Raw genomic sequence first — 57,081 nt, 5'->3', positions numbered from 1 at the left:
ACACCATTAATCAAAATTTTCTTTACGGCCAATCCTTGATGAGTCACTTTATATTTAACAGTTTGTTGTGATCGGACTATTAAAGCAAGTTGGTTAGCCCAAGGTGTGTTACGTAAATAATAGAAAAAGGTGGATGCATAATCTATCGTAAGGTTCGCCCACGGCTTTTTCTCACCAGCAAAATGAATAATCCATGGATCTCTTCTGGCTTGAAAATAATTTTCCATGATGTGTAATGGAAGTTTTTTATAGAATGTATCCACATTTCCATTCCCGTGTAAAACATTCCATCGTATGTCAAGAAAATAGATATCGCCTTCTAAATATTTATTAAGAAGATCTTGATCCAAAAACCAATAAATTGTTTGGCACATATCTTTGAGTATCTTTTGGTCGATAGCAGTTTTTCTAAATTTTTCAGTGTTTAGAATTAATACGCCCGCTTGTACATAATCGTAAGGGTTTTTCATCCCCAAATATTGCTTCAAATATTCTTCAGCAACGAAATTCCCACATTCTCTACGACAAACGACTTTATTTTTAATAAAACCAGTCATGACATAATCTTTGATTGCGGCAGCTGATTTGTTCCCAATATCTGTATCGTATAAATATTGGATATCTTTATTTACAACCATATCGGCATCAAGATAGATAACTTTGTCATATTGGGGAAGAATAGTGGGGATTAAGATACGATAATAGGTTTCTTTCGAAAAATGTGAATATAAGTTTAAATTCTTGTTTGAAAAAAATTGCTCAACATTGATGATGTTTAAACTAAAATTTTCAAGTTTTTTAAACATAAAATTAAAGTTGAATTTTGTTGTATCAGATAATGCACCTTCGATGATATAAATATCATAAAAACAAGAAGGATCACTGTTTTCTATAATTGACTGAATTAACGCAGCACCTGTAATGGCATAATTTTCATTAAAGGCAGTTACGATAGGAACTATTTTTTTATATTTATTTTTCATGTGATCGGATGCAATGTCTTTTATTGTATGAATAAGAGGGATCGGTTTTTGCAGCACTAACTGATAGTTACCACTGTTGGTATTATGTACAAAAGTCCGACGGCATTCTATAATGTTTATTTTTTTATTGGTTTTTAAATAAGTTAAATATATCCCTAACAACCATTCGGAAATATAACCAAAAACCCTATATTCTTGTAAATTCTTGTGGTCTAGGTTTATTCTTTGTTCTAATTCAAATAAAATATCAAACAACCATGTGCTATAGTCCTCGAATATATGGCGTTTCATAATGAACATATTTGTATAATATCCATATGGGGACATATTATATTTTTCAGCGGCTTCCGTATACTGAGGATATTTCTCTTTTAAAATCTCAAGGCAAATATTATAATCATTAATATCTAAGTTTTCACCACGTTGATATTGTTCTAGGTTATTTTGGGCATAAAGGTTACGAACATTCCAATTTTCAGGTGCGACTACATCAATATTATTTAAAAAAGCTTCTAGCGCAGCATCAGAATATCCTATATCTTTTAAATATGTATCATCGATTTTAGGATAAGGGACGACCCCATAAATGTCGCTGGGTATTTTATTGGTTGGGTTAAAAATGAAGTGGCGTCTATAATGACAAAATCCTATATATTCACTGGTTAAATCATTTTTCCATGCCCAATATTGGGCTGTTAATTCACAAAAGCTCTTGTTTTTAAAAGAGATATTCTCTCCAGTTGCATCATTCAATTCTGTTGGAAATAAAGGTTGGTGGTTTGCGGCGCCAACTTGAATGGGTTTGAAATGATTTGTTTTGATTAAATCACATTGATTGTGATAAGAAACATAGAGAGAAATTCTTTTCATTATTTTTATGTTCATTATGTTAAAAGATACATACTCGTTTTTATCATTATATTTAGCAAGTTCTTTTAAAATTATTTTGTTTTATTATTTAACAATCCATCTTCTAAGCCTTTAAAGATGGATCTGATAGAATTAATATTTCTTCCTTTATAAATACATAGGGTTAAAATCCGCGCAATTCTTATAAAAATTGACAATTTCGAAAATGGAGAGTGTTGATTTCTCTGTAAGTATAAAAGGTTTCTAACCATATAATATATTTTCTTATTTTGATATATGTTCGTATCAATACTTGTGTCGTGTATAAATATAAGATTTGGGGAAAATAAAATTTTATATCCAGATTGAGATAATTGATAAGAAAATAGAACATCGTCAAAATATAAAAATAGTTGTTCGTCAATTAAATGGGTATATTGACGCAGTATATTTTGATGAAGAATGGCGCCAACAAAAGAAAAGGTTTGTACTTCTTCTTGATTTAAAAGGTTTGGCAGGAATTTTTGTGGCTTGATGCCATATAAAACTGTCTCATAGGCCGTATATGGAACTTTTTTATATGGAACGTTCATTTTACAGATTTTACCAGAGGGTAACAAAACCTTACTTGAAAATATCTGATAATCTTGTTTATTTAATCTATTAAATTGATCTAACAGATTGACCGTAGGGTAAGCATCATCGTCATAGAAAAATATCCACTCTGTGTCTAAATAGTTGGCTATGAAATGTGCGCCATGCTTAAAACCACCGGCTCCTCCAATATTTATTTGTGTTGTTAAGATATGGAGTCGAGGATCTTGTTGGGTATGTAACCATTCGGCTGTATTATCAGTTGAAGCATTATTGACAACAACAATATGATTAAATGATAAAAGTAAGGTGGCTTTTAAACAATTTTTTAATTTTGTTAAACGATTGTAAGTAACAATTAATGCTGTACAGTTCATAAATTAAAGCCAATGATTTTAAAAATATTATGGTAATCATTTAGATTATGAAAATAAGCTAAAATAATTTTATTATCCTAACTTATTTTCATAATTTTACCATTTTTTTTTAAATTAATGGGCCTTTAATCTAATTTTGGATGTTGATCGATTAAACTTTGGCGCTTTTTCTCAAGCTCTGCAATTGTTTCATCCAATTCTTCAACTTTTTGTTCAATGGTATCAAAATGTTGAGATAATATCTCCCTTGCTTCTTCTCTATCAGAAGCAGTCGGTGTAGCACCACGCAAAGGTTTATTCGCAGTTTCAGGCATTGTGAATGCCGTAACCAAACCTATTAAAGAGACAAGCATCAGATAAAAAGCAGGCATATAAGAGTTATTAGTTGCACTGACTAACCATGCAACAAATGCAGGAGTAAACCCGGCGATAATAATTGATACGTTAAAGGACATTGCCAGTGCACTATACCGCACATGCGTTGGAAAGAGTGCGGGTAAAATTGAAGCAGTCACCCCAACAAAACAATTTAATGAAACCGTCAAAATGAGTAATCCAACAAAGATAAGCCCAATTGTGTTACTTTGGATTAACCAAAATGCTGGATAAGATAAGATTAATAATCCAATACTACCTGCAAAGATGAAAGGACGTCTGCCGATTTTATCGCTGGTCAATCCAATAAAGGGTTGTACAAATAACATACCAACCATGATGGCAATAATAATCAACAACCCATGGTCTTCTGAATAGCCCAAACGTCCAGAGAGATAGTTTGGCATATAAGTTAATAACACGTAATACGTAATATTCATTGCCAGTACAAGACCAATACAAGTCAAGAAGCTCTTAGAATATTTAGTTGCAACCTCTTTCATAGAAAGTTTAGGGGGTTGTTGCAGTTCCTTTTTACTGTCTGCCTCCATTGCCTCAATGTGCTTTTGAAAAGCAGGTGTTTCTTCTAATTGATGTCTAAGATAAATACCAACAAAACCAAGTGGTAAGGCTAAAAAGAATGGAATTCTCCATCCCCAATCGATTAAATTATCATTTCCGATAATACTGGAAAGAACAACCACAACACCTGCACCTAATACAAATCCAGCAATCGAGCCAAAATCTAGCCAGCTTCCTAAAAAGCCACGTCTACGATCGGGGGCGTATTCCGCAACGAAAATTGCTGCACCTGAATATTCTCCTCCGACTGAAAAGCCTTGAGCCAGCTTGCAAATTAGCAATAGAATAGGGGCCAATATACCAATGGTGGCGTAACCAGGAATTAATCCAATTGCAAAAGTGCTGATGGACATGATAACAATGGTAATGGATAATATTTTTTGGCGACCATATTTATCACCCAGAATACCAAAGAAAATTCCACCTAATGGTCTGACTAAAAACGGCACAGCAAAGGTTGCTAACGATGCAATAATTTGGATACTTGGATTGGCTCCTGGAAAGAAGATCTTTCCCAAAGTAATTGCCAAGAAACCATAAACCCCAAAGTCAAACCATTCCATAGCATTGCCAAGGGCAGCTGCTGTGATGGCTTTTTTTAATTTGTCATCGTCAACGATCGTAATATCATTGATATGAAGCGGTTTATGTTTTTTCTTTAAAAGTTTCATATAAAATCCTTCAGATTTTTTTTGCTTTTATAATGATTATGTAATATTATCACAGTGTGTTAATTTTGGAGGGTTGAAAGAACTATCGATTTCGCCTCTTATCAGCCACTAAATCTTCTTTTTCAATATGATAACCTGATTGATCCAAAGCTTTAAGGATTAAAAAGCGTTTTGTAACGCGTTTATTGGCCGCGATTTGAGTCAGTTGATTATCCAAATATATCGGGATCATCAATCGTAATGAAGCAATTTTCTTATCAGAATGATGCTGTAAATCATTCTGTGAGAAGCAGTCATTTGACTGTTTTGATGCTTCTTTTCGTATAGTAATCGTATAGTCACCATCATTGGCAGCGAATGTTTCTGTTTCATTCTCTGTTGATGGATAGTTTTCTTTTTCAACCATATTTTAAATCGTTATACTAAGATTATTTAAGTTATGTCATGTATAAACGGTATTACATCTATACATGTACACATTATCATGTTCATTTATATACATACACAACATTACAAATCAACTATTTTTTTATCGATACGAAATCGTATGTGTCAAAATGGGTTCATTACTTACGAATAAAATAGAGTTGAGTTTTATAAAATATAAAATTGATTTATAGATTTAGTAGTAAATTTACAGCTCTTGACAATTATATTTAAATAATTCTTTTATTTAACTCTAATTACAATAATATTCCTGATTTCTTTTTATTTAGGCTGTTGGCTTTTGAGGTATGGCAATGTGTTTTGAACTATAGTGAATTTCGAACAAAATTCTTAAACGAGATCTAAATATACAATATATTGTCGAGAATTAAGACAGTAGAAAATTTACTATTACGAAAAAGATTTATATTTCCAATAGACGATTATGAATGAAGAATGTGATCTCTTAATTTTAAGATTTTAAATCGATTTGGATCAATCAAAATATCATCTCAATTACTATAAAATATTGCCTATTTGAAATGAATTTGTCTTTAGACGAGCAAATATTATATAGATTACAACAACAAAAACTAAGTTTTATAGGGATTTAAGAGTGGTGCCCAAGGGCGGAATCGAACCACCGACACAGCGATTTTCAGTCGCTTGCTCTACCGACTGAGCTACTTGGGCACTGATGATTATTCACTGTTTCGGTCTCTAGTGAATGACTGTATGTAAAGCATTTACCCTACATTGTGATTGGGATCAAGTCTTTCTTTTAAAGAATTTTCTAATTCTTCTATTTCATCTTCATCTCTGGGTTCAGAGCTCAGACGATAATCTCCAGAAAACCAACGACTTAAATCAATATCTGCACATCTTTTTGAGCAAAAAGGGGTATAGTCTGACACGATATTTTTTTTACAAATAGGGCATTTTTCTGATGAATTACGCATATTGATACTCCCATTGTTGGATTGCAAAGGATGGATCTGATTCGAGCGTCAAAGAAACAGCACATCTTTTTTCAAAATGATTAATCGCCCATGAATCATTTTGCAATGATTGTTTTAAGGATAGGCTGAGCGTCAGCGTAAGATGGTGATATTGGTGATGAGAAGCGAGGCTCTTAAATTGATGCTCTAACATCCCCAGAATTCGGATTGCCTGCCCATGATAAGAGGCCAATAATTCATGGAGTGGGGGACGTTTGCGAGGGCGAGTCATTTCTGCTAAACCCAAATTGGTAAATCCAACGAAACGGGGTTGCAAAGGATCAAGGCGTAAATTTCTTTCAAAATCCTCTTGGAATAAACGTCGTTTCTTAATGGGTAATCCCGCCATGTCAACGATAATTGCGCCAGACAAATTACGTAATCTTAATTGATGTAATAATGTTGGCAAGGACTCTTTGTTAGCATTAAATTGCGCGCGCAGTTTACTTTGCTTATCATTACTTTGTGTGGCCGTATCCATATCGATGGCGACCAAAGCTGGGGTTGGCGTAATACTGGCACGCATTCCCATTGGAAGTTCGACCTCTGTTGTTTCTAATAAGTCGATTTGTTCTAATATTTCTGAATTGACTGACTCTTTGGAGCGTTTAACCCTTAGTTTATACTCAGTCGGGATAAGCTGGATAAGATCAGGCTCGTCGATACGAATTTCAGCATCAGGAAACCGTTGTGCTAGCTCTTCAAAAGGGGAAAGTCCAGCATGAAGGCGTTGAGGTGTTTTTTCTGAGGGCATAGGATATTCTGAAATATTGCGCGCATCTAAACGCACCCCTTTGCCACCTTGAGCACTACGAGTTATGCGAACCATCACCCAGTCGCCTTCGAGTAATGGCTTTGCGGAGGGATGATGGGGAAGAAACCCAGAAAAATCTTTTCCTAATGCGACAAAAGCTCCACCCAAAGCAGATGCATAATGATCTACACGCCCTAGATAAACATCGCCAAATCCATCTGGATGCCCTGGATACCATATTGCAAAGTCTAAGAGTTTTTGTTGGTCAATAACGGCAATACGAACGATGCCAGGGGAAGAGAGTAATTGAATGGTAGGCATGCTGATGGATTCCAACATTATTCGAATAAAAATATAGATTAATCTTATTGATAGCAACTTTTAATGACAGTGACTGTCAAATAATTATTTAAAATTTCAATAAGCTAATCTAGTGGAAAACAAATTAAAGAATCAATCCATGCCCACGCAATAATTGTGCCGTCTCAAATAAAGGAAGGCCTACAATATTACTGTAGCTGCCACTAACGGCTTGGATGAAAGAGGCTGCTATTCCTTGTATGGCATAAGAACCAGCTTTATCTTTCCATTCCTCACTGTCCAAATAATGCTCCAGTTGCTTTTCGCTTAAACGAGAAAATTGCACCATACTGTAAACTTGTCGAGAGGAAATTTTACCTGTTTGTGTATTCATCAAAATTACACTGGTATAAACACGATGTCTGCGACCAGATAGTAAATTTAAATGTTTTTTTGCCACTTGGCGCTCGGATGTTTTGTTCAAGATTCGTCTGCCAGCAGCAGCAATCGTATCGGCTGCTAAAATAAAAGGAACGGTTCCTTCAATTTGTTGTGCAGCAACAGCCTTAGCATTGGCCAAACGTTGAACATAGACCCTTGGTAATTCTTGTTTTAGAGGGGCTTCATCAATGTCGGTTGCAATGACTGTTTGTGGGGCAATACCAATCTGCTCCAACAGCTGTAACCGTCTGGGTGAGGCAGAGGCAAGAACAATTGGCAGTTTGGTAACGTTATAAGTCGACACAGCGTTACCTATTTTTATGGATATTATTTAAAGCGGAAGGTGATGCGACCTTTGCTGAGGTCATAAGGGGTCATTTCCACATTTACACGATCGCCAGCCAATACACGAATACGGTTTTTACGCATTTTACCACTGGTATGTGCCAAGATAACATGTTCATTATCTAACTTCACACGAAACATAGCATTCGGAAGCAGCTCTGTTACTGTTCCACTAAATTCGATCATATCTTCTTTAGACATTTGTAAAAATTTTGTCCTTGTTTATATTCATAATTTTAAACTGCCACAACATAACGACTATTTCTTGAAAAAGTCTAGCTTTTATTTGCTTAAACTCTTTAAACGTTGCGAAATACTTAACGCGTGTGCTGTTAATCCCTCGGTATTGGCAATGGCAACGGCTGCTGGACCAACATTTTGGATCCCTTTTTTATTGGATTTCAGAAAGGTCGTCCGTTTCATAAAATCAAATATAGAGAGACCAGAGGAGAACCTTGCCGTACCACTGGTTGGCAGAACGTGATTAGGACCACCAACATAATCGCCGATGGCTTCTGGGCACCATTTGCCAATAAAGATCGCGCCTGCATGACGAACATCTTCAAACAATGTGTTCGATTCTTTGACCATTAATTCTAAATGTTCTGGGGCAATTTGGTTAATCAAATTTGCTGCTTCTTTCCAAGAGTCGACAACAATCACTGCGCCATGATGATCCCAGCTGACCTGAGCAATCTCTTTACGCGCAAGGGTTTTGAGTTGTTTATCAACAGCTTTAATGACTTGATCAGCGAATTTCTTGTTATTAGTGATAAAAATAGACTGCGCCATTTTATCATGTTCTGATTGCGCCAATAAATCCAAAGCAATATGAGTTGGATCATTATCTTTGTCTGCAACGACAACAACTTCAGAAGGGCCAGCTACACTATCAATTCCAACCAATCCATAAACTTGACGTTTTGCTTCGGCGACATAGGCATTGCCTGGGCCAACAATATAATCCACCGGAGCAATCGTTTCTGTACCAAACGCCAACGCAGCAATCGCCTGAGCCCCACCAATACGATAAATCTCGGTAATACCCGCTTTATGAGCCGCAGCCAAAACTAATGGATTTAAATGACCATCAGGCGTAGGAACGCACATCGCCAATCGTTGAACCCCAGCGACTTTGGCAGGAATGGCATTCATTAAAACAGATGAAGGATAGGCAGCCGTTCCACCTGGCACATAAAGCCCAGCTGAATCCATCGGAAGCCATCGGTATCCTAACTCAAAACCACTATCATCTTCATAGTGTAAATTAGGAGGTAGCTGCCTTTTATGAAAGGCTTTGATTCTTTTAGCCGCAACGTCCAAAGCATCCATTAATTCAGCAGGAATTTGCTTGCAGGCTGCTTCAATTTCTTCGTCTGTTACGCGCAAGGTTTGCGGTGTCAAAGACAAGCGATCAAACCGTTTGGTATAATCACAAAGCGCTGTATCACCATTTTTTTTGATATTTTCTAATATTTCGGTGACTGGTTCTTTAACCGCAGACGTGTCCATTGCTCTGGCTGTTAATAGACGCTTAAAAACAGTTTGAAAATCAGATTGTGTTGTAAATAAATATTGCATGACAATAACGCTCCAATTTACGCAACGGATTGAGGGGATAAGATTTGGCGAAAACGTTCTGTTAACGCGTTAATGCGGACAGATTGGGTCTTTAAAGCAGTTCGATTAATGATTAAACGGCTAGATACATCAACGATTGTTTCAACTTCTTGTAACCCATTGGCTCTTAATGTGGAACCTGTATCGACTAAATCAATAATCAAATTAGATAATTTTAAAACAGGTGCAAGTTCCATCGCACCATGTAAATGAACAATATCAGCTTGTACACCTTTTTTAGCAAAAAAACGGCGTGTTAAATTAGGATATTTGGTTGCCACACGGATTTCTGACCATCTGGCAGGATCACCTAGGTTTTTATCTTTGGTATTTGCAAGTTGCGCCACAGATAAACGACAATGACCGATATTGAGATCCAAAGGTGCATAAATATCTGGATAATCAAATTCCATTAAAACGTCTGATCCACAAACCCCAAGAGAAGCCGTACCAAATGCAACAAAAGTCGCAACATCAAAAGAACGAACGCGGATGATATCCAGTTCTGGATCATTGGTTCTAAAACGCAACAAACGGCTATCTGCATCAAAAAATGCAGGTTCTGGAATAATATTTGCCTTTTCAAGTAAAGGAATACAGGCTTTTAAAATTCTTCCTTTTGGAAGAGCAAGGATCAAAGAATTATTGTTCATGTCAGATACAGATATTATTTGGCTTTTTGATTGTTGAAAATAGAAGATGATGAAAATGAAGGAGACGGCGTTGGTTTAGGAGCGGGAGGAGTGGAGCTGTTTTTATTAACCCCACCTTTGACGACATAACCTTCAACAATAGGCTTTGTAGTAGGTTTTTTCATGTTTATTCTTCCTGCTCGTCTTGATATTGAGGAAATTCTATCACAATAGAATCGATCTGTAATGATACATACATATATGGTGCATTATAAAGCTCAATACCAGCTAAGTCATATGTTTTTACATCCAGTAAAAAAAGTTCCCTTATATCGTTGACTTCTGAAAAGGCTTGGATCGTCCCAGAATATATTATTTGTTTATCATAATCTTTGATATGTACATATTTCATTTTATCGGAATTAAAAACAAAATCCCATACATCTTGATCGCCGTATCTATTTGTAGCTCGAATTGTTTGTAGGAATCTAGTAATTAATTTATAATTTTTTACATATAACCATATTATTGACGAAATAGAAGCAATGACAATGGCCCATAATAATTCTTGCAACACACGATTATTAATGATGGTCGTTTTGTCTGTTTCGCTCATTAAGATAAAAGATTGATTAAAAATTTTAAAGATGACGAATTCAATAAAATAAGTGAAAACGCCAAAGACAAAGGCTCTGATAACAAATTGATTTTCAGAAGACTTTCTTCTTTTCGCAAAGTCGATGTCAATCTTTGCCCATAAGAAACCGGGCAAAAGTAAAATGGCGATCTGTAAAAGAAAAAAGTCAATTTTCATTCTTTAGAGATGCCTTGTTATATGAATGTGTATAAAAACCAGATTATAGCGAGATTATGTCAATATGATCTGGTTTTTGATTGTGTTTTTAGCCAGTTTAGCTTTTGATCCGTTCAATATTTGCACCACAAGCAGCCAGTTTTTTCTCTACGGCTTCATAACCACGATCCAAATGATAGACACGATTTAAACTGGTTTCCCCAGCAGCAGCAAGACCAGCAAGGATCAACGAAAATGATGCACGCAGGTCAGTTGCCATAACGGGTGCTCCAGACAAAGAATGAACCCCACGAATAATCGCAGAGGAACCGTGAACATTAATTCTGGCACCCATACGGTTTAGTTCTGGCACATGCATAAATCGATTTTCAAAAATCGTTTCTGTAATCATGCTGGCACCTTCTGAAATAGAAAGGAGTGCCATAAATTGTGCTTGCATATCGGTTGGAAAACCTGGATAAGCCTCGGTCATAATATCGATACCGCGCAAGCTGCCTGTACGACGCACACGAATAGCATTCTCTTCTTGGAAAACTTCAACCCCACATTCTTCTAAGGCATGTAAAACAGAGCCAAGATACTCTACTTTAGCACCAATGAGGCGCAATTCCCCACCTGTAATCCCTGCTGCACAAGCATAAGTGCCACATTCAATACGGTCAAATAAAACAGAATGTTCTGCGCCATGTAATGACTCAACACCGTCAATAATAAGATGACTGGTGCCTCTACCTTGGATTTTTGCACCCATGGCGATTAAACAGTCAACCAAGTCACAGATTTCTGGTTCACGAGCGGCATTTAAAAGCTCTGTTCTTCCTTTTGCAAGGGTGGCTGCCATGACAGTATTCTCGGTTGCTCCAACGGATACGAAAGGAAATACAAAGCGTGTGCCTGTCAACCCTTTGGGGGCTGTTGCATTAATATATCCGCTATCAATTTCAATTTCTGCTCCCAAAGCAGTTAATGCTTCGAGATGAAGATTAACGGGGCGTGTTCCAATCGCACATCCACCCGGTAAAGAAACGCGAGCTTTGCCACAACGTGCCAATAAAGGCCCCAATACCAAGACGGAAGCACGCATTTTGGATACGATATTATAAGGGGCTTCGGTGTTTGTGATTTCGCCTTTGAAAGAATAACGATGTGGGTCTTTGCTATCAATATTGATGTCAAGACCATGTTGATGGATCAAATCACACATGGTTTTAATATCCACGATTTGTGGCATATTCTTTAACGTCAGGGTTTCAGAGGTCAAAAGCGCACAAGGCATAATGGCTAATGCAGCATTTTTCGCACCACCAATAGTAATATCACCATGTAGGGGTTTTCCCCCACGAATTAAAAATCGATCCATAGTTTTTTCAGTTTCTTTATCTAATTATAAACGTGGAGTGGCAACGCCTGTTTGCCCCATATATTTCCCTTTTTTATCAGCATAGCTGATGTCACAAGGCGCGCTGCCTTGGAAAAAGAGAAATTGACAAATACCTTCATTGGCATAAATCTTGGCAGGAAGAGGGGTTGTATTGCTGATTTCAATGGTCACTTGACCTTCCCATTCAGGTTCCAAAGGGGTGACATTGACAATAATACCGCATCTGGCATAGGTGGATTTACCAAGACAAACAACCAAAATATCTCTGGGAATACGAAAATATTCAATCGTATGCGCCAAGGCAAAGCTGTTGGGTGGAATAATACAAACATCGGTCTTGCGCGTGACAAAACTGTTGGATGAAAAATTCTTAGGGTCAACAATCGCATTATCAATATCGGTAAATATTTTAAATTCATCTGCGATACGAGCATCATAGCCATAAGAGGACACACCATAAGAAATAATGCCTTCACGATGTTGTTTATCCGCAAAAGGTTCGATCATTTTATGATCTTTTGCCATTTTCGTAATCCAACTGTCAGGCATAATAGACATGAAGTGGTTCCTCTTTAATCGTTCGCGATGATGAGCTGTTCAATAAACAACCTTAGGGATTCAAACAAGTATTATTTTTAAGAAGCCTAAGATTGTTGCTCTTTTTTATTACGTTTCTGTTCTTTTCGGCGTTTCAGATTTTCTCGTAACGCCGCGGCTTCTTTTTCACGGCGTTTTTTCTTAGCTTCTGTTTCAGCTTGTTCTTTTGCAGAGTTATTCATGGGAATAGAATCGCTATTTTGCATGTTTCACAGCATAAGCAGCCGCAGCACCTAGCAAACCAGGTTGAGGATAGGTGAGTAACTCAACGGGCACTTGTGCCAACATTCTTTCAAAACGACCTTTATCAACAAACCGTTCACCAAAACCAGATTGAGGTAAGTAGTCAGCCAATAGTTGACCAATGCCACCACTAATAACAACACGATTAGCCAAATGCACCAACGCAATATCAGCACAGATTGTACCCATATTTAAACAAAAGCGTTCTAATGCAGCTGCGGCCAAATGGTCTGTACCTTTTAAGGCAGAATCCCACAAATTGCTGTCACTGTGATGACTGACGGGCAGTCCTGCACTGGCAGCAAGTGCGTCATAAATATTCCCAAGGCCTGGGCCTGAAATAATACGCTCTGCGGATACACGGCGATAATGTTGTTTCAAATAACGTAAAATACTAATGTCAATATGGTCACATGGCGCATAAGTAATATGTCCCCCCTCACTGGGAACAACACGATATGAATCATCGTCAAACATTAATGATGCCACACCTAAACCAGTACCAGGTCCAACAATCGTGGTAACGCCTGTTGGTTTTTCTTTGCGTTTTGGGCCAAAAATATGCTTTAAATATGAGCCATCGCTATGTGCCGCAGCATGAGCGACTGCTTCAAAATCATTAATTAAAATAATTTCATTTAATTCTAATTGTTCTGCTAGCAATGCAGGACGAATAATCCAAGGACTGTTTGAGAATTTAAGAATATCCCCACGAATAGGACATGCAATTGCCATCGATGCTGCTTTTGGTAAGGCACGACCGATTTTCTGCCCAAAGGCATCCCATGCGAGTTGTAAAGTAGCGTAATCGGCTGTTTTTAAAATAGTTTCATTATCAATGGATAGCACAGTACCATTTTGAACTTTTGCAATGGCGAAACGGGCATTTGTTCCCCCAATATCGGCAACAATGACTTCTTTGGCATTATCACCAGAAGCGGTTTGAGTGTTTTTGTCGGTCATAATGAATATCCTGTATAAAATAGATTTTAACTGTAAACCGAATAATTACGAATACGAATTACTTATTTGGAATATTTAGTCGGCGCAGGCAATGATAAACGTAGATCAGGGTGACTTGATAACATTAATTGCATGGCTTGATATACATGTCGTAGCGATAAAGATTGAGAATAAGAAGAAGGGGTAATTAATCTTGCTTTGCGTGAAGTAACTAAATCATTTAAAAATGCTTGTCGATCTTGACCATAGATGGTTGCTCGATAAAAGCAGTTTTTGATCGTTTTATGATCTAAGATCAGATTCAATCCTAATTTTTCACTTTTATCTTTGATATAAAAGATAATTCCAGTATCGGGCCAAACAGGGGTTACGGCATCAAGAACAATTCGGTCTGGTAAAAATGAAATGTACAAAACGGGAACCATATCCATGCGTGTATTCCACCACATCAATGTGGGCGGGTTACTTTGTGGGTTATAACGCCATTCCCCATATTTTGGATAAGAAAGAGGGGATATTGCACCGTTTTGCATTTGTGAATCAGAAGGGGATGATGAAACGGCATGCGCAGAAACTGAAAATGCCGAGCATGTTACAAAGCTGGCTAATAATATACCAACTATTTTCCAACGATGAATAAGGGAATGAACCATAAATTTACCTCTTGCTGATTTAATCTTACCGATTATGAGTTATAATACAATAAATGAAAATTAATTATTTGTTATTGCTTTGGCTTTTTCGAAATCTTTCTTGGTTTTTTCTTTGATTTTGTCGACTTCGCCTTTGGGGCTCATGATGCATTTCCGCCAGATTTTATCTTTGTCATGTTGATCTGGGTCGTTACTGCCCCAACACCAGCCTTTCTTTTCCATTTGTTTCAATAGATCATTTCTTCTTAAACAAATATCAGTCCTAATTTTTTCTTGGCCAGGCTTGGTCATGGTTAGGCATTGTTTAACGTAGTAATTTGTTTCTTGATATAATGGAAATAGTTGGGGTGACATTCCATCCAAAGGAACAAATGAATCATCTTGAACTTCGTTTAACGCCAAAGGTTTGGGGGCAATTAAGTTGTTTTGGCGAATCAATTGGATAAAATCATTCATTGCAGACCGCAGACCATCTGTGCTGATGGGAATTGAGGTCAATGTTGAAAGGTTAATAACCATTGGGGAATCGCTTTCTAAAGCAGAGACCAGCTTGTCAATATTTTGCGTATAAACAGCGGTTGAGAATTGAACCCAGCCTTTACGGTCGCTAATTTTATTTAAAACGACGGAAACATTTTTGATATTCCATGTAATAAATGGCAGTTTTAAGGCCCTATTTTCTTTTTTCTTGGCCACAACATCAATGCTGATCATATGTGCTGATGGTGTGATATACAGTTTAATCGATGAATTAGGTTGTTGCCACAATAAGCTGGTGTAGGGTTGACCTGCTATGATGCTCCAATTTCCATAAGTATTATTATGCTGTAGTTGATAACCGTTATCTTCATCTAGCAATGCAGGTGCTGGAAAAGAGAGTTTAGACGCAGCAGCAGTTGTAACAGGCTGCTGAGCCATGGCTAAAGAAGAAGAGAGCAAACTTACGCTAATTATAGTAGGGATAGCTCTTAAAAGTGATTTCTTACACATTTCATACCTTATTTCATCAAAACGCTCTATAATACGAAAAGATGATAAGAAAGCAAAGGAGTTTTCTTTGTTTTCTATAAAACAGATTTAGTCATTGATATAGGTCATAAATCATCGTTTTTTGTTATATAGAATAGATAAAGTAAACATGGTCTATTTTGATATAATAATAAATAAAAAAATTGTTAGATAATGTAATCAGAACATTATATAAAAAAATAGCTTTTTAATGAAAATAATTGTATTATACTTTTTTTGAAATTCATTATTTTATTTATATCATAGGTAAAGAATATGGAAGCCAACCAATCTGTAGATTATACAGATATGTTGTCTATTTGCCCACAGGCATTGGAAACATATCAGCAACGTGGTGTGAACGATGTTCTTGCGGCATATGACATTGGAAATGTTTTAATTACCAATCATTTTTATGGCGAAGCAGCTTTTTTCTATAAACTTGCATATAATATGCACTCTAAAAGCCCGTCAGAACATCCATTAAGTCATGTCCTATGGATGATCCGAATGGTTGCGCTTTTAAAAGGAGGATTCCCTTTAAAAGATGAAGATCTGGAACAGTTAAAAGGTCTCAGTATTCCTTTTTATAATTACGTCACAGGTTGGAAACATTATAAAGATAACCATGACGCATTATCTGCCGTTTTGATGATGGGGAATTGTTACGAGGAATTTCCAACTGGTGAAGGTGCTGATCGTACCTACCTTTCAATTATGATGGATTTGTTTAATTTTAGACCTCAATTATCAGTACAAGGCAGAACCTATGCCAACAGTATGATTCAGGTGATTCCTAATAATCTATTTATGTATTGGGATGAAGACGTTTCTGAAGATAGAAGTAATTTTGAGTATCATCAACAATTAGGATATTTTAATTGCAAAATTTTCAGTAAAACAGAGGCAGTCGATTGGCTGTATCAAAATTACGGTATTGAAGCAAGACAACTCTTTCTTTCTTTAAATTCGCCCGTTGAAGCCGAAGATTTTTTACGTGTTCACGTGATTAATCAATATGGTGGTTGGTGGTTGGGAACGGGACTTCGTATAAAATCAGTAGAGCAGTTTTGTACAGTTTTACCAACAATGTATGAACATGTGTTTTTCTTGGCTGACATTGACGTTGTTCATAATGATTTCTTTGGCTCAGTTGCGAATAGTCCAATTCTGAACGAATGTATTCGATCTCTATATCATAATTGTTATGTTAATCCTAGTTTGTTTCCAACCTATAAAACAGGTCCTGGTATTTTCAATCGTGCCGTTAACAGAAATCTTTATCGTTGTTTAAAAGGGCAAGGGCAACGACCTTCTTTGATTATGTTAAATCATCAAGAATTATGGTGGCAAGTTATCGAGACAAGTCATTCAACGCAATAAGAATATTGAATAATCAGTATCTGACTAAATAAAAAAGCGCGTCACTCACAGCGCTTTTTTTGTATACTAGAATTCGATAATAATGGGAACGTGGTCAGAGGGTTGTTCTTTATCTCTTTCAGCTTTATCAATGGTAAAGCTTTTTAATTGCTCAGCAATTTTTGGTGACAGCAAAGCATGATCGATCCTTAGCCCAGCATTTCGTTGCCATGCCCCTCTGGTATAGTCCCAGAAGGTATAAAGCGTTTCTGTAGGATAAATGGCGCGCAATGCATCGGTCAATCCCAGCCATAATAATTGGTAAAATCCGTTACGGCTTTCGGGTTTGATCAACGCATCTTCGGCAGATAAAGTTTGCGGTGCGTAATCTTGATTGGTGGGGCAAATATTAAAATCCCCAGCAAAGATGCAATCTTGTTTATGCTGCAATAAATGCTCTGCACGGTTAATAAGTGCATCAATGAAATGCAGCTTTCTTTGAAAGCCTTTTTCACCTCCTGAATTGCCATTGGGTAAATATAAATTACATAAAGTAACCCCTTGGCTTTCAATTTCCAGATAGCGTGCTTGGGGTTCTTCTTCGTTCAAGTCTGGTAAAACCGTATGGTTCAGTTGAAAAGGATGTCGACTTAAAATTGCAACGCCATTATAGGCTTTTTGTCCATTAACGATGACTTGATAGCCCATTTCTTCGAATATTTCTGTAGGGAATTGTTCATTTTGGCATTTAATTTCTTGTAAAAACAACCAATCAGGTTGTTCTTTGGTTAACCATTGTTGAACATGAGTATGGCGTTGGCGAATAGAGTTAATATTCCAGCTGGCAAGTTTCATAAAATAGACCTAATTTACCGTATAAAGTTGATTTCATCAGATGAATAAAGTTTACTAGGGTTTAAAGATATATCATAGTTATTATGAGATTATTTTTAATATGGGTAATTACTTAACAGAAGAGTGAAAAAATGGATTTAGCAGTTTATGCAGTGCAAGAGGCGACTGCTAAAGGACGAGTATATCCAGAAGCGGAATCCTCATCAGGGCGCACGCCGTGGCAGAGGGATCGGGATCGTGTGATCCATTCGACTGGATTTCGAGTATTACAATATAAAACTCAGGTTTTCGTAAATCACGAAGGGGATTTTTTCCGTACTCGATTAACGCATTCTTTGGAAGTCGCACAAATTGCGCGTTCGGTTGCCAGATCTTTGCAACTTAATGAAGATTTAACCGAATGTTTGGCGTTGGCACATGACGTGGGGCATCCTCCTTTTGGGCATGCAGGCGAACATGCATTGCAAGAAGGGATGAAAGATTATAATGGCTTTTCTCATAACGACCAATCGTTACGACAAGTGACTCGGCTGGAACAACGATATGTTGATTTTGACGGATTAAATTTAACGTGGGAGAGTTTGGAAGGACTAGCCAAACATAATGGCCCAATTTTAGATCCAGATCCTTATTTAAAAGCGTATAATCAGTTCTATCCTTTGGAATTAACCAGTTATGCCTCTGCTGAAGCTCAAATTGCTTCGATATCCGATGATATTGCCTATCACAGCCATGATTTAGATGATGGGTTACGGGCTGGATTATTACAGTTTGATGATTTGAAGGATTTACCTATCGTGGGGCAAGCTTTATACGAAGCCAAGCAAGTCATCCAAGAAAGCCCAGCAACAGAACATCAGCATAAACGCTTACGTCACGAGATGATAAGACGGGTTATTAATATATTAGTCAGTGATTTAAAAAAACAAACGGCGCTGAATATAAAAGAGTTATGTCCTAAAAACTCTGATGATATTCGATATGCCAAAACAGGTGTGGTGCAATTCAGTCCAGAGATCGGGCATTCTAATCAAGAGATTCGTCAATTTCTATATAAAAACCTATATTATCATTGGCGTGTCAAACGGATGAGTCGTAAAGGACAATTATTGGTCAAAGAATTATTTGAAATTTTATCGACCAATATGGATTTATTACCCACAGAATGGCATAGTCGCCTAGAGAACGCCCTGAAAACCAAACAACAATCAGGCGCGTTCCGTGTGGTGGCGGATTATATTGCGGGCATGACGGATCGCTATGCGATGGAAGAATATCAGCGTTTGACGGATTTAGCGGTATTGGCTTAAGATTTTTTCTGGGATAAATGAAAAGATAGAATGGCTTTTTTGATAATGCTTATGTAAATAGGGAAGGATAGATTCCTTGCTTTTGAGAAAGATAGTTTTTAGATGATTAATCATAATCTGTACGTTTTCTTCCGCCACTATGTTTTGGAAGCCTTGCGGCAGACCGTGCCTGATTTACCCGAAGCCTTATTGGAACGGGTTGAATTAACTCCCACCAAAGACCCCGCACATGGGGATATGGCGACGAATGCTGCGCTTATTATTGCCAAGGCTGTTAAGCGTCGACCTCAGGAATTAGCGCAAGAACTCGCAGATTATCTAAAGAAGATTGATGGAATAGATGACGCCGAGCCAGCAGGGCCAGGGTTTGTCAATTTAAAGATTGCACCTTCTATTTTTCAAAAGCTGGTTTCAACGATTTTACAGACAGGCGAATCTTTTGGTGCCAGCACAATTGGTCAAGGGATCGCTGTCAACGTCGAATATGTCTCTGCCAATCCAACGGGACCAATGCATGTGGGACATTGCCGAGGTGCTGTGGTCGGGGATGTTTTGGCTAATTTAATGGCTAAGGCAGGGTTCGATGTTACCAAAGAATATTATATCAATGATGCCGGCACCCAAGTTGTGGCATTGGTATGGGCGGCGTATTGGCGATATTTACAAGCCTTAGGTCAAGATCTTTCTGCGGAAGAATTTGAAGAGGAATATAAATCTTATATGGCTGGTGGGTTACAATACCAAGGCGATTACTTGGTTGCTGTGGGTCAAGCATTAGCTGAGGAATATCAAGATTCTTTTGAAAAAGAAGAACCATCATTTTGGTTTGATAAAGTCAGAGCATGTGTTTTAACGCATATGATGGACAGCATTCGTGAAGACCTAAAAGCACTGGGTGTTCATCAAGAAATATTTGTATCAGAACGGTCTATTTTAGATTCTGGCAAGGCTGACGAAGCTTTGCAAATTTTAAAAGATAAAGGGTTGCTTTATACGGGTGTCTTGGAACCTCCCAAAGGCAAAGTGATCGAAGATTGGGAACAACGCCCGCAGACTTTGTTTAAATCAACCAATTATGGCGATGATGTCGATCGTCCTTTGCGTAAATCCGATGGAACAGCAACCTATTTTGCGAATGATATTGGGTATCATTATGATAAAATAGAACGTGGCGCAAAAATCCTGATTGATATTTGGGGGGCAGATCACGGTGGCTATGTGCCACGTATGCGTGCAGCCATCAAAGCATTAACCGATCAAAATCCAGTTGATTTCGAAGTGGTGTTATGTCAAATCGTGCGTGTGGTGCGGAATGGCGAAGTCGTTAAGATGTCTAAACGAGCAGGGACGTTTGTCACGCTGCGAGATTTGATTGACGAGGTGGGTAAAGATGCAGTGCGCTTTACGATGCTGACACGTAAATCAGACGCACAAATGAATTTTGATCTGGAACAAGTCATTGCACAAACACGCGATAATCCTGTATTCTATGTTCAATATGCGCATGCAAGATGTCGTTCTGTATTACGCTCTGCTGCTGAGGCGATGGGGGCAGATGCACTCAAACCAACAAAGTTAGCTCAACAAGAGCTGACCATGTTAAAAAGCGATTCAGAGCTAAATTTGATGCGTCGTTTGGCGCAATGGTCTCGTATTGTTGAAAGTGCCGCGTTGACCAGAGAGCCACATCGTATCGCATATTATTTAACAGAAGTTGCCTCAGATTTTCATGCTTTATGGAATGCTGGGCGCGATGATGCTACACTACGTTTTATTCAAGAGGATGACTTGTCAGGAACGATGGCTCGTTTGGCATTGGTAGAAGCCACAGCGTGTATTATTCGTTCTGCAATGATGATTTTAGGTGTTGAACCAGTAGAGGAAATGAGATGATCGATCCAAATTCACCAGACCCTTCAAAAAGAAAATCATTTTTTGATGAAGATTCGTTGGATGATGGGGGTAATAATCCTTCTCCTCATCCAGAACAACGGGTTTATAATGATCGTGAACGCATGGCTTCACGCTATCATGATGACGAAGAAGAGGATTATGGAGATCAGGATTATGATCGTCGCAAATCACCTCGACTGGGCTTTATGAATTCTTTTGGCGGTGGGAATAATGGTGGGGATACAACCCGTCGTTTAACCTATGCTGCTGGGGGGATTGGTGCGTTACTGGTTGTTTTCATCGGTGGGTGGATATTCTTTAAGTCATCAAACTCTGGAATTCCTGTTTTTGAACCCCCAGCAGAAGTAGCAAAGGTTAAACCTGTCAATTCTGGAAATGTTGAAACCATTGGTATGGGTATGGGTGAGAACGGCTTAAATGGTAATGTCCCCAGTGCGAATGCACCAAATGGACAGCCAGGGTTGGCCTCTGGACCAGAACAAGCCAACCCACAGGCACTTGCTGAACAATTTAATCATCCCCCAGCAGTTAAGCCACCTCCAGCGCATCACACAACCACACCGACGACATCTGCGGCAGCCTCTAAACCAGAAACAGAGAATAGTGCTACTGTAGAAGCGCCTCCTAAACATGTTGCGCGTCCAAAGCATCAGCCTCAGCATCACGCTAAAGAGAATAAAGAGACCAAAGCACCAGAACCTAAAAAAACAACAAAAAAAACTGAAGCTCATCAATCTTCATCAGGTAGTTTTGGAATACAATTGGCTTCACTTGGGTCTCATGAAGCTGCGCAGAAACAATGGCAAGTCTTGAAAAAGAAAGCGCCTGAAGTACTTGGGAAATATTCCCCTTCTATTCAAAAAGCAGAAGTGAATGGTAAAGATGTGTATCGTTTACGGGTCAAAGGATTGGCTTCCAAAGCGCAAGTGAATACAGTATGTGGTCAGTTAAAAGCAAAAGGCGTTGCTTGTACGATTGCGTATTAATGATTTAACCGTTTGATGTCAGAATTAATTGATATCGGGTTGGAACAAGGGATTGGGGAAACCGAATCCTTTGTTGTGCATTTAGATGGATTTGAAGGGCCATTAGATTTGCTGTTGCAGCTGGCTCGTACGCAAAAAGTGGATCTGTCCAAAATCTCCATTTTACAACTCGTCGAACAATATTTAGAAATTATTGAATCTGCACGTAAAATTCGTCTGGAACTGGCGGCGGATTGGCTTGTGATGGCGGCATGGTTAGCTTGGTTAAAATCTTGCTTGTTATTACCAGAAAAGCCTATTGATGGTGAAGAAACCGAATACGCTGTTGATCTATTACAAGAACGTTTAGAAGCATTGGAACATATCAACAAAGTTGCGAGATGGATGAATGATCGACCTTTGTTGGGAAGCGAAGTGTTCACTCGCGGTTATTATGAAGATCATACAGAAATTGACTCTTCTGGGGTCGTTTTGGATATTTCGCGTTTTATGAATGCATATGTTGGTGTGGCGCGGCGAAAGTCTAAAAAGAAATCATGGAGAATACGCTCGTTTAATTTTTGGACGGTTCGGGATGCGTTATCCCGATTAAAACGATTATTAGGGCAAAATGACGTTCCAGGTTGGCATGTTTTAGACGCATTTTTACCCAGCTATACGTCATTACAAGAGCCTGGGATCACGATTGATATGATCTCTCGTCGGGTAAAAGCTGCATGGAGTGGCACGTTGTTGGCAGGGTTAGAGTTGGCCAAAGATGGTCAAATCCAATTAAATCAAAAAGAGCAATTTGGACGTATTCAATTGAAGAAAGCTGATGAAGAGATAAAGCAATGACCGTCATTCCAATATTGTTCAAAGAAGTGCTTGAGGCGTTTATTTTTTCTCAGGAAAACCCAGTCTCTGAAAAATCAATGATCGAGCTGTTGACAAAAAACGCTGTATCCTCAGAAGATATGACGGCATTAAGTAACGAACTACAATTAATTTTAGAGCAATTACAACAAGAATATCAGAATAAAGGCATTCGATTATACAATATAGCAGGCGGATGGCAGTTTAGAACTGCCGAGGAATTAGCTCATTATTTGGTTAAAGTCATTAATAAACCAAAACGTCTATCTCGTGCAGCAATGGAAACATTGGCGATTATCGCGTATCATCAACCTTGCACGCGTGCAGAAATCGAAAATATCCGTGGTGTGAGTTTAGGGCAAAATGTCTTGGACAGTTTATTGGAAAGTGTTTTAATCAAACCCTGTGGGACGAAAGCCGTGCCAGGTCGTCCGATCTTATGGGGGACTACTCAGGATTTTTTAAGTTATTTGGGGTTAAATAGTTTACAAGATTTGCCCAAGAAAGAAGATCTGTTTGCAGATATTCCCTATCAAACTTCGTAAGAATACACGAATTTATCTGGATTTTCTGGTCAGAACCCGTATAGAAAGAAATATAGAATAGATGTTTTGTTGCTGTGAATTCGAGGGATTGGAAGGACAAAAAAAGTAATGTTTGGTTTTTCCTGGGCAGAGCTCCTTTTGATTGGAGTGGTTGCCATGGTTTTTATTGGCCCCAAAGACTTTCCCAAAGTATTGAAATGGCTGTCCGATGTGATAAAGAAATGTCGAAAAATGGCCAGCGAATTTCATAGCCAAGTGGATGAGGTGATTAAAGATCCTGATTTAAAAGAGGCGAAAGACCAATTACTGCAATTACGAAATTTAAATGTCAAAACTGCTATTTTAAATACGATTGATCGTGATGGGTCTTTACAAAGTAATTTACGAGATTCGCCTTTGTCACAAACAGCGATGAGTTCCCCAGCCACAGATTATTCAGAAATCGCCCAAGGGGAAATCAAGCCTATTCCAGGAATGGTTGATGATACCAGTAATGAATGGGAAGTTGAAAAAGAGATTGATTATGAAGCGTTGGAAGCCAAAGACCCAGCACCATCTTTTCTTCCGCCTCATATCGCCCAACGATTACAGGTCAGGCGTGCGGCACCCCCATCCCCTGCAATGATACCGCCCCATATTTCTAAATATAAAGAACAGAGATGGTCATGATCGATCAAGAACAAACAGAAAGCTTAAACGATAAAGCCATGCCATTGATGGAGCATTTCGTTGAGTTGCGTCGTCGATTGGTATGGTGTGTTGCGACGTTACTCATTACTTTTGGATTTTGTTATCATTTCTCTCAGGAAATATATTTATTCTTAGCCCATCCTTTAGAAGCTGCGATGAAAGCTGATGGTCAAAAACCACAGATGATTTATACGGCTTTGTATGAAGCCTTTTTTACGAATATCAAAGTGGCTTTTTTTGGTGCAACTTTTTTATCTTTTCCGATGATTGCAACCCAAGCATGGATTTATATTGCGCCAGGATTATATAAAAACGAAAAAAGAGTTTTTGCACCTTTTTTAATTGCAACGCCTTTTTTATTCTTATTGGGTGCTGCTTTGGCTTATTTCTTTGTTTTTCCGATGGCTTGGAAGTTCTTTTTGTCTTTCCAAGTGGGTGGGCCTGACAATGTCATGCATATTGAGCTACAAGCCAAAGTATCTGAATATTTAAGTTTGGTGACACGGTTAATTCTGGCGTTTGGTATTGCGTTTGAGCTACCTGTATTATTGACATTGATGGCCAAAATTGGATTTGTAACGGCGCAAAAGCTGAAGAAATTTAGGCGATATGCGTATGTGATTGCGTTTATTATTGCGGCGGTTTTAACACCACCAGATGTGATTACTCAAGTTTCATTGGCGATACCATTGATTTTATTATATGAAATTTCTATTTTTTCCGCTCGTCTCGTAGAGCCTAAATTAACTGAGGAGGATGAATAATGCATGATTTTCGTGCGCTGCGTACTGACCCAACGGCTTTTGATCAAGATTTAGCACGTCGAGGGTTACCTCCCGTCAGTGATGAGTTGCTGAAATATGATGAGGAACGCCGTTCTTTACTGAGTGAGCTTCATACTAAACAAGCGGATCGTAATAATTTATCCAAACAAATTGGGCAATTAAAACGCGATAAACAAGATAGTGCCGAATTAGAAGCACAAGCAATCGCCTTGCGGACAGAATTAGAAACTATTCAAACCAAAGCAGATGCGCTGGATGCCAAGATTTTTGAAATTCTTGCCAGCTTACCTAATCGTTTGGCAGAGGAAGTGCCAGAGGGCGCGGATGAGAATGAGAATATTGTAATTCATCAATGGGGTGAACCGAAGGATTTAGGATTTACGCCGTTACAGCATTTTGACCTTGGTGAAAAGCTGGGGATGATGGATTTTACGGTGGCTTCTAAATTGTCAGGCGCACGCTTTAGTATTTTAAAAGGGTCATTGGCTCGTTTAGATCGTGCATTAAGTCAGTTTATGTTGAATTTGCATACTGAGGAGCATGGTTATGTCGAACATATTGTTCCTTTGTTAGTCAATGAACAAACCATGTATAACACGGATAAATTACCTAAATTTGGCGATCAATCCTTTTGCACCAAGGATGATCGTTGGTTAATTCCAACAGCGGAAGTGCCTTTGACGGCGATGCAAGCGGATGAATTGATTTCTGTGGAAGAGCTTCCTATTCGCAGGACTGCGGTGTCTGCCTGTTTCAGAAGTGAGGCAGGGGCTGCGGGCAAAGATACACGCGGGTTAATTCGTCAGCATCAATTCTATAAGGTGGAAATGGTGAGCGTCACCACCCCAGAGGAAAGCGAAGCTGAGCATGAACGGATGACGCGTTGTGCAGAAACAGTCTTGGAAAGATTGGGATTACCTTATCGTCGTATTTTGCTTTGCTCTGGCGATACAGGATTTGGCGCAGCGAAAACATGGGATTTAGAAGTCTGGTTGCCAGGTCAGCAAGCTTGGCGTGAGATTTCATCTTGTTCAAATACCAAAGCTTTTCAAGCCCGTCGTATGAATGCTCGCTTCCGTCCAAAAGCTGAAGAAGGGAAAAAAGTATCTCCTGAATTTGTACATACCCTTAATGGTTCAGGCGTTGCGGTGGGACGTGCGTTGGTTGCTGTAATGGAAAACTACCAAAACGCTGATGGCAGCATCACCGTGCCAGAAGTGTTGCGTCCATATATGGGTAGTATCGATAAAATCGGCTAGAATTTAAAAAACTCCCCGTTACCTGCTGTATGATGACAGAGGTAAGGGGAGGTTTTATATTATGAGTTAGTATGATTTTAACCTATTTCTTTGTAATCACCTTTTCAGCTTCTAATACAAATGATTTGCGTTCAAATTTACCATTTTCATATGAACCTATCGGTTCCTTTGAACCTTGGTAATGTATACTTGTTACTATACTTTTATAAAATGCTATTCGGTTAGAGTGAGCCTTTTTAAATGCCTTTTTTATTCCTTTTTTAGAAAATTCGGCTCTGGTCACATGTGATGTATGTGCTGGAAGTAGAGTTAATTTCTTTAATAAATCTGTTAGAGGCAGTCCTGGAGGAGTAACGGGACCGACAGGTTCTCCTGTCTGAATATCTTTTAAATAAGACTCCGATAAGTAAGCTCGTATTGCTTCGAGTGGAATTTCTATGTTTTGATCAGAATTATTGGTAATCAGGATATCCAGAAGGAATGGATCTTGTCCTGAGTAAATGCATTGTGGATTATTTGGACATTCCATTGATAGGCTTAGTATATTATTATCGTTTGCAGTGACGCTTTGAGCCTGAGTGTGGTAAATTGTCAAAAGGGGTATAGTTAATAATATTGCAAGTATTTTTTTTGATTTTTTAATAAAATATAGCATGAATATTGTTCCTTTTATCTTTTATAGTTAGGTAGGTCTCTCGCATCACATGTTATATTTTGTTTTCTTAAAATAATATCACATTGATACCGTTTATCATTAATAGCTTGTTTATGGAACGCCACATATTTCTCTGTACCAAAAGATTATTGGCTAATGGTTTGGATATAGGTCGTTAGAATTTAAAAAACTCCCCGTTACCTGTTGTTTGATGACAGAGGTAAGGGGGGGGACTATTTTTTAGGATTGTATAAATGGATTTGATCCAAATTAGTAAAAGATAACCAGCATGCTTTTATAGAATTTCTATTTTGAGTTTCTAGATCACAGTCTGCATATAAAATGTCATTTTCTAAGTCAACGTGGTAATAGTGAATGCTAATATTTTCTGAGAAATCACCTAAATTACCTGAGTAATGTAATTGATGAAGTTCATCTTTATTTGTATCGAAATTAATATTAAAGCTTTTTATTGTGCCTGATTGGGGTAAAAAATAATCATAGGCTGTACGAAAAAGGTCATACTTGACAAGATTACCTTGATAAGTGAAAATTACCAAGGTTTCCATATCTTGTTTAAAATCACCTGTAACGCCTGTAATTTTTTTAATGTCTTGCTTACTATAGCGCCCTTTATAATTAAAAAAATAAGCTTTATCCCATTTAAATGATGTAATTTCATGTAAATGAATTTTACAGGCTTTTTCTTGGTAACATTTTTTATCGATGGATGAAAATAATTGTTGCTCTAGGCTAGGATGGATAAATGATGTTAACCATGTACCTAATAAGAATAAAACGAATAGAAAAACTGGAATTAAAATAATACATATCAATATAAATAGAACAACACAAATTATTTTTATAACAGCGTAAATCAGTAGTATTAATTTTTTTATTAATTTAAATGACACTATAAATAATCTTTTTATTCTTTCTTATCTTAAATGCACTTGGTTTAAATTTGAACAAAGAGCTAAGGCTTCCGTCGTATAACCTTTATAATAACTTCCATGGGAAAAAAAACTGATATATAATAAATCGTTTGTAGGGGTTAATTCATAATAAGCTATTTGAAAATTTTTCTTGAATTTTATTACTGTTCCAAAGTGTCCTTTATCTTGAAATATACTTGAGCGTAAATCTACAAAAAATAACATATCAAAATATTGACTTTTAGAAGGACTGTCTAGATAATCTGGTTCAAGGTATGGATCAAAAAAGCCATATTTTACAAGTTTGCCATGATAAATAAACATAGCGAAAGTTTTGTATTCCTGATTCTTGATAGTTTTATATTTTTGTAGATCAAAGAAAATCCCTGTAATTTTTTTTATATCTTGATTACTGTAATAGTTGTTGGATGAAAAAAAATAAGCTTTATCCCATTTGAAGTTTGTTATTTCATGTAAATGAACTTTACAGGATGATTGCAAATCACACTTCTCTTTACTAACCTTAAATAGTTGATCATCCAACGATGGAAATAGCCATGCATATAGGTAGAATATAGCTATTACTATACAGACTATACACGGAAAAAATAAAAATATTTTTTTTTTGTCAATTTACGAGAACTGTATGTAGATATTGTCATATTACTGTATTTTCATTCCAGTTGAGAGGAAAAGTATAATGCTCTTTCGTTTTTTTACCTGATTCATCGAATTCATTAATATAGACATTTTTCATATGATCATATTGTTCTTTAGTAATTCTGGTCTTAAGAACATGATATTTTCCTCCTATTTTTTGAATAGTATATAAACAATCAATATAAAATTGATCTAACATACCAAGAGCAAGATCTCTTGCTGATGTCCCTTGCGGATATTTTAAACCAAGATTACGTCCAATTTGATTATTTAACAAGTCTGCAGTTTCATCTGCTTGTATAAGAGCACATTCTTCTGGTTTTTTGTTCGAATCACATCCTTTTCGATTAGGATTACTTGATGATTGTTTATAATCGTCTGGGTCAAAAATAAATTTTTTGTTTTTAAGTGCATCTGGATTCGCCTCGTGAAGATCTACAGCCGATTTTGTTGCTGCTACACCCAAGGCTGATAGCTTACCAGTTATATCAAAACCAACGGCGTGTATATTTAACATATTCCATAATGCATGTCTTGCAGCATTGACTTGTGTTCCGTCGATAGGACCATGCCATGATTCTGTTATTTTTGTTTCACTTGTATATCCTATTTTTTTCTCTTTTTTATTCCATTTTTCATCAAATTTTTGATAGAAAGATAAAGCTAAACCGCCTCTATCAATGCCTGTACCACCAGCTTCAGCAAAACGTATAGCAATTGCAGAAGTATCATTAGCATTTTTTATACCCAGTCCTGTTTGTCCTGCTATTAATATCATTTGTATGGAATATGCTATGAATAATGATGCTTCTCTTGCGTGTACATTATTATATGGAGTGTATTTTACAACAAACCTATCGTCAATTTGATTATCATTTTCTAAGCAGTGTGTATCTATATATACTCCTCTTTTTTTGGCTTCTAACCTCATTTCATTTGTATAGTTTTTATCGCATTTTTCTTGTTTAAAGTTCCACATATTTCCAGAAGAAAATTTATCAGGTGCTCCTTCCCAAGACTGTCGATGGCTCATTTTATTGTTTTTGTCCCATGATGGCATCATGATATTCCTTTCTTAATCTTCATCGTCTATTTCAGCATTCAAAACACTCATAACGATTTCTTTAGCACTCTCTTCACATACTCCAAACTCTGGATGATATTCAAAGAAAGCTGTGACCGAGGAGGAATCATCATATTGATCCTCGGCATTAATGGTGAAATTAGAAATTCTGACATCTTTGCAATAAAGGGGAAAGAAAATATCGCTATATTGTGCGAATTGCTCACTTGCCCATGCATCGTTAAATCGAACAACAAAGGATTTCGCCATTTGTAAAGCCGCGATATTTCCTGCCCCAACAAAGGACATATTCATGGTAATCTCTGATCGGGCCCATAGGATTTTATGTTTATCTGTATAACGCGTTTCTGTGGTTGAGATTTGATTTTCATCGATAATTTGTAAAACAACATAAGGGGGTTTCGGGGTTGCTACTCTATTATTCAAGCCCTTGATAATCTGTAATTTTGCCCCTTTGATTGGAATGGCTTTTTGAATAAATTTCCCGACGATATTATACATTTCTTTATAGCTTAAATTCTTAAGCTCTGGGAATTCTCCATCGTTTGGAGCTTTGGCTGACACTTGGGCAGGGGTTTTCTTTTTACTCATTTTGAGTCTCTTTCATGTTAAAATAAGATTGTAATTTGAATCATTTGAACGCAGCGATGGCGTTGGGTTCTGGCGATATTTAATTTTATGGATGCCAAAATAAAAAAAGCACAGACTACGCTGTGCTTGGAATGGTTTAGGGTCTAAAAGACCAATTTATAAGTTATTATCTCAAATTTTATCAATAAATTTAAGTCGAAGAGTAAACTTTAAAATAATATAGAATCTAAGAAATAAAAGAATAATTTTGCTCATTTGAAATGAATAATAGTGCTAATTGTTGGGTGAGAATCAATGTTTTACGGTTTTTCATATAAGTAAGTTTGTTTAGAATTTGAGCGAAGGATTGTATATTCTGTTAATATACTATGTTCATAAGGTGGATCAGATGGGATATAACGAGAATAGCTTACAAAAAGTTGATCATTATTTGGTTGTAGGTGATAATAAATTATTTGATTATTTCTATTCTGTTTTATTTGATTTGAATTAAAATAATCTGGGTATAATGGTATATTAACTAACTTTACGGAACTTTCATATTGGCTCATTGCACCAATAATGCCAGACGCAACTATTTTATTATCTTTTATAAAAATTACATTTGAATCTTTGTATGATATTTTAGAATAAAAACGTTTTTTTTGCCCAATTATTTGATCAATGATATTCAGATCATTAGTTGAAAAAAAATAAGCATGATCCCATTTGAAAGGAGTGATTTTATGTAACTCTACAATACATTTGTTTTGTTCTTTACAATGTTGAGCAAAATAAGAATAAAATTGTCGAGTTAATGATGTATGAGATCTGTATTGCAAGAATGAAGTGACCATATATATAAGAAGTAGAATAAAAAAAGCTTTAATTGCAGATTTAAAAAATATAATCATTTTTTACCTAGCTAATTTAGCCGTTAAATCTTCGATAAACTGCCACGCAACACGCCCGTTTCTGGAACCTCTGGTGACGGACCATTCATTGCCTTGGGCGATTAACTCCTCGTCAGAGATATTTAATTTGCGTTCTTTGGCATAGGCACGAATGATATTGTCATATAGTGTTTTGTCGCAATTATGAAATCCGATCCACAGTCCAAAACGATCAGATAAAGACACTTTTTCTTCAACTGCTTCGGCAGGATTAATTGCGGAGTTGACTTCATTCTCTATCATATCGCGTGGCATTAAATGACGGCGATTACTGGTCGCGTAAAATAATACGTTTTTAGGGCGACCAGCAATTCCACCATCCAGAACGGATTTTAACGCTTTGTAATCGCGATCTTCTTTTTCAAAGGATAAATCATCAGAAAACACAATAAAACGATGAGGAAGGGGTTTTAACAATTGTAATAGAGTTGGTAAAGAATGAATATCATCCCTTGGGATTTCGATGATTTTAACCGGATCATGTTGGTTTTCCGTTAACTGATTCACTTCTTGATGCACGGATTTAATTAAAGAAGATTTCCCCATGCCTCTGGCACCCCACAGCATGACATTATTAGCGGATAGATTTTTGGCAAAATGCAGCGTATTTTCTAATAAAAGTGCTTTTTGATACTCTAATCCTTGCAATAATTCAAAATGAACAAAAGAGACTTCATCGACTGGGATTAACGTATTTTTCTGTGCTGTCCAAATAAAAGCATTGGCTTGTTCAACGTTATCGATGTGGGGTTTTGGGGGTGATAATTGCTCCAAAGCCGTTGCAATGCGTTCCAGTAAGGGAAGAATATCCGTTGTCATGATTTTTCCAATAAATTTTAGTAGGCGTTTGACGCTATATGTAATATGAAATAAAGATAAATAATTATACATAGTGTGGATAGAATAGGAAATAATTTATGACGAATTTAATGGATATCCTGATTCCTGCGGCTCATGCGCAGGCTGCTGGTGGTGGCGGTGGTAGTAATATCTTGATGACCTTTGCGCCGTTTATTGGTATCTTTTTCATTTTTTACTTTATGATTATTCGTCCACAGCAAAAAAAGGCCAAGCAACAACGTGAAAGCATGAAGGCGTTACGCAGAGGCGATAAAGTATTGACTGCTGGTGGTATTATTGCGACTGTTGTGAAAAACCAAGAAGATTCTGACGAAATGGAAGTGGATCTATCCAATGATGTCAGAGTTAAAATCCTACGCAGCACGATTACATCTGTATTGGAAAGCAAAGCAATTCAAGCCAACGAAGCCAATAAGAATGTGAAAAAAGCCAAACCTGTGGTGAAGAAAGAAAAAGAAGTTAAACCAGAAGTTAAATCAGAGGAACCTGCTCCAGTCATTGAGCTGGAAAAGTCAGAAGTGACCGATAAGACAGCTGATAAATAATTAAAAGAAAACCCGACATAAAGTCGGGTTTTTTATGGACTAGATTATGCGTTTAATTGTTGTTCCGCAAAATCATAATTAGCCAATTTATTCAAGAAATTGTCAATAAAATCTGGGCGACGATTACGGAAATCGATGTAATAGGCATGTTCCCATACGTCAGCAACCAATAATGCTTTGCCTTGACTTTCAGAAAGAGGGCTTTTTGCATTTGGGGTTTTGGTAATGACTAATTTATCATTTTTATCAAGAACTAACCAAGCCCATCCTGAACCAAATTGAGTGGTTGCAGCTTTTTTGAATTCTGTTTTGAAATTATCAACAGAACCGAAATCTTTCACGATACGAGCTTCGAATGCTTCGGACATTTTTCCGCCTGTTGGGCTTAATGAATTCCAAAACATGGTGTGGTTATAATGTTGACCAGCATTGTTTAACACGGGGGTTAATGCTTCGTCTTTTGCAGCCATAACGATTAATTCTTCAAGGGTTTTACCTTGAAGCGCTGAATTAGCAGCAACCAAATCATTTAATGTGTTGACATAGGTTTGGTGATGTTTGCCATGGTGGAATTGCAATGTTTCTTCGCTCATACCAGCGCGAGATAAAGCATTTTCAGGATAAGGAAGTTTTCCAAGTTCAAAAGCCATTTATTTTGTTCCTTTATATCGTTTCTTGATTATATAAGACCATTTTGGTTCTTATTATTCTTTATATATAAAATTTATCGCATTATTTATAAAGGTTAAATTATAAATTTGTTTAAATTTTATTTTTAGTAAAAATATTATATAAGGTTTTTATGACAAAAACAGACACATCTTCTTTACTTTCTGTATGTGCAATTTATGTACAAAAATATAACCCAGACTATTTCTACTGTACTATATTTGCTCCACTGTATCACAGAGAACTTATTTTTCAACTATTGGCGTTTCATAATGAAGTTACACGTGCAGTTTCTTTGCCATCTTCTTGGTCAGTTGCCGGGCCAATGGCGGGATTTATTCGCTTGCAATGGTGGCGAGAGTTGATTGAAGGAAAAGATCGAACTCACGAGATTGCTCCTTTCATTAAAGAATCGATCTCGAAAGAATTATTACCAACAAATGCTTTGCTGGAAATGATAGAAGCAAAAGAAGAAGAGCTGGATGGCATCAAAGATTGGCACCATTGGGAATCTATTTTAATGCGATCAGCAGGAAAAGTCCATGAAGTGATTGCCCAAATTTTAGGCGTAGAAGATAGCGAGCAATTAAAGCATATTGCGACTTTGGGAATGGCTTGCGAAGTAACGAAGATCGCGCGATATTTGCCCAAGATTTTGCATTCAGGGCGGTGTCCGTTGCCTCAAGAGATCATTGATGAATATCATCTACAACGCACAGATGATGGTATTCCCACGACACCAGAAATAATTGATGCAATTCGGCGAATTTTGATTGCCAAAGCGAAAGAGTATCTACAAGCAGGGCAAGAGGTTCGCAAATTAGGGCGCAAGAAAATAGCTGCTATTTTACATGTTGTCTTGGCAAAAAGAGATTTAAAAAGATACCAACATTGGGATCAATTGCCTGACAAACGAGGGGCTGGTGACCAACTGGCAGTGTTGTGGAGTAATTATAGAGGCAAAGTTGCCTTATAGCGTTTGCAATAATTCATCGACGACTATTGAATGATTCTTGGACGTGTTTAGAAAATACGTTATGATAAACGATTGTTATCATCAAACCAAAAGGAAAGGATAATGGGTGATGTTCGAAACATATCTGTTTCTCTGCATTCCATTAATTCTTTTATTGGTTTTTATAGGATTGATTATCAGATTATTCTTTAGCCCCCATAAAAAAATTATATTACTAACGCTTTTTTTGATGGTTGCAGGATTTATTTTATTTTGTATCGGAATGCTGCCTATTATTGCTGCGGGGGCTTCTGCTTCTGGTGGAGGTCATTCTTCGGGGTTTAATTATGATCCTGGACTTTATTTTTTGCTAAGCTGTATTTGTGCACTCAGCGTGGTGCCTTTATCTATTTATGGTTTTTTTAAAAAGTAAAAAATAGGTTGTAGAAAGTTATCCATTTAAAAAGCCCTAACATATGAATTAGGGCATTTCTTTTCAAAGAATATAACGGATAGATTGCACAGCTTCAGTCATAATCAATCTTCTACAGCGATCAGAACATCCGATGCTTTTACAATAGCAGCAGCTTCCATCCCAACGGTTAATTTTAACTCGTCAACAGCATCGTTGGTAATGGATGCCATGACAATAGTACCGTTAACCTCAAGGCTTACATGGGCTGTTGTGGCACCTTTTTTGATACCAACAATTTTGCCTTTTAACATATTACGTGCACTGATTTTCACTTTGAGATCCTTTATAATATGATTGCATTAATTAAACTTGATGAGCATATGATTTTTACGCCCAGAAGACAATTTAATGCTGTTTGCTTGTAAATTATTAACCGTGATGACTTGACCTTCATCTTCGACTTTTTGATCGTTGACTTTGGCACCACCCCCACGAATTAAGCGTCTTGCTTCAGCATTACTGGTGGCTAAACCACTTAAAGCGAAAATCCGAAATGCAGGGATGCCTTCGGCAAGTTCATTTTTGGATAAGGTAACTTCGGGTAGCCCTGTTTGTGCGACTTTACCTTGCTCAAACGTTTCTTGGGCTGCTTTTTGGGCTTGTTCTGCGGCTTCTCGACTGTGGCAAATCGTGGTGACTTCGGTTGCCAGAATTTTCTTGGCTTCGTTAATTTCTGCACCTGGAAGTGCAGCCAAACGTTCACATTCTGCCACAGGTAAATCGGTGAACAACTTTAAGAATTTACCCACGTCTGCGTCTTCGGTATTCCGCCAGAATTGCCAGAAATCAAAGACAGAACATTTTTCAGAATTTAACCACACGGCACCTTTGGCGGTCTTACCCATTTTCGCGCCAGAACTGGTGGTCAATAAAGGTGCGGTTAAACCAAAGACTTGTTTGCCTTCCATACGGCGTACTAAATCAACCCCAGAAACAATATTGCCCCATTGGTCAGAACCACCCATTTGCAGCACTGTTCCATAGCGTTTGTTCAATTCACGGAAATCATAAGATTGCAAAATAGAATAGTTAAATTCAAGGAAAGATAATCCTTGGTCACGATCCAAACGGCTTTTAACGGAATCAAAAGATAGCATTCTGTTGACAGAGAAATGTACACCGACATCACGTAATAATTCGATATAAGAGAGCTTCTTTAACCATTCGGCATTATCGACCATAATGGCATCTTTACCGCCTTCTTGGATATTTACTACTTGGCGAATATTTTGGGCGATGCCTTCGAGGTTACGATCAATCGTTTCTTGGGTCATCAGGCTGCGGGCTTCTTCTCTGAAAGAAGGATCGCCAATTTGTGCAGTTCCACCGCCAATCAACGCAACGACTTGATGTCCATGTTTTTGTAACAAGCGCAACAACATCAATTGCACTAATGATCCAACATGCAAACTGTCCGCAGTAGGGTCAAACCCAATATAGGCAGAGATGGGGCCTTTTAATATAATTTCATCCAAAGCCTCTATATCAGTTGCTTGGAAAATAAAACCACGTTCTTGTGCTTCTTGTAAGAATGGACTTTTATGCATGTTGATCTAATCTCAATAAAACGAATATACTATAATTGGTTGTTTATTATGATTGAACCGATTTTAAAAGTCATCCTCTTTTTTAAAGGGGTTGTGAATATATTGATAATCAAGAATAAGGAAAATATATGATGGACGACAATATAAACCATGACCAAAGTAATCATGATAAACCAGTTGAAAATAAAAAGAAAAACGTTCGTATACGTGCGGATAAAATCAAACCTTTTCGCTGTAAAAATCTGATTGCTGTGATTGAAAGACCTAAATTACTTGAAAATATTGGCAGTGTTATTCGAAATGCCAATGCGTTTGGAGTAGAGAAAGTTTATATTATCGATCCCAATAAAAATATTGCAGAGGATTGGCAAGAGTTAAGAGAGAGAAAAAAGCTATCAGATTATTCTGTTTCCGCGGTAAAATGGACATTTGTAAAAAGATTTGATGATACAGATCAATGTTTCGACCATTTAGAGAAAAATAGTTTTAATTCAGCGGTTACATCGCCTCATATCAAAGGAAAGACGAATATACTCCTTGATGAGGGCGATTATACTATCGATCATAAGCTTGCCGTATGGTTTGGTACTGAAAGCTGTGGGATTAGTGAGCGTGCTATTGAGCGGAGCTCTTATTGTATTAATGTTCCGATGTTTGGGATGATTGAAAGCCTTAATCTAGGAACATGCTCTGGTATTGTTTTGTACGAAGTCACCAAACAACGACGAGCTTATCAAAGTATGTATAAAAGACGCAATCAAAGAGTGAAACGTAAGGAACCGTTACCAAAAGTTATTAGTCCTGAATAAACAAAAGGCAATACTGGTCAGAGTTATTATAAAATTATATTTAATTTTCTACTCTACACAATGAATCGTTTTATCTTGTTTCATCAGCATTAGTTTGTTAATTAAAGATCTCATGCCTTCTCCTATATATTTCAGGAAATCTTGTTGATCGTAATTTTGATATTCTGGAATTATTTTACGATATTTTTCTACACGTTCAGCATATTGATTAGGGTTAATATACGACGTTGTATATTGAGGAGGAATATTATTTTTTTTGCGGTTTATATTATCAACATTTGTCATCATGACCACAGCGACATCAGCAACCATACAATGTTCAATTTGTAGATATTTTGCAGGTGTTTTCTGATAGCATTTTTGAACTTCTTCGATTGCTTTTTTTAGACCTTGATGACACACAATAGGGGCGAATTTATCAGTAACTGCATTTGTAATACTGCCTGGTAACTTTTCAGGATTACTCTGAGCCATTGCCGTTAATGGTAATGTCAGCATTGGTAACGCCAGTAATATATTTTTTATTGTCATCTTAAAACCTTTATCTAAATATGATCGATCTTATTATCAATTATCTTCATTTCCAAATTTTATTCAAAACTTTGAAAAGCTTCTGCGGTTCTTTCCATACGGATAAGATCTTGAATGCTTCATGTTCGAAATCAATGTTGGCGAGTTTATTATGGTTGACACTCCATACCAACATGCCTTCGGCTTCATAATCATTGATGTAACAAAGCAAATCAATAAATTGTTTTTTTCTCCATTCAAAAACATGAGTGGTGGTTAAAGAGTGAAATTTCATTTCTGTAATTTGGTATTCTTCTGTGGCATGATACGTAAAATAACGTTGCTCTTGATTGCTTGCTAAAATCTCGATCAAAACCTCTGGCATGTTAAAAGCCAGCATAGATAATGGGTGAGCGCCCTCGGATAGATTGAAAGTCAATTCCATTTTCTAATAACCAACGAATGGTTTTTTCATACACATCCCCAGTGAACGCTAGATTAATAGGATAGATACCTTCTTTGTAAGTTTCATTCAGATAAAAAGGTTCGTTAATATTCCAACCTTGAGCATAAAATGCTTCCAACGCATTTAAATCCTCTTGGATTATTGCCAGTGCAATTGGGTTAGTGATTTTATCCAACGCCATAAATAAATAGCGATATTTTTTGCCCAGCATTTATTTACATTAGTCCTTTTCTGGAGGTAAAGCTATAGGAGCAACATTTCCAGGAACAGGATTTTGTATTTTAACGGCTTGCTGTCTATTTCCTTTGCGATAAGGGTTCATAACGGTCGATGGTGGGGCTGCATGGCTGTTGGGTGAGCCATCACTATAGTCATGCAACATCTTGCCATGTTGGGTCGATGCAGGATGTGTCTTGTTGGTGTAAACACCACCTTCTTCAATATAAGGATCAGGAACGGTATGCCATCCTTTATGACGCAAAGGGTTATCGATATTCTTCTTGGCGGGTTTCAGAGAGGGGGTCTTATGATATACAGGGCTGTTTTGAGGCGAAGTTTGATAGTCTTTGGTTGTATGCACTTGCCATTGTTCTGTATGCGTGTTGCTGTCTCTAGTTTGGGCAACCGCAGAGCTTGCAAATAATAGACCGACCGTACAGCCAAAGCTATAGAAAGGGTGAAAAAGTGATTTCATAAGACGTTCTTGATCCGCTAAAATATAAATTAAGAATAGATATATCATCTTTTAATGAGAAATGAGAATAGCTTTTTAACATCGCGAAATGGCAAATTGTTTGATAAGGTTAAAAATCGAAATAATTATAAATAAAGACAAGGATGACAATCATGATTAAAAAAATATGGCAACTCTCTTGGGGCTTGGTGATGGGATCAGTTGTACTAGTTCAGTCTGGTTATGCACAAAATAACGGGGCGGTTTATAATAATAACGGCTCATACCAAGGGCGTATGGATTCCAATGGTCAAATCTATAATAAGAATGGTGCTTATAAAGGGCGTATGAATTCAGATGGGAATGTTTATAACAGTTCAGGTTCATATCGTGGCAAGATTGATCCCAATGGTCAGATTTATAACAGCTCTGGTTCTTATCAAGGTCGTCTAGATTCCAATGGAAATGTTTATAATAGCTCTGGCACCTATCGCGGCAGAATAGATTCCAGCGGAAACGTTTATAATAGTTCAGGTTCTTATCAAGGTCATGTCGACCCACAACATAAACAAACAGGATTGTCGTTGTTAAAATAATCATGGGTTGTTTTATATAAAGCATTTATGCTGTTTTTACAGTGAATGGCTTAAAATATGATCGTAAAGGATAAACGAATGAAAATTTCTTATATAGTTGCTTGTTTAATGGTCGGGTTCACAATGAGTAATACTGTATTGGCTCAATCTAATTATGTGTCACCAGCGGCTCCTAATAGCAATCAAGTTGGTACAACCATTACTAAAGTTGATAAGCGAGGCTATATTTTTAATAATAGTGGTGTTTGCATTGCCAGAATTGACAAAAATGGGAATATTTTTGATGGCAATAACAGAAATCTAGGTAGGATTTATAAGAATGGATATTCTTATAATGCCAAGAATGATAATCTGGGTCATGTTGATAAAAAAGGTAACATTTTTACCGATTACAATGTGTTACTTGGAAAAGTCGATAAAAATGGCGAAGTTTACAATAGTAATAATGTAAAAGTCGGACAAGTTGATAAAAGTCGCAAACCAACGGCTTTATTCTTGCTTTTGCCAGAAAGTAGCTTATTTTCACAATAGTTAGAATGGGTATAAGACCTACCGCTTGGTATAGGTCTTATAGTATTTTTTGTATTTTATTTTACTATTGTTGGCATTTTTTTATGAAAATTCGTTTTGATTTTGCAGATCACCCTTATTTTTTTAGTCATCCAACACAAATCATTCAAACGAGATTATTATCAGAAATCTTGCCTTGTTTACAACAAATAGAACAAGCCGTTCAGCAAGGCTATTACGCAGCTGGATTTTTAAGCTATGAAGCAGCCCCAGCGTTTCAACCTTATTTAAAAACATATCCTGCGGGTTCTTTGCCTTTATTATGGTTTGGGATTTTCAATCATCCTGTAGATGCTTCGGTTTTTCATGATATAGCACAGCCCAAAAAAGCGATTACATATCCTCAATGGCACCCAAATTGTTCATGGGAGGAATATCAGGCAGCAATACAATCAATAAAAGATCATATTGCCCAAGGTGATACCTACCAAGTAAACTATACTTTGCAAATGCAGGCATTATTTCAACAAAACCCTTACCATTTTTATTTGCATTTATTACAGGCTCAACAATCTCGGTATAGTGCTTATATTGATAGTGGTGATTTTCAAATCCTTTCAGCGTCACCTGAACTTTTTTTTGAAGTGCATCAGGGGATCATTCGTACAAAACCAATGAAAGGCACTGTGTCCAGAGGGATGAATAATCGTGAGGATCAGGTAAATCAACAAATTCTGCATAACGAAAAAAACCATGCTGAGAATTTGATGATTACCGATTTACTCAGAAATGATTTGGGGCAAATTGCACAACAAGGGACTGTCACGGTTACCTCTTTGTTTGATGCAGAAAAATACCCCACCGTTTGGCAGTTGACTTCTACGATCATAGCACAATTAAAACAGCAAACGACTTTAACAGATATTTTTACAGCTTTATTTCCTTGTGGATCAATCACGGGTGCCCCCAAAGTAAATACAATGAAGATCATTCATGAATTGGAAAAATCCCCCAGAGGGATTTATTGTGGTGCATTAGGGGTCATTACACCTGATGATAAAGCGATCTTTTCAGTTCCTATTCGGACGATGGTCATTCAAAATCAACAAGCAACTTATGGCGTTGGCGGCGGAATTACGTGGGACTCAACATCACGTGATGAGTATAAGGAGGTCTTACATAAAATGCAGGTTTTATATGATTCTAAAGTTCCAGAACATTTGTTAGAATCTCTGTTATTAGAAGACGGGGCTTATTTCTTATATGAAGCGCATTTGCAGCGTCTAGAAGAATCTGCAATTTACTTTGATTTTAAATTGAATGAGACAGTGACTGAAAAGACGTTACGCGTTTTAAAAGAAGAACATCCCACTGGGCAGTGGAAAGTTCGTCTATTATTGGATAAACAAGGGCATCTTGAATGCGAGGCCCAAGCAATCACGTCTTTAACCGCACCTTTACTAGCCTCTTGGTCAATGGAAGCCATGCAGTCAACGAATGTTTTTTTATATCATAAAACGACTAAGAGAGATTTTTATCCCAAAGTGACTTTGGATCATGAAGTATTATTATTCAATGAACGGGATGAGGTCACAGAATTTGTGAATGGAAATATTGTCTGGTATGACCAAGGCAATTGGTTTACGCCCCCTTTACAAAGTGGGCTGTTAAATGGCACAATGCGTCAATATTTGTTACAACAAGGTAAAATAAAGGAACGGGTTATTTATAAAAAAGATATTCAAGCTCATTGTAAAATCGCTTTTATAAATAGTGTCCGTGGCTGGCGTGATGTTGTTTGGACTGAATAAGTCAAATTATCACCATATTTATAATGCTAATTACAAAGAAAATTGAATATTCATAGTGATCGCACACACGGTTATTAAAAATTTATATGAGATAATTCGTGTTTATTTTTAATTATAGCGTTGATTTTGAAATAAAACGATACAAGGATTTTGAATGCCTAACACACAAGTAAAATCAGGAGAATCAGGCGTTTTGCAAGAAATGCAACAGGACTGGTTGCATTGGTTTGCAGGATTACTGGATAAAGTCGGTATACCATTAAACGATATTACCTTATTTATTTTGGCAGTATCTATTATTATTATCACAGCTTTTATTCTACATTTTATTTTACATAAATTAGTTCTAAAACGCTTATATAGTTTTTCTAAGAAGAGTTCTTGGGTTTGGATACAGGTTCTAACAGAAGACCAACTCTTCAATCGTTTAGCTTTTGTCATACAAGGGATTGTATTACTGGCTCAGGCGAATTTTTGGGTTCAGCATGATGTTACTATTCTATATTTTTTAATTATTTGTACGAAATTATGGATATTACTTTATATTTTATTATCTATTTTCTCGTTCTTCAATATTGTGCTGCATCTTTCCAATCGGTTGGGAATATCCAATAATTTACCGTTGGGGGGAATATTCCAAGGGATCAAATTACTAGCTTCTTTATTTATCGTTATTATGATGATTTCCGCCGTCATCGATCAATCTCCGTGGAAGTTAATTACCGGTTTGGGGGCAATGGCTGCGGTGATTATGTTGGTATTTAAAGATTCTATTCTGGGCTTGGCTGCTGGGATTCAGTTATCTGCCAATAAAATGTTAAGAATTGGTGATTGGTTAACCATGGAAAAATATGGTGCTGATGGTACTGTCATTGATATTGGATTAACAACGGTCAAAGTTCAAAATTTTGATAATACGATGACAATGATTCCTACTTATGCACTGGTATCAGATTCATTTATCAACTGGCGCGCCATGCAAGAATCTGGTGGTCGTCGTATCAAGCGGTCTATTTTGATTGATGCAAATTCTATCCGTTTTTTGACCAAAGAAGAAATAGAGAAACTTTCTAATAGTGCTTTGTTAAAGCCTTATATTCTTGAAAGAGCAGAGGAAATTGATAAATTTAACAAAGAAAAGAACTATGATCTGGATATTTCTTTGTTAAATGGTCGTCGCTTGACAAATTTAGGGTTATATCGTGCCTATTTAGAAGAATATCTGAAAAATCATCCCTCCGTGCATCGTAATATGACCTGTATGGTACGCCAAATGGCACCAGACTTCACAGCGATACCATTAGAAATCTATTGTTTTAGTAATACGGTTGTATGGAAGCAATATGAAGCTATTCAGTCGGATATTTTTGATCACTCTTACTCTGTTTTATCAGAATTCTTCCTTAGTGCGGGACAAAGTGGAACAGGTAACAGTTCAACAGTAAGGCTGCTTCAAGGGCCAGAGACTAATATGGTCGAAGATGCACCCCCTGCATTGCAACATGGTCAATCTTAGAAGCTGTATATTAAAAAACTTTAACTTTTTAAACAGAAGCAATATTAAATACTGCTTCTGTTTTTCTTTAGAATTGATTTGACGAAAATAATATATGGTATATAACCTTTGCATATGTAATGGTTATCATCCAGAGGAAATATGCCGAAGCAAATAAGGGATTTATCAATTTCAGATGCAAGTGTTATGCTTGAGGTATCTATAGATACAATTAGACGCTGGGAGAAAAAGGGATTGATTAAGATATCGCGTTCTTCCTTGGGTCATAGAGTGTTCTCCGAACAAGATATCCAGTTATTAAAAGAAAAAATTTCAGGTAAAAGTAGTTTTAATTATAAAGTTTTAAAAAGTGAAGAAAAAAGCAAATATAATGTGCTTGAATTATTTGCGGGTGCGGGTGGTCTTGCATTGGGATTAGAAAATGCAGGTTTAGGATGTATAAAGTTGATTGAACTTGATAAAATAGCCTGTCAAACGCTTAAAGTGAATAGACCTCATTGGAATGTTCAATGTGAAGATGTTGGAAAAGTTGATTTTAGATCGATTAAAGCAGATATTGTGGCAGGAGGCTTCCCTTGTCAGGCTTTTAGTTATGCTGGAAAAAAATTAGGTTTTGAAGATGTGCGTGGCACTCTTTTTTACGAATATGCTCGTGCGATTAAAGAAATTAAACCTAAAATGATCCTTGGTGAAAATGTTCGAGGTTTAGAAAAACACGATCAAGGTCGTACCCTACAAACTATGCTAAAAGTGTTGGATGAGTTAGGATATCACGTGTCCTATAAAATTTTGAGAGCGCAATATTTTGATGTGGCACAGAAGCGTGAACGTCTTGTTATGATTGGTATTCGTAAAGATTTACACGGTAAAGTTGCTTTTCCAAATGAAAAAAATTACACAGTGAGTGTAAGGGAAGCTTTAAAAGATGTGCCAAAGTCTGAAGGTCAAAAATATACACCTATTAAATATGACATTATGGAGTTAGTTCCTGAAGGTGGATATTGGCGTAGTTTGCCGTTAGATATTCAGAAAAAATATATGGGAGCAAGTTTTTATTTGGGTGGAGGAAAAACTGGAATGGCAAGACGATTGTCTTGGGATGAACCCTCGTTAACATTGACATGTAATCCTGCACAAAAACAAACAGAAAGATGTCACCCATCTGACACTCGCCCATTAACTGTCAGAGAATATGCTAGGATACAATCTTTTCCTGATGATTGGTTATTTTCTGGATCAGTGGCAGCACAATATAAACAAATAGGTAACGCCGTCCCTGTTAATTTAGCGTATCATATTGGCAAAGCATTGATTGCAACATTACAAAATAAATTATCTAATCAAGATTTTACAATAGTCGATTTTAACCATAAGCACGAGTAAAATATCGTTTTACCTGAGTAGTGTCTATCTTTGTAAGGTTTGGGTATAATCTTTGAATTGCTATTGGAATGACATTGTAAATTTTTGCAAGTGCCTGCTTATCATTTGTTACTAATTCATAGAAAGATGCACCATCAATTCTACGAATTAGTTCATTTCGAGGTGGATGGTCACCTGTTTTGTTATTGGATGGTATAAAGCATTCGTTAAAACGATGTGGTTTTCTAGGAATAATTTCAACATAATAGGATGTATACCCTTTATATTTTTGCGTTTTAGGCATAACTAGATTTTCCAAAGTTGAATATATGCCAATTAAATCTGATTGCTTTACAGTATTATATTTATTTTTTATTTCAGCGATTATTCTTTTTTCATGATGAACAACATCTACGATTTCTTTGGTACCAAGATCTATCCAGCCATTTATTGCACCAATACATTTTTGATGAAAAAGCCCGATATGGTTCGAAAGCGTTTTTTGAGCTTGTCTGGTCTTTTCGTTTTTTAACCACTGCTCTTCATTTAATTCAAACCCACTCATTTCAAAAATCATTAAAAAAGGATCAATAACATTTTTATGAATATTGTTTTCAGCCTTTACTTTTGCTTCCAAAGCCTTATCAAATGTTAATTTAATAATATCAAGGAAATCATTATCGTTCATAAAAGGAAGAATAGGAGTTTGGTTCATAGTTCACTCTAACTTAAAAAGACGTTTTTATTTGTATCGTAATGTTATAAATATATATTATTTACTATATTAAAAAAATGAGAAAAGCCAATTTGGATAAAATATCGATGATTGATATTAAAAAAGAAATATTAAATAACAGAGATGACCTGATTAAGGGGATTTTTTGCTATGTGCTATTTGAATATGGAATATTTGATATAGATTTATTAGATGCTTTAGTCCTTAACGCTCGTGATTATTTATAAGAAAATCAAACGGATACAGAAATACAAGTAGTAATGAGTTGCATCGTTCAATGTATCTCAATCAGTGCTTTATTTATCATAAAGATCAAGATGATTTATTCATAATCAAAAACTACTCCCCAGAAATGGGATCTTCATGCCGAACGATGTGGGAACCAGCAATCAAAAGATTAATAACGATGTAAAGTCACGAGTGAGCGAACCAATGAAAAAATTCTAAGAATTGCTTCAAGCGCAAATATTTTAATTCATGAAAAATTTTCACATGGTGATGAGAGCAAAGCGGCATTTTTTCAATCGAGTTTTGTAAAAGATATAAGTTGACCCAGAAAAATATAAAGAATGTTATTTCTTTGCCAGAGTTACAAACAGATCATTTCTCGGAATATCGTTTGACGAAAGATTATGAAATGGATGATTGAGGTTTATGGGTTGAATTAGGAATTAATGATGAGAAAATAACCCCATACCCAGAGGTTTTATTCATCAGAAGAACACGACGATTATTTATTCATAAGACTTTTTGATATTTAATGCTTTGTAAAGCGTTGTTTTACTGACTTTAATCCTTGCAGCAGCTTCTTGAACATTAAGTCCTTTTTGTAAATATTCTTTGGCTTTTTTTAACTTCTCATCCGTCATCACAACAGGTCTGCCACCAATCCGCCCTTGGTCTCTGGCGGCTTTTAATCCAGCTCTGGTGCGTTCTTTAATTAAATCTCTTTCAAATTGGGCTAATGCACCAAATAAATGAAAAACTAACTTTCCACCAGGGGTCGTGGTATCAATATTTTCAGTCAAAGATTTAAAACCAACGTTACGCTCTTCAAGATCATTGATAATTTGGATTAAATGATTGATAGAACGTCCTAAGCGATCAAGCTTCCACACGACAAGGGTGTCGCCTTCCCTTAAATAAGAGATCGCATTTAAAAGTTCAGGACGATCTGTTTTAGCGCCAGAGGCTTTATCTTGATAAATCTTCTCACAACCAAATTGTTGTAATGCGCTTATTTGTAAAGAAGTATCTTGGTCTATAGTTGATACCCTAGCATATCCAATCTTTACCACTTACCATGTGCTTTCTATAAATTAATTTATGACAGAAATTGTCTTATAAATAACTAGAAGTCAAGATGATGGGTTATCGATTCAAGTTAACTCAAATTAAACTCAACGGGAACAGTAATTGTGACACTATTTCCCTTGATGCTTTCAGGCACAGAAGGCAAAGGGTCAGCACGATAAGCAAGTGCTACAGCTTCTTTATCTAATAGCGAGTAACCAGAACTCTTAGCTAGTTTAGAGGCTAAAACATGACCTTGACGGTTAATGGTGATTTTGATCGTGGCGGTGCCTTCTTGTTTGTCATTTTGTGCATCAGTGGGATAGCGTTTTAAACGTTCCAACTTTGCCAGAACATTTCCTTGCCATGTTGCTGGGCTCATCGATGATTTTTGATGAGACGAAAAGGATGAATTATTGCTAGACGCAGGGCTGTTGGACGCAGAGGAAGAAGGTGCGTTTGAGGCGGAAGGGGTATTATTAACGGTTTGACTAGGAGTTGGCATTACTTTTTGGGCATGCACGATTTTCGGTTGTGGTTTAATAATTTTTTTTTGTTCAACAGGTTTTATTTTTTCGACTTGTTGGGTTTTGGGTAAGTTAATTTCAGCCGAGGGGGCTACGGGCGCATCAAGTGCTGCTGCTTCTTCCAGAGGTTGTGGCTCTGGTTGTGCAGCCATTGGCGGTGGCGCAGGGGGAACAAAGTCGGTTGATAAATCGAGCGTAATAGCAGGCGGCATATTTGCGTTTAACGCAATTGTTTTTGTGTGGGGCATATGATAGGTCAACCATGCGATGCCCACTAGTAAAATAGAGGTACCAATTAATGCGCCACCCCATAATAAGCGATCTTGCTTTTGTTGATAAAGTTCATGTTTTTTTTGCCATTGCGCAAAAGAATTTTCTGTTTGTTTATTCATTCCCAAAGACAACTGAAAAAAAGAAGAACTCATTGAGTATCCCCTTCTTTGGCTAAATTAACCAAAGCAACTTTTAAATACCCAGCCGAACGTAGTTGGTCCATAATATTAATAAGGCTTTCATAATCAACTTTTTTATCAGCTCTTAGGAAAATAGGTTCGTTTTTATTACCTTTGGTTGCCGTTGCCAAAGCTGCTGGCAGTTGATCTTTGGTAATCTTATCTTCCCCCAGTGCCAAAGATTGATCTGTTTTAATGGTCAGAAAAATAGGGCTTGTTGGGGCAGGGGTCGTTTTTTCGGTTGAACCAGGCAAGTTCACAGGAATATTAACAGTGCTTAGTGGCGCAGCCACCATAAAAATAATTAATAAGACCAACACAACGTCAATAAAGGGAGTGACGTTGATGTCATTGACTTCACTGGGCGTTTCATCATTATGACGCATACGAATCATGATTTATTCCCCCGCAGCACGCAAACCAAATTGAATCACTTGCCCTTTTTCTTGTTGTGCGGTCATTTGGCTGACATCACGGGAAACAATGCGCATGATTAAGGTGCTGAGATCAGCAATATGCGCGCGGCAATGCATGATATGACGTGAAAAAATATTATATAAAATAACGGCCGGAATAGCGGTTACAAGCCCTAAGGCGGTGGCTAATAAAGCCTCTGCAATTCCTGGTGCAACAACGGTCAAGCTGGTTGCTTTGGCAGCAACAATTCCTGTAAAAGAATTCATAATGCCCCATACCGTACCAAATAGCCCAATGAAGGGGGCGGTTGCTCCTATTGTAGCAAGCAATCCTGTGCCTTTTAATAAACGGCGACCTTCGCAGGCTTCAACACGTTCCAAAGTCATCGCAATGCGTTCTTTTAACCCTGTCATGTCGTGGGTCATGCCTTTGGAAGACTGATATTCATCCAATACCGCCATAATCATTGCGCCAACAATGCATTTTTTATTACTGGCTTGATCTTGATCCAGTTTCCCAGATTTTTGCAGAGCAATTTGCTCTTTCATCAGTTTTTTATGGGTTATAAAAAGCTCAACAGATTTTGCAATACAAATAGTCCAACTTAATAGGCAGCCAAATAGCAAAATAATCATGACAGATTGGACAACGATATTCGCTTGTAAAAACATTGCCCATGGTGAAAATGAAACTGCTGGGGTCATGAACTATCTCCGTTGAGAAATTAACCATTAAAATCTATTGAAACTCGATCAAATTAAAAAAGCATCAGGGTGAGTTTCATTGTGATAAGAGCTATAATAACCCTGATGTGTTAAAATTACGTTAATGATTATCCTGTGACATTGTGAACATGGGTAAAAACACGATTAAATGCTTGTTCTGCGGCATGAACAGCAACAGAGATATCAATCGGTGCCGTATCAATTGCTGCTTGAAAAGAACGCCATGATACACCACGACCTTCGTCATCAGCACCCAGATGTCTGGCACCATATTGATCCGAAAGACCAATCGTGCCAACACTATGTAAAAGATATTTAGCCCCTAATTTTGACCCTTCGACAACGTATAATGTACCAATCGCAGAAGATGTATTTGTGATTACAGGGGTATGAATTGGTGCTGGTGTTGGGACATTCAAATCAGCCATATCTTCTTTTAGTTTATTAAAACGATTACGTAGTTTTAAATTAGGGATCATTGCTGCGAGTTGTGAATTTGAATATAAATGATCAGCATCAAGATGAATATAATATTGGATGGTTAGAAATTGTTTGTATTTCTCTTTGTCAGAAAACAGACCCAGTCCCATGAGATGTTCGTCTAATTTTCCGTGAACACTTTTGGTTCTGTTACGGAGTGTGGATGTTAATAAAGGTTCTTGAAGTTCTGACATAGTATAGTTCCAGTAAAAATGTCTAAATGAGATAAAATCTTATTGACATGAGAATGAGTCGCAATTACATATTATCTTTATATCATATGCAAATGATTTGCAATATCTTTTGATTATAATAATTATTCTCATTCCAATTGACATTTATTATCTACTTGTATAAGTGATGATATTAATAATCATTCTCATTATGGATTTGTGAATAAAATGAAAACGCATCTCATTCGAAAAAAAAATATATCATGGCTCATGGCATCAAGTTTCTTGTGTTTAACATCCGTTGGTGCATGGGGACAAACAACCCAAACAACAACAGATGAATCCACAACAGAACCTGCAACAAATGTTAATCTGAGCCCTGTTAAAGTCAAAGGGAAAAGCGATCCCTTATTAGATTCGATGAAGATTGATCCTGATAAGGATTACACCAACGTGGGTAAATCACGCGTGTTAACCACAACCATTACCAGAGAAACATTAATTGATCGCCAAATCGATGATTTAGAGGATTTTTCGAGACGTGTAGATGCATCTGTTAATTTTAATGAGGATAGTTCCAGCTTAAATATGCGTGGGCTGGATCGAAATCGACTTTTGGTGACGGTTGATGGAATTCGTCAGCCATTTTCTAACGATGGTGCGTATGCTGGTGGATCGCCAACGCAACAAGGTGGGGTTGGCTATTTTGATTTTAATACCATGGGGGGAATTGATGTCATTAAAAGTTCCGATTCCAGCTTTTTTGGAACGGGAGCATTAGGAGGTGTCCTTGCATTCCGAACCTTGAATCCAGAAGATATCTTAAAACCAGGGGAAAAGTTCGGCAATTCAACCAAAGCAACGTATGCTGGACAAAAGGCAGCGGCAGTTTTAAATCAATCTTTTGCAGCGCGATATAAAAATACATTGTTCTTGTTGTCTGGTGGCTATCAAAATGGGAGCGAAACAGGTAACAGAGGCGAAACAGGCGGGCAAGGAAGAAACCGAACCAAAGCCAATCCTGCACATTATGTTCAAGGCAGTTTCCTAGGCAAAATCAGGCAATATTTCGCTGGTGGGCATCGTTTGGATTTGACGGGGGAATGGTATGATTTGAATAATCATGAACATACATTGACCTCTCAAACTGCAGCAGGGCAAGATTATCATACAAATACAGAAAATCAACGTTCTCGATTCAGTGCAACTTATGATTATATTGCTGAAAATCCAAAAGATCTGTTTGCTGAGGGGCATTTTACAGCCTATTGGCAAGATCAAAATACGATGACAAATACCACAAATTATAATTCTTTGCGTCCAGCCAGCAATGTGTGGCAGGATTTAACATTGAATACGCAAACCTATGGTGCTTTGGGGTCTGCTACTGTGAATGCCTATACGTGGTCTGTGCATCATGCCATTACATTCGGGGGTGAGGCGTATTTGTCAGATACTAGTCAAAAGCAACGTGGTTGGCGTGCAACTCCCAGTGCGTTTGTGCATAATAATTATGCCGACATGCCAGACGTTCATGGAACAGATTTAGGGGCAGTTTTACAAGATCGTATCTCTTTAGGTAAAAATGACTGGTTACATTTGACCCCAGGCGTTCGTTTTGACTATTTTAAAAGAGACACGAACAACTCAAGAGATTATCAAAATAATCCTGGTTATTCAGGATTACCTGCTGGTGCCAGTGGTTCCCGTTATTCTCCTAAGTTTTTGGCAGAAGCAAGATTGGCAAAAAATTTAACGGCATACGCCCTTTATTCTCAATCTTATCGTGCACCAGCAGCGACAGAAGAGTATTTAAGTTATAGTACTGCACCAATGTATGCGGTGACAGGAAATCCGAATTTAAAAGCCGAAACAGGTCGTGGATGGGAAGTGGGTTTAAAGTATGGAGATTCAAAACGCGGGGCTAATGTAGCGTTTTATGATAATTATTATAAAAACTTTATCGATATGATGGGCGTTACCCCTTGTGTTGGTTATTATTCTTGTTACGGCTATACCAATCTAAAAAATGTCAGAATTTATGGTGTAGAGGCTAATGCGAATTGGGAATTCGACAAGCATTGGCGTGGTTGGGGATCTTTTGCTTATACTAATGGCAGAAATACTAGTATGGATTATAACTTAGCTTCAGTTGCGCCGTTTCGTGGGATTGTTGGTTTTGGATATAAACAAGAAAACTGGGGAAGTGACCTATCCAGCACCTTTGCGATTGCAAGAAATAATGCAAAATATTTAACCAGCACAGGTGGATTAAGTAAACAATGGAATACTGCGGGTTATGTGATTTTCGATTGGACGGGTTGGTATCGTCCTTCATTCTATAAACCTTTAAAGATTCAAGCTGGGATGTATAATATGTTTGATAAGAAATATTATAATGCTACATCTCTGCCAATTGGACAGTCAGCAAGTGGTATGCGTCAAGAATTCTATACCCAACCAGGAAGATATTTCAAAGTCACCGCACGCATAGATTTTTAATATTACAAGACAATATTTATAGGATTAGGGTGTATGTTAATCCTAATCCTATATTCATTTATTAGATTGGGACGTTGTTTTTAAACAGATTTCTTTGATTGTTTCACAAAACCACTTTTTTGCGGGTATATTTTTATTATTTAGATTGTAATACATACAAACTTCAATTTCTGGGATTTTAAAAGGAAGAGCTAGGATCTTTGTTTTTGAGCAGTCGAACATATATTTAATTTTTGATGGAATTGTTGCAATAGATTCGGAGATTGAAATTAATTCGTTTACCGTAATAAAACGTGGCAGATAAATTGCTACATTTATATTATGACCAGCTTGTAAAAGGCTTTTTTCGACATAGTGATGTCCTGCTTGTGAAGCAATAATGATGTGCTGCTCTTGTAAAAACTGTTCGAATGTCATTTTGTTGTGAATGCGGGGATGCTTTTTATTAAGAACGCAGACATACTGGTCTTGCAATAATAATTCACATCTTACATGAGAGATTTTATCATGACGGTTACAGATGGCAGCGTCAATTTTCCCCGTTAATAACCAATCCTCTAATTGATGTATATCAATTTGTAATATTTCAAGTCGGATATGAGGGGCAACTGATTGTAAATATTTGTAAATATGAGGTAAAAAGAAAAACTCTCCAATATCTGAAATAGCAAGCACGAATTTATAGGAGGAGGTTGCATATTCAAAAGCTTTGTTATCGGCAATTGTTAGATTTATGGATTGGATTGCTTTTTTAAAGATATCATAATACTGAATTGCTCTGAATGTCGGTTGCATTTCAGTGTTGTTACGAACAAATAACACGTCGTTCAATTCATACCTCAGTTTTTTCAAAGCATAACTTGCTGAGGGCTGTGTAATACATAGCTGATCTGCGGCATGTGTAACACTTTTTGTTTCATATATAGCCAGGAATACTTTGATCAGATTTAAATCCATTATAGACACCATCTATTTTTGTACTATGATACTATCAATTTGATTAATAAAAAACTGTGTTTTATTCTTTTTACATTATTTACAAAGGATAAAGTAAAATGAAAACAGTTCACGATATTACATATGATCTATTAAGACAGCATGGAATTAAAAAAGTATTTGGCAATCCAGGTTCAAATGAGCTGCCTTTTTTAAATAATCTTCCTGATGATTTTGAATATATTTTAACGTTGCAAGAAGCCGTAGCTGTAGGAATTGCAGATGGATATGCCCAAGCATTGGGAACACCCGCATTGGTTAATTTACATTCAGCAGCAGGGACTGGTAATGGTATGGGTGCATTGGCAAATGCTTGGAATGCACATTCGCCTTTAATTATTATGGCTGGGCAGCAAAATAGAGCAATGTTGGGTATAGAGCCGTTACTTACAAATGTTGATGCAGCATTTTTACCCAAACCCTTGGTGAAATGGAGTCACGAACCTGCAAGTCCACAAGAAGTCCCATATACAATGAGCCGAGCCATTCATACAGCTCTTTCTGATGCGCCAGGTCCTGTATATTTATCTGTTCCTTATGATGATTGGGAGAAACCTCTTAATGAAGATTTGACCGCTTTAACAAAGCGGAAAGTCAAAAGTGCAAGAGCACTTGATAATAATGTGTTGGCAGAATTGCTTGACAAGATTCATCAATCTATCAATCCTGTCGTCGTCTTAGGCGCTGATGTAGATGCAGCACAAGCCAATGACTATGCCATAGAGTTAGTTGAAAAATTAAATTGCCCTATTTGGGTTGCACCCTTAGCTTCACGTTGTCCATTTCCGACAAATCATGCTGCTTTTCAAGGTGTTTTACCAGGTGGAATTGCGTCTATAAGTCGACTTTTAGATGGGCATGATTTAATTATTGTTATTGGAGCGCCTGTTTTTAGGTATCATCAATTTGAGCCAGGCTCTTATTTGCCTAAGGGGGCTGATTTAGTTTTAATTACCTGTGATGTCAATGAGGCAGCGCGCGCTCCGATTGGGGATGCATGGGTTAGCGATATTAAGCCAACTTTAAAACAGTTAGCGGAGAATGTAGTTCAACGTGATGGTGTGATGCCAGAATTAACAGTTGCGAAGTCTGTCGTTAATATAACGACACCATTAAAACCCGAAACATTTTTTGATATTTTGAATGATATTGCCCCAGAAGATTCGATATTTGTCAATGAATCGACATCAACAACGGATATAATATGGGAACGATTAACCTTTAAATCCCAAGGAAGTTACTATTTTGCAGCTGCTGGAGGGTTGGGTTTTGGAATGCCTGCTGGTGTGGGTATTCAGTTGGCAAAACCTGACAGGCAAGTATTTGTCATTATAGGGGATGGTTCTGCAAATTATAGTATTCAGGCTTTGTGGACAGCAGCAAAGTACAATATTCCAGTAATATTTATTGTTTTAAAAAACGGTACATATGGAGCTTTACGTTGGTTTGCAGATGTGCTTGGTACGGGTAATGTTCCAGGATTAGACGTGCCAGATATTCATTTTTCTGCTTTGGCAGAAGGGTATGGAGTTGAAGCATTTCAAGCAAACACGTGTGAAGAAATTAAGGATGCGCTGAATAAAGCACTTACTTTAGGAAAACCAGCATTAATTGAAATTGAAACATGGGGTAAATTACAAGACGAAGGCTTGAATATTCACAATTCGTAAATGGATACGCTTAACCGATTCCAAAATTTTAAATAAATTTTTGACAAAAACAATTGACGGCTTGTTTAGAAATATAGTAAAGACAATTCACAGATTGTGGCGGACGTAGCTCAGTCGGTAGAGCGCCGGTTTGTGGTACCGGTTGTCGCGGGTTCGATCCCCGTCGTTCGCCCCATCTGTTATCAATTCCCTTTTAAAAATCTCATAGCTTTGTTTGTCGGATTCCAGTTTGAAAATCAATGGGTTCCAAACCTAGTTGTTTCTTCATTTCAGCAATATCAAAATTCTTATTTTCAACCAATCTTTGGATTTCATCGGTTCCGATGGTGGGAATAATAGGCACAAACTTCGTAAAAAAAGCTGCTGTTTTAAGCAAAGAAACAGGAAGAGGGATAAAGATTTTTGGTTTAATGCCTGCTTGTTGTAAAATAACTTGAATAAATTCTTTATAAGAAAGCACTGATCCCCCTGCAATTACAAGGCTGTTGGGGGCATCCCATTGGCGTGATAGTGCAGCCAAAACCGACTTTGTGACATCAGACTGATGAATCGGTTGCACCAATGCTTTACCACCATTGGGTAACGGAATAACAGGGAGCTTACGAAGCAATTTAGCCAAACGTTGCACGTTATTTTCCCCTTGGCTGCCATAAATCATGGTTGGATGTAAAATGACTCCTTTACAATTGCTACGTAAAAAAGCGTTCTCTCCAGCAAGGACTCCGTTACCATGCGAATCAGGCCATTGCGTAAATTTCCGAGTGCTGCCCAAAAACACATAAGTTGCATCCGTAGGACCTGCTTTTAAAATAGTGGGGGCATGACGGGCATGGGCGGTATTCACAATATGTGACGCATCTTGCAAAGCATTAACCAACAATGCTGGCGAGCCTTTGAGGTCTATTATCCGATATTCACAAGTAAGATTCGTTCGTTGCCATTTTTCTAGATTCCGAACAAGGGCAATGACTGTACAGCCATGATTTTGCAGTTCTTTGATTAACGCAGAGCCAGAACGTCCAGAAGCACCAATAACATGTATTTTTTGAGGTGGAGAAAAGGGCTGTTTCATAAGGGGTTCACATTGATTTATATATAGAAATTAAAATAGCGGTAACAGAATACCGTGCCAAAACACACTGAAAACTAATAAAATTAATTATTTTATAAAAATTGCTTGACGAAATCCTTTTCAGCGTTAATAACAGGGTTAAATTTATAGCTGATTAATTAACGGAATTTAGAGTTAATGAAAACAACCATTTCGATTAAACCAGCGGAAGTAACAAAAAATTGGGTTCTGATTGATGCAAAAGACATCGTATTAGGTCGCCTTGCTGTTATTATCGCTAATCGCTTGCGTGGCAAGCATAAAGCACAATATACACCACATGTTGATTGTGGCGATCATGTTATTGTGATTAATGCAGAAAAAATTGCTTTGACAGGCAGAAAAGTAGAACAAAAAAAATTCTACTACCACACCAATTTTCCAGGCGGAATCAAAGAACGCACCATTACTCAACGTTTGACAGGTAAAAACCCAGATCACGTTGTTGTAAAAGCTGTTGAACGTATGATTAGCCGTGGGCCATTACAACGTAAACAAATGAAACATTTGTATGTTTATGCTGGTGAAGAGCATCCTCATACAGGCCAACAACCTGTTCAATTAGATGTTGCTGCATTAAACCGCAAAAACAGTATTAATAACAAAAAAGTTGGAGCCTAAGAAATGTCAGAAACACAAGAACGTACTGGTGGTTTGGCAGATCTTAAAGGGGCTGTTGCAAACACCCCTTTGGCACAAGAAACTGTTATTCGTGAACCAAAACGTGACCAATTTGGTCGTTCATATGCAACGGGTCGTCGTAAAGATGCAGTTGCTCGCGTATGGATCAAGCCTGGTAAAGGTGAAATCACTGTAAATGGTCGTACTGCTGAAGTTTATTTCGCACGTCCAGTATTGCGTATGTTGATTAACCAACCTTTCGAAGTTGCTGATCGTCAAGGTCAATTTGATATTTATTGTACTGTCAGCGGTGGTGGTCTTTCTGGTCAAGCAGGTGCAGTTCGTCATGGCCTCAGCCGTGCGCTTTGTAACTATGAACCAGAATTACGCGGCGCATTGAAAGCAGCTGGATTCTTAACACGTGATCCACGTGTTGTTGAACGTAAAAAATACGGTAAAGCAAAAGCTCGCCGTTCTTTCCAGTTCAGCAAACGTTAAGATTGACAGTTTTGTATTTCAAAAAAGGCGGGGAAAGATCAAACTTTCCACCGCCTTTTTTATTGAGAATATTGGTCTTATACGAATATGTGACTGCATTATGTTTACATATTGATTGAAGTTATAAACCTTTTTATAAAACCTATCATTCCTTCTTAACCACCTATTATTGTTTTCATTAAACATTATCCGACGGATATAAAGAAACAAAATGTCATTAAATATTAGAGAGTTTCATGAGAATGATGCTGCGCAATTTTTAGAGGTAGTGCGCTATCTTCAAGCTTATGAGTTAGCAATTTATGATCGAATGAAACCTGTAGAAGCGATAGATAGTTGGTATATTCAAACGTTACAGGAGCAATGCCAGCGAGAAAATGGATATATTTTGGTTGCGGAACTTGATAGCGTCATTGTGGGCTTTGCAACAATTTTTACAAAGGTTCCTCAGAGAGGAGAATTTGATGAGTTGGATTTTACTTATGGCTTAATCAGTCATATTTCTGTTAGCCTTCAAGCGAGAGGTTTGGGTGTTGGCAAGCAATTAATGC

65 protein-coding genes and 2 tRNA genes (2 of these 67 running past the window's edge) are annotated in these 57,081 nt (G+C 37.2%); 25 read left to right on the top strand and 42 right to left on the bottom strand.

Annotated features, from left to right (window positions below; genetic code table 11):
• The 19 genes from PQG52_RS08540 to PQG52_RS08450 form a co-directional block, all read right to left on the bottom strand.
• On the bottom strand, window positions 1-1,853 hold the 5' portion of the coding sequence (locus PQG52_RS08540; protein ID WP_271829012.1) for a DUF4422 domain-containing protein. Its footprint begins 79 nt before the window's first position; 1,853 of the gene's 1,932 nt are visible here — the first part of the coding sequence; the start codon lies at window positions 1,851-1,853; the stop codon falls past the left edge of the window.
• Window positions 1,854-1,924: 71 nt separating this feature from the next.
• Window positions 1,925-2,803 (bottom strand): glycosyltransferase, encoded by an 879-nt coding sequence (locus PQG52_RS08535; RefSeq protein ID WP_271829011.1) that lies wholly within the window; start codon window positions 2,801-2,803, stop codon window positions 1,925-1,927.
• Window positions 2,804-2,928: 125 nt separating this feature from the next.
• Window positions 2,929-4,431, bottom strand: a complete 1,503-nt coding sequence (gene proP / locus PQG52_RS08530; RefSeq protein WP_271829009.1) for a glycine betaine/L-proline transporter ProP — start codon at window positions 4,429-4,431, stop codon at window positions 2,929-2,931.
• 82 nt (window positions 4,432-4,513) lie between these two features.
• On the bottom strand, window positions 4,514-4,837 hold the full coding sequence (locus PQG52_RS08525) for a hypothetical protein (RefSeq protein WP_271829008.1): 324 nt from the start codon (window positions 4,835-4,837) through the stop codon (window positions 4,514-4,516).
• 637 nt (window positions 4,838-5,474) lie between these two features.
• Window positions 5,475-5,550 (bottom strand) — tRNA-Phe (locus PQG52_RS08520).
• Window positions 5,551-5,603: 53 nt separating this feature from the next.
• Complete coding sequence (locus tag PQG52_RS08515; RefSeq protein ID WP_271829007.1) at window positions 5,604-5,816, bottom strand: DNA gyrase inhibitor YacG; 213 nt, start codon at window positions 5,814-5,816, stop codon at window positions 5,604-5,606.
• A complete protein-coding gene (locus PQG52_RS08510) occupies window positions 5,809-6,930 on the bottom strand; it encodes a ribonuclease E/G (protein ID WP_271829005.1) in 1,122 nt (373 codons plus the stop codon). The genes PQG52_RS08515 and PQG52_RS08510 overlap by 8 nt, the downstream gene beginning before the upstream one ends.
• A 124-nt stretch (window positions 6,931-7,054) precedes the next feature.
• Entirely contained in the window at window positions 7,055-7,654 is a 600-nt protein-coding gene (locus PQG52_RS08505; protein ID WP_271829003.1) for a Maf family protein, read from the bottom strand.
• Window positions 7,655-7,677: 23 nt separating this feature from the next.
• A complete protein-coding gene (gene infA / locus PQG52_RS08500; RefSeq protein ID WP_003623225.1) occupies window positions 7,678-7,896 on the bottom strand; it encodes a translation initiation factor IF-1 in 219 nt (72 codons plus the stop codon).
• 81 nt (window positions 7,897-7,977) lie between these two features.
• Window positions 7,978-9,276 carry a histidinol dehydrogenase gene (gene hisD, locus PQG52_RS08495; protein WP_271829001.1) on the bottom strand — a complete coding sequence of 433 codons (1,299 nt, stop codon included), beginning with the start codon at window positions 9,274-9,276 and terminating at the stop codon, window positions 7,978-7,980.
• Window positions 9,277-9,293: 17 nt separating this feature from the next.
• Complete coding sequence (gene hisG, locus PQG52_RS08490; RefSeq protein ID WP_271829000.1) at window positions 9,294-9,968, bottom strand: ATP phosphoribosyltransferase; 675 nt, start codon at window positions 9,966-9,968, stop codon at window positions 9,294-9,296.
• 14 nt (window positions 9,969-9,982) lie between these two features.
• On the bottom strand, window positions 9,983-10,132 hold the full coding sequence (locus PQG52_RS08485) for a hypothetical protein (RefSeq protein ID WP_271790032.1): 150 nt from the start codon (window positions 10,130-10,132) through the stop codon (window positions 9,983-9,985).
• Between the two features lie 2 nt (window positions 10,133-10,134).
• The gene (locus PQG52_RS08480) at window positions 10,135-10,761 is read right to left on the bottom strand and encodes a DUF6338 family protein (protein WP_271790031.1); all 627 of its coding nucleotides are present in this window, start codon (window positions 10,759-10,761) and stop codon (window positions 10,135-10,137) included.
• A 97-nt stretch (window positions 10,762-10,858) separates the two neighbouring features.
• Window positions 10,859-12,121, bottom strand: a complete 1,263-nt coding sequence (gene murA / locus PQG52_RS08475) for a UDP-N-acetylglucosamine 1-carboxyvinyltransferase (protein ID WP_271828999.1) — start codon at window positions 12,119-12,121, stop codon at window positions 10,859-10,861.
• Window positions 12,122-12,145: 24 nt separating this feature from the next.
• Entirely contained in the window at window positions 12,146-12,700 is a 555-nt protein-coding gene (gene dcd / locus PQG52_RS08470; protein WP_271790029.1) for a dCTP deaminase, read from the bottom strand.
• Between the two features lie 86 nt (window positions 12,701-12,786).
• A complete protein-coding gene (locus PQG52_RS08465) occupies window positions 12,787-12,945 on the bottom strand; it encodes a hypothetical protein (protein WP_271828998.1) in 159 nt (52 codons plus the stop codon).
• Entirely contained in the window at window positions 12,935-13,945 is a 1,011-nt protein-coding gene (glk, locus tag PQG52_RS08460; RefSeq protein ID WP_271828997.1) for a glucokinase, read from the bottom strand. The genes PQG52_RS08465 and glk overlap by 11 nt, the downstream gene beginning before the upstream one ends.
• A gap of 62 nt (window positions 13,946-14,007) precedes the next feature.
• Window positions 14,008-14,598, bottom strand: coding sequence for a hypothetical protein (locus PQG52_RS08455; RefSeq protein ID WP_271828996.1), 591 nt, complete (start codon window positions 14,596-14,598; stop codon window positions 14,008-14,010).
• Between the two features lie 60 nt (window positions 14,599-14,658).
• Entirely contained in the window at window positions 14,659-15,588 is a 930-nt protein-coding gene (locus tag PQG52_RS08450; protein WP_271828995.1) for a hypothetical protein, read from the bottom strand.
• 294 nt (window positions 15,589-15,882) lie between these two features.
• Here PQG52_RS08450 and PQG52_RS08445 point away from each other — a divergent pair, with 294 nt between their 5' ends.
• Window positions 15,883-16,989 carry a hypothetical protein gene (locus PQG52_RS08445; protein ID WP_271801990.1) on the top strand — a complete coding sequence of 369 codons (1,107 nt, stop codon included), beginning with the start codon at window positions 15,883-15,885 and terminating at the stop codon, window positions 16,987-16,989.
• Window positions 16,990-17,055: 66 nt separating this feature from the next.
• Here PQG52_RS08445 and xth read toward each other — a convergent pair whose 3' ends face one another.
• On the bottom strand, window positions 17,056-17,823 hold the full coding sequence (gene xth, locus PQG52_RS08440; protein ID WP_271828993.1) for an exodeoxyribonuclease III: 768 nt from the start codon (window positions 17,821-17,823) through the stop codon (window positions 17,056-17,058).
• Between the two features lie 131 nt (window positions 17,824-17,954).
• Between xth and PQG52_RS08435 the strand changes: the two genes are divergently transcribed.
• From PQG52_RS08435 to serS, 8 genes are all read left to right on the top strand, one after another.
• Window positions 17,955-19,133: a deoxyguanosinetriphosphate triphosphohydrolase gene (locus PQG52_RS08435; protein WP_271828992.1), complete on the top strand. Its 1,179-nt coding sequence runs from the start codon at window positions 17,955-17,957 to the stop codon at window positions 19,131-19,133.
• 105 nt (window positions 19,134-19,238) lie between these two features.
• Window positions 19,239-21,026 carry an arginine--tRNA ligase gene (argS, locus tag PQG52_RS08430; protein WP_271829034.1) on the top strand — a complete coding sequence of 596 codons (1,788 nt, stop codon included), beginning with the start codon at window positions 19,239-19,241 and terminating at the stop codon, window positions 21,024-21,026.
• A complete protein-coding gene (locus tag PQG52_RS08425) occupies window positions 21,023-22,033 on the top strand; it encodes an SPOR domain-containing protein (RefSeq protein WP_271828990.1) in 1,011 nt (336 codons plus the stop codon). The genes argS and PQG52_RS08425 overlap by 4 nt, the downstream gene beginning before the upstream one ends.
• Before the next feature lie 15 nt (window positions 22,034-22,048).
• Window positions 22,049-22,870, top strand: a complete 822-nt coding sequence (locus PQG52_RS08420) for a segregation and condensation protein A (RefSeq protein ID WP_271828989.1) — start codon at window positions 22,049-22,051, stop codon at window positions 22,868-22,870.
• A complete protein-coding gene (gene scpB, locus PQG52_RS08415; RefSeq protein ID WP_271828988.1) occupies window positions 22,867-23,433 on the top strand; it encodes an SMC-Scp complex subunit ScpB in 567 nt (188 codons plus the stop codon). Before PQG52_RS08420 ends, scpB begins: the two co-directional genes overlap by 4 nt.
• Before the next feature lie 108 nt (window positions 23,434-23,541).
• Entirely contained in the window at window positions 23,542-24,102 is a 561-nt protein-coding gene (gene tatB / locus PQG52_RS08410) for a Sec-independent protein translocase protein TatB (RefSeq protein ID WP_271828987.1), read from the top strand.
• Window positions 24,093-24,887: a twin-arginine translocase subunit TatC gene (gene tatC, locus PQG52_RS08405; protein WP_271828985.1), complete on the top strand. Its 795-nt coding sequence runs from the start codon at window positions 24,093-24,095 to the stop codon at window positions 24,885-24,887. The genes tatB and tatC overlap by 10 nt, the downstream gene beginning before the upstream one ends.
• Window positions 24,887-26,167: a serine--tRNA ligase gene (gene serS / locus PQG52_RS08400; protein WP_271828984.1), complete on the top strand. Its 1,281-nt coding sequence runs from the start codon at window positions 24,887-24,889 to the stop codon at window positions 26,165-26,167. The genes tatC and serS overlap by 1 nt, the downstream gene beginning before the upstream one ends.
• Before the next feature lie 82 nt (window positions 26,168-26,249).
• Here the strand turns inward: serS and PQG52_RS08395 are convergent, their stop codons facing one another.
• From PQG52_RS08395 to PQG52_RS08365, 7 genes are all read right to left on the bottom strand, one after another.
• Window positions 26,250-26,822 carry a hypothetical protein gene (locus tag PQG52_RS08395; RefSeq protein WP_271828983.1) on the bottom strand — a complete coding sequence of 191 codons (573 nt, stop codon included), beginning with the start codon at window positions 26,820-26,822 and terminating at the stop codon, window positions 26,250-26,252.
• 233 nt (window positions 26,823-27,055) lie between these two features.
• The gene (locus tag PQG52_RS08390; RefSeq protein ID WP_271828982.1) at window positions 27,056-27,736 is read right to left on the bottom strand and encodes a hypothetical protein; all 681 of its coding nucleotides are present in this window, start codon (window positions 27,734-27,736) and stop codon (window positions 27,056-27,058) included.
• 24 nt (window positions 27,737-27,760) lie between these two features.
• On the bottom strand, window positions 27,761-28,300 hold the full coding sequence (locus PQG52_RS08385; RefSeq protein WP_271828981.1) for a hypothetical protein: 540 nt from the start codon (window positions 28,298-28,300) through the stop codon (window positions 27,761-27,763).
• A 115-nt stretch (window positions 28,301-28,415) separates the two neighbouring features.
• Window positions 28,416-29,480, bottom strand: a complete 1,065-nt coding sequence (locus PQG52_RS08380) for a DUF6973 domain-containing protein (protein WP_271828980.1) — start codon at window positions 29,478-29,480, stop codon at window positions 28,416-28,418.
• Between the two features lie 12 nt (window positions 29,481-29,492).
• Window positions 29,493-30,092, bottom strand: coding sequence for a phage neck terminator protein (locus PQG52_RS08375; protein WP_271828979.1), 600 nt, complete (start codon window positions 30,090-30,092; stop codon window positions 29,493-29,495).
• Window positions 30,093-30,391: 299 nt separating this feature from the next.
• The gene (locus PQG52_RS08370; protein WP_271828978.1) at window positions 30,392-30,913 is read right to left on the bottom strand and encodes a hypothetical protein; all 522 of its coding nucleotides are present in this window, start codon (window positions 30,911-30,913) and stop codon (window positions 30,392-30,394) included.
• 75 nt (window positions 30,914-30,988) lie between these two features.
• Window positions 30,989-31,843 carry an ATP-binding protein gene (locus PQG52_RS08365; protein WP_271828977.1) on the bottom strand — a complete coding sequence of 285 codons (855 nt, stop codon included), beginning with the start codon at window positions 31,841-31,843 and terminating at the stop codon, window positions 30,989-30,991.
• Between the two features lie 98 nt (window positions 31,844-31,941).
• On the opposite strand from PQG52_RS08365, the gene yajC reads away from it, so the two are divergent.
• Entirely contained in the window at window positions 31,942-32,430 is a 489-nt protein-coding gene (gene yajC / locus PQG52_RS08360; RefSeq protein ID WP_340222231.1) for a preprotein translocase subunit YajC, read from the top strand.
• A 44-nt stretch (window positions 32,431-32,474) separates the two neighbouring features.
• Here yajC and PQG52_RS08355 read toward each other — a convergent pair whose 3' ends face one another.
• Entirely contained in the window at window positions 32,475-33,080 is a 606-nt protein-coding gene (locus PQG52_RS08355; protein WP_271828976.1) for a superoxide dismutase, read from the bottom strand.
• Between the two features lie 152 nt (window positions 33,081-33,232).
• Between PQG52_RS08355 and PQG52_RS08350 the strand changes: the two genes are divergently transcribed.
• Both PQG52_RS08350 and PQG52_RS08345 read left to right on the top strand, forming a co-directional pair.
• On the top strand, window positions 33,233-34,075 hold the full coding sequence (locus PQG52_RS08350; protein WP_271828975.1) for a squalene/phytoene synthase family protein: 843 nt from the start codon (window positions 33,233-33,235) through the stop codon (window positions 34,073-34,075).
• Between the two features lie 109 nt (window positions 34,076-34,184).
• Window positions 34,185-34,487 (top strand): hypothetical protein, encoded by a 303-nt coding sequence (locus PQG52_RS08345; protein WP_271828974.1) that lies wholly within the window; start codon window positions 34,185-34,187, stop codon window positions 34,485-34,487.
• 104 nt (window positions 34,488-34,591) lie between these two features.
• Here PQG52_RS08345 and PQG52_RS08340 read toward each other — a convergent pair whose 3' ends face one another.
• Together PQG52_RS08340 and tyrS are read right to left on the bottom strand one after the other, a co-directional pair.
• On the bottom strand, window positions 34,592-34,801 hold the full coding sequence (locus PQG52_RS08340) for a TOBE domain-containing protein (protein ID WP_271801997.1): 210 nt from the start codon (window positions 34,799-34,801) through the stop codon (window positions 34,592-34,594).
• Window positions 34,802-34,828: 27 nt separating this feature from the next.
• Window positions 34,829-36,076, bottom strand: a complete 1,248-nt coding sequence (tyrS, locus tag PQG52_RS08335; protein ID WP_271828973.1) for a tyrosine--tRNA ligase — start codon at window positions 36,074-36,076, stop codon at window positions 34,829-34,831.
• Between the two features lie 128 nt (window positions 36,077-36,204).
• Here tyrS and PQG52_RS08330 point away from each other — a divergent pair, with 128 nt between their 5' ends.
• A complete protein-coding gene (locus tag PQG52_RS08330; protein ID WP_271828971.1) occupies window positions 36,205-36,885 on the top strand; it encodes a TrmH family RNA methyltransferase in 681 nt (226 codons plus the stop codon).
• Window positions 36,886-36,933: 48 nt separating this feature from the next.
• Here the strand turns inward: PQG52_RS08330 and PQG52_RS08325 are convergent, their stop codons facing one another.
• Genes PQG52_RS08325 through PQG52_RS08310 form a run of 4 tightly spaced genes read right to left on the bottom strand, consistent with a single transcriptional unit; the run spans window position 36,934 to window position 38,555 of the window.
• Window positions 36,934-37,416 (bottom strand): hypothetical protein, encoded by a 483-nt coding sequence (locus PQG52_RS08325; protein WP_271828969.1) that lies wholly within the window; start codon window positions 37,414-37,416, stop codon window positions 36,934-36,936.
• Window positions 37,417-37,462: 46 nt separating this feature from the next.
• Window positions 37,463-37,840, bottom strand: coding sequence for a hypothetical protein (locus tag PQG52_RS08320; protein ID WP_271828967.1), 378 nt, complete (start codon window positions 37,838-37,840; stop codon window positions 37,463-37,465).
• Window positions 37,782-38,072: a hypothetical protein gene (locus tag PQG52_RS08315; protein ID WP_271828965.1), complete on the bottom strand. Its 291-nt coding sequence runs from the start codon at window positions 38,070-38,072 to the stop codon at window positions 37,782-37,784. Before PQG52_RS08315 ends, PQG52_RS08320 begins: the two co-directional genes overlap by 59 nt.
• A 9-nt stretch (window positions 38,073-38,081) precedes the next feature.
• Window positions 38,082-38,555 (bottom strand): hypothetical protein, encoded by a 474-nt coding sequence (locus PQG52_RS08310; protein ID WP_271828964.1) that lies wholly within the window; start codon window positions 38,553-38,555, stop codon window positions 38,082-38,084.
• 152 nt (window positions 38,556-38,707) lie between these two features.
• Here PQG52_RS08310 and PQG52_RS08305 point away from each other — a divergent pair, with 152 nt between their 5' ends.
• From PQG52_RS08305 to dcm, 5 genes are all read left to right on the top strand, one after another.
• Window positions 38,708-39,130: a 5-fold beta-flower protein gene (locus tag PQG52_RS08305; RefSeq protein ID WP_271828963.1), complete on the top strand. Its 423-nt coding sequence runs from the start codon at window positions 38,708-38,710 to the stop codon at window positions 39,128-39,130.
• A 78-nt stretch (window positions 39,131-39,208) separates the two neighbouring features.
• Window positions 39,209-39,661 carry a 5-fold beta-flower protein gene (locus tag PQG52_RS08300; protein WP_271828962.1) on the top strand — a complete coding sequence of 151 codons (453 nt, stop codon included), beginning with the start codon at window positions 39,209-39,211 and terminating at the stop codon, window positions 39,659-39,661.
• Window positions 39,662-39,744: 83 nt separating this feature from the next.
• Window positions 39,745-41,451: an aminodeoxychorismate synthase component I gene (gene pabB, locus PQG52_RS08295; protein WP_271828961.1), complete on the top strand. Its 1,707-nt coding sequence runs from the start codon at window positions 39,745-39,747 to the stop codon at window positions 41,449-41,451.
• Window positions 41,452-41,605: 154 nt separating this feature from the next.
• Complete coding sequence (locus PQG52_RS08290) at window positions 41,606-42,967, top strand: mechanosensitive ion channel family protein (RefSeq protein WP_271790001.1); 1,362 nt, start codon at window positions 41,606-41,608, stop codon at window positions 42,965-42,967.
• A gap of 141 nt (window positions 42,968-43,108) precedes the next feature.
• Window positions 43,109-44,350 (top strand): DNA (cytosine-5-)-methyltransferase, encoded by a 1,242-nt coding sequence (gene dcm / locus PQG52_RS08285; protein WP_271828960.1) that lies wholly within the window; start codon window positions 43,109-43,111, stop codon window positions 44,348-44,350.
• Here the strand turns inward: dcm and PQG52_RS08280 are convergent.
• The gene (locus PQG52_RS08280) at window positions 44,331-45,044 is read right to left on the bottom strand and encodes an Eco47II family restriction endonuclease (protein WP_271828959.1); all 714 of its coding nucleotides are present in this window, start codon (window positions 45,042-45,044) and stop codon (window positions 44,331-44,333) included. The two genes, dcm and PQG52_RS08280, sit on opposite strands and share 20 nt — an antisense overlap.
• Before the next feature lie 107 nt (window positions 45,045-45,151).
• Between PQG52_RS08280 and PQG52_RS08275 the strand changes: the two genes are divergently transcribed.
• The gene (locus tag PQG52_RS08275; protein ID WP_271828958.1) at window positions 45,152-45,292 is read left to right on the top strand and encodes a hypothetical protein; all 141 of its coding nucleotides are present in this window, start codon (window positions 45,152-45,154) and stop codon (window positions 45,290-45,292) included.
• 507 nt (window positions 45,293-45,799) lie between these two features.
• Here the strand turns inward: PQG52_RS08275 and PQG52_RS08270 are convergent.
• The 5 genes from PQG52_RS08270 to PQG52_RS08250 all read right to left on the bottom strand — a co-directional run bounded on the left by PQG52_RS08270 (window position 45,800) and on the right by PQG52_RS08250 (window position 49,153).
• Window positions 45,800-46,363, bottom strand: coding sequence for a recombinase family protein (locus PQG52_RS08270; RefSeq protein ID WP_271789999.1), 564 nt, complete (start codon window positions 46,361-46,363; stop codon window positions 45,800-45,802).
• Window positions 46,364-46,449: 86 nt separating this feature from the next.
• Window positions 46,450-47,310, bottom strand: a complete 861-nt coding sequence (locus tag PQG52_RS08265; RefSeq protein ID WP_271828956.1) for an energy transducer TonB family protein — start codon at window positions 47,308-47,310, stop codon at window positions 46,450-46,452.
• Entirely contained in the window at window positions 47,307-47,732 is a 426-nt protein-coding gene (gene exbD, locus PQG52_RS08260) for a TonB system transport protein ExbD (RefSeq protein ID WP_271828955.1), read from the bottom strand. Before exbD ends, PQG52_RS08265 begins: the two co-directional genes overlap by 4 nt.
• 3 nt (window positions 47,733-47,735) lie before the next feature.
• Window positions 47,736-48,458, bottom strand: a complete 723-nt coding sequence (exbB, locus tag PQG52_RS08255) for a tonB-system energizer ExbB (protein WP_271789996.1) — start codon at window positions 48,456-48,458, stop codon at window positions 47,736-47,738.
• Between the two features lie 128 nt (window positions 48,459-48,586).
• Window positions 48,587-49,153 (bottom strand): biliverdin-producing heme oxygenase, encoded by a 567-nt coding sequence (locus PQG52_RS08250; RefSeq protein ID WP_271828954.1) that lies wholly within the window; start codon window positions 49,151-49,153, stop codon window positions 48,587-48,589.
• Window positions 49,154-49,360: 207 nt separating this feature from the next.
• On the opposite strand from PQG52_RS08250, the gene PQG52_RS08245 reads away from it, so the two are divergent.
• Window positions 49,361-51,634 (top strand): TonB-dependent hemoglobin/transferrin/lactoferrin family receptor, encoded by a 2,274-nt coding sequence (locus PQG52_RS08245; RefSeq protein ID WP_271789994.1) that lies wholly within the window; start codon window positions 49,361-49,363, stop codon window positions 51,632-51,634.
• A gap of 54 nt (window positions 51,635-51,688) precedes the next feature.
• Here PQG52_RS08245 and PQG52_RS08240 read toward each other — a convergent pair whose 3' ends face one another.
• Complete coding sequence (locus PQG52_RS08240; RefSeq protein WP_271789993.1) at window positions 51,689-52,591, bottom strand: LysR family transcriptional regulator; 903 nt, start codon at window positions 52,589-52,591, stop codon at window positions 51,689-51,691.
• 98 nt (window positions 52,592-52,689) lie between these two features.
• On the opposite strand from PQG52_RS08240, the gene mdlC reads away from it, so the two are divergent.
• Together mdlC and PQG52_RS08230 are read left to right on the top strand one after the other, a co-directional pair.
• Window positions 52,690-54,300, top strand: a complete 1,611-nt coding sequence (gene mdlC, locus PQG52_RS08235) for a benzoylformate decarboxylase (protein WP_271828953.1) — start codon at window positions 52,690-52,692, stop codon at window positions 54,298-54,300.
• 99 nt (window positions 54,301-54,399) lie between these two features.
• Window positions 54,400-54,475: transfer RNA gene (locus PQG52_RS08230), tRNA-His, on the top strand.
• Between the two features lie 27 nt (window positions 54,476-54,502).
• Here the strand turns inward: PQG52_RS08230 and PQG52_RS08225 are convergent.
• Entirely contained in the window at window positions 54,503-55,372 is an 870-nt protein-coding gene (locus tag PQG52_RS08225) for an NAD(P)H-binding protein (RefSeq protein ID WP_271828952.1), read from the bottom strand.
• A 177-nt stretch (window positions 55,373-55,549) separates the two neighbouring features.
• On the opposite strand from PQG52_RS08225, the gene rplM reads away from it, so the two are divergent.
• The 3 genes from rplM to PQG52_RS08210 all read left to right on the top strand — a co-directional run.
• Window positions 55,550-56,032, top strand: a complete 483-nt coding sequence (gene rplM / locus PQG52_RS08220) for a 50S ribosomal protein L13 (RefSeq protein WP_271789989.1) — start codon at window positions 55,550-55,552, stop codon at window positions 56,030-56,032.
• Between the two features lie 3 nt (window positions 56,033-56,035).
• Window positions 56,036-56,530 carry a 30S ribosomal protein S9 gene (gene rpsI / locus PQG52_RS08215; RefSeq protein ID WP_271828951.1) on the top strand — a complete coding sequence of 165 codons (495 nt, stop codon included), beginning with the start codon at window positions 56,036-56,038 and terminating at the stop codon, window positions 56,528-56,530.
• A gap of 211 nt (window positions 56,531-56,741) precedes the next feature.
• Window positions 56,742-57,081, top strand: partial view of a GNAT family N-acetyltransferase gene (locus PQG52_RS08210; protein WP_271828950.1) — the 5' portion only. The gene runs 140 nt beyond the window's last position; the window shows 340 of its 480 coding nt (coding positions 1-340); the start codon lies at window positions 56,742-56,744; the stop codon falls past the right edge of the window.

Source organism: Commensalibacter communis (assembly GCF_947179105.1).
Taxonomy (GTDB): domain Bacteria; phylum Pseudomonadota; class Alphaproteobacteria; order Acetobacterales; family Acetobacteraceae; genus Commensalibacter; species Commensalibacter communis.
Note: the sequence above shows the minus strand (reverse complement) of the source record. Positions and strands in the feature narration are given on the sequence as shown.

Excerpts from the sequence above, each read along its gene's own strand:
- PQG52_RS08350 (WP_271828975.1), top strand. The coding sequence starts at position 33,233 with ATGACAAAAACAGACACATCTTCTTTACTTTCTGTATGTGCAATTTAT.
- PQG52_RS08455 (WP_271828996.1), bottom strand. The coding sequence starts at position 14,598 with ATGGTTCATTCCCTTATTCATCGTTGGAAAATAGTTGGTATATTATTA.
- PQG52_RS08330 (WP_271828971.1), top strand. The coding sequence starts at position 36,205 with ATGATGGACGACAATATAAACCATGACCAAAGTAATCATGATAAACCA.
- PQG52_RS08365 (WP_271828977.1), bottom strand. The coding sequence starts at position 31,843 with ATGACAACGGATATTCTTCCCTTACTGGAACGCATTGCAACGGCTTTG.
- PQG52_RS08515 (WP_271829007.1), bottom strand. The coding sequence starts at position 5,816 with ATGCGTAATTCATCAGAAAAATGCCCTATTTGTAAAAAAAATATCGTG.
- PQG52_RS08355 (WP_271828976.1), bottom strand. The coding sequence starts at position 33,080 with ATGGCTTTTGAACTTGGAAAACTTCCTTATCCTGAAAATGCTTTATCT.
- yajC (WP_340222231.1), top strand. The coding sequence starts at position 31,942 with ATGACGAATTTAATGGATATCCTGATTCCTGCGGCTCATGCGCAGGCT.
- hisD (WP_271829001.1), bottom strand. The coding sequence starts at position 9,276 with ATGCAATATTTATTTACAACACAATCTGATTTTCAAACTGTTTTTAAG.
- glk (WP_271828997.1), bottom strand. The coding sequence starts at position 13,945 with ATGACCGACAAAAACACTCAAACCGCTTCTGGTGATAATGCCAAAGAA.
- PQG52_RS08245 (WP_271789994.1), top strand. The coding sequence starts at position 49,361 with ATGAAAACGCATCTCATTCGAAAAAAAAATATATCATGGCTCATGGCA.
- PQG52_RS08290 (WP_271790001.1), top strand. The coding sequence starts at position 41,606 with ATGCCTAACACACAAGTAAAATCAGGAGAATCAGGCGTTTTGCAAGAA.
- scpB (WP_271828988.1), top strand. The coding sequence starts at position 22,867 with ATGACCGTCATTCCAATATTGTTCAAAGAAGTGCTTGAGGCGTTTATT.
- PQG52_RS08265 (WP_271828956.1), bottom strand. The coding sequence starts at position 47,310 with ATGAGTTCTTCTTTTTTTCAGTTGTCTTTGGGAATGAATAAACAAACA.
- PQG52_RS08435 (WP_271828992.1), top strand. The coding sequence starts at position 17,955 with ATGGATTTAGCAGTTTATGCAGTGCAAGAGGCGACTGCTAAAGGACGA.
- exbD (WP_271828955.1), bottom strand. The coding sequence starts at position 47,732 with ATGATTCGTATGCGTCATAATGATGAAACGCCCAGTGAAGTCAATGAC.
- dcd (WP_271790029.1), bottom strand. The coding sequence starts at position 12,700 with ATGTCTATTATGCCTGACAGTTGGATTACGAAAATGGCAAAAGATCAT.
- murA (WP_271828999.1), bottom strand. The coding sequence starts at position 12,121 with ATGGATCGATTTTTAATTCGTGGGGGAAAACCCCTACATGGTGATATT.
- rplM (WP_271789989.1), top strand. The coding sequence starts at position 55,550 with ATGAAAACAACCATTTCGATTAAACCAGCGGAAGTAACAAAAAATTGG.
- dcm (WP_271828960.1), top strand. The coding sequence starts at position 43,109 with ATGCCGAAGCAAATAAGGGATTTATCAATTTCAGATGCAAGTGTTATG.
- PQG52_RS08485 (WP_271790032.1), bottom strand. The coding sequence starts at position 10,132 with ATGAAAAAACCTACTACAAAGCCTATTGTTGAAGGTTATGTCGTCAAA.
- PQG52_RS08465 (WP_271828998.1), bottom strand. The coding sequence starts at position 12,945 with ATGCAAAATAGCGATTCTATTCCCATGAATAACTCTGCAAAAGAACAA.
- PQG52_RS08380 (WP_271828980.1), bottom strand. The coding sequence starts at position 29,480 with ATGATGCCATCATGGGACAAAAACAATAAAATGAGCCATCGACAGTCT.
- pabB (WP_271828961.1), top strand. The coding sequence starts at position 39,745 with ATGAAAATTCGTTTTGATTTTGCAGATCACCCTTATTTTTTTAGTCAT.
- PQG52_RS08315 (WP_271828965.1), bottom strand. The coding sequence starts at position 38,072 with ATGCTGGGCAAAAAATATCGCTATTTATTTATGGCGTTGGATAAAATC.
- tatB (WP_271828987.1), top strand. The coding sequence starts at position 23,542 with ATGTTTGGTTTTTCCTGGGCAGAGCTCCTTTTGATTGGAGTGGTTGCC.
- PQG52_RS08320 (WP_271828967.1), bottom strand. The coding sequence starts at position 37,840 with ATGGAATTGACTTTCAATCTATCCGAGGGCGCTCACCCATTATCTATG.
- tatC (WP_271828985.1), top strand. The coding sequence starts at position 24,093 with ATGGTCATGATCGATCAAGAACAAACAGAAAGCTTAAACGATAAAGCC.
- infA (WP_003623225.1), bottom strand. The coding sequence starts at position 7,896 with ATGTCTAAAGAAGATATGATCGAATTTAGTGGAACAGTAACAGAGCTG.
- PQG52_RS08525 (WP_271829008.1), bottom strand. The coding sequence starts at position 4,837 with ATGGTTGAAAAAGAAAACTATCCATCAACAGAGAATGAAACAGAAACA.
- serS (WP_271828984.1), top strand. The coding sequence starts at position 24,887 with ATGCATGATTTTCGTGCGCTGCGTACTGACCCAACGGCTTTTGATCAA.
- PQG52_RS08280 (WP_271828959.1), bottom strand. The coding sequence starts at position 45,044 with ATGAACCAAACTCCTATTCTTCCTTTTATGAACGATAATGATTTCCTT.
- PQG52_RS08300 (WP_271828962.1), top strand. The coding sequence starts at position 39,209 with ATGAAAATTTCTTATATAGTTGCTTGTTTAATGGTCGGGTTCACAATG.
- PQG52_RS08480 (WP_271790031.1), bottom strand. The coding sequence starts at position 10,761 with ATGAAAATTGACTTTTTTCTTTTACAGATCGCCATTTTACTTTTGCCC.
- tyrS (WP_271828973.1), bottom strand. The coding sequence starts at position 36,076 with ATGCATAAAAGTCCATTCTTACAAGAAGCACAAGAACGTGGTTTTATT.
- xth (WP_271828993.1), bottom strand. The coding sequence starts at position 17,823 with ATGAAACTTGCCAGCTGGAATATTAACTCTATTCGCCAACGCCATACT.
- PQG52_RS08445 (WP_271801990.1), top strand. The coding sequence starts at position 15,883 with ATGGAAGCCAACCAATCTGTAGATTATACAGATATGTTGTCTATTTGC.
- PQG52_RS08305 (WP_271828963.1), top strand. The coding sequence starts at position 38,708 with ATGATTAAAAAAATATGGCAACTCTCTTGGGGCTTGGTGATGGGATCA.
- PQG52_RS08425 (WP_271828990.1), top strand. The coding sequence starts at position 21,023 with ATGATCGATCCAAATTCACCAGACCCTTCAAAAAGAAAATCATTTTTT.
- proP (WP_271829009.1), bottom strand. The coding sequence starts at position 4,431 with ATGAAACTTTTAAAGAAAAAACATAAACCGCTTCATATCAATGATATT.
- hisG (WP_271829000.1), bottom strand. The coding sequence starts at position 9,968 with ATGAACAATAATTCTTTGATCCTTGCTCTTCCAAAAGGAAGAATTTTA.
- rpsI (WP_271828951.1), top strand. The coding sequence starts at position 56,036 with ATGTCAGAAACACAAGAACGTACTGGTGGTTTGGCAGATCTTAAAGGG.
- PQG52_RS08510 (WP_271829005.1), bottom strand. The coding sequence starts at position 6,930 with ATGCCTACCATTCAATTACTCTCTTCCCCTGGCATCGTTCGTATTGCC.
- PQG52_RS08250 (WP_271828954.1), bottom strand. The coding sequence starts at position 49,153 with ATGTCAGAACTTCAAGAACCTTTATTAACATCCACACTCCGTAACAGA.
- PQG52_RS08310 (WP_271828964.1), bottom strand. The coding sequence starts at position 38,555 with ATGAAATCACTTTTTCACCCTTTCTATAGCTTTGGCTGTACGGTCGGT.
- PQG52_RS08345 (WP_271828974.1), top strand. The coding sequence starts at position 34,185 with ATGTTCGAAACATATCTGTTTCTCTGCATTCCATTAATTCTTTTATTG.
- PQG52_RS08450 (WP_271828995.1), bottom strand. The coding sequence starts at position 15,588 with ATGTGTAAGAAATCACTTTTAAGAGCTATCCCTACTATAATTAGCGTA.
- PQG52_RS08225 (WP_271828952.1), bottom strand. The coding sequence starts at position 55,372 with ATGAAACAGCCCTTTTCTCCACCTCAAAAAATACATGTTATTGGTGCT.
- exbB (WP_271789996.1), bottom strand. The coding sequence starts at position 48,458 with ATGACCCCAGCAGTTTCATTTTCACCATGGGCAATGTTTTTACAAGCG.
- PQG52_RS08375 (WP_271828979.1), bottom strand. The coding sequence starts at position 30,092 with ATGAGTAAAAAGAAAACCCCTGCCCAAGTGTCAGCCAAAGCTCCAAAC.
- PQG52_RS08395 (WP_271828983.1), bottom strand. The coding sequence starts at position 26,822 with ATGCTATATTTTATTAAAAAATCAAAAAAAATACTTGCAATATTATTA.
- PQG52_RS08535 (WP_271829011.1), bottom strand. The coding sequence starts at position 2,803 with ATGAACTGTACAGCATTAATTGTTACTTACAATCGTTTAACAAAATTA.
- PQG52_RS08420 (WP_271828989.1), top strand. The coding sequence starts at position 22,049 with ATGTCAGAATTAATTGATATCGGGTTGGAACAAGGGATTGGGGAAACC.
- mdlC (WP_271828953.1), top strand. The coding sequence starts at position 52,690 with ATGAAAACAGTTCACGATATTACATATGATCTATTAAGACAGCATGGA.
- PQG52_RS08275 (WP_271828958.1), top strand. The coding sequence starts at position 45,152 with ATGATTGATATTAAAAAAGAAATATTAAATAACAGAGATGACCTGATT.
- PQG52_RS08240 (WP_271789993.1), bottom strand. The coding sequence starts at position 52,591 with ATGGATTTAAATCTGATCAAAGTATTCCTGGCTATATATGAAACAAAA.
- PQG52_RS08325 (WP_271828969.1), bottom strand. The coding sequence starts at position 37,416 with ATGACAATAAAAAATATATTACTGGCGTTACCAATGCTGACATTACCA.